Here is a 57,671-nt window from a genome sequence, read left to right as displayed (position 1 = left end):
AGCGTGCCACGACCAGACCGGTCCGGGCGAGGACGGTCCGGATGCCGGCCTCCTGGGCGGGCGTCGCGGCGTCCTCCCACGCCACGCAGAGCTCCGGCAGGAAGCCCGAACCGGCCGGCCCGCTCTCGTCGGTGCGCCGGTCGCCGGTGTCGCCGTAGTAGCCGATCGCGCTGCCGGAGACGAGGACCCGCGGCGGGACGTCCATCGCGGCCAGCGCGGTGGCCAGGGTCCGGGTACCCAGCACCCGGCTGTCGTGGAGCTGCTGCTTGTAGGCGGCGGTCCAGCGGTGGTCGGCGACGCCCGCCCCGGCGAGGTGCACCACCGCCTCGCAGCCGGCCAGCGCGGCCGGGTCCAGCCGTCCCTTGGGGTCCCAGGACACCTCGTCCGCCGCCGTCGGCCGGCGGCGGACGAGCCGGACGACGTCGTGGCCGTCCGCGCGCAGGTTCCGGACGAGCGCCGTGCCGATGAGTCCGGTCGAGCCGGTGATCGCGATCCGCATGGGGCCATCCTGCCCGCAAGCGGGGGCGCCACCGGGGAAGGGGGCGGGGCGAGCCGGGCGGGAGTCCGCCGCGGCGGCGCGGGGACGTCAGCTGCGGAAGCGGTCCCACAGCAGGGGGAAGCGCTCGGCGAGGGTCGCGTCGTCGTCGAGGTCGAGGTAGGTGCCGAGCGGTTCCGGCGGGGCCGGGGGCAGTTCCAGGTCGGGCATGACGGTGCCGGTCAGCTGCTCGTACGCCTCGTCGGCGGCGTAGCCCAGCTCCTCGGCGTCGCCGTCGGTCTCCTCGTCGAAGTCGCCGACGAGGCCGGCCAACTGGTCCGGATCGTGCAGCGCGCCCTCGAAGACGTGCCGGCCCTGGCCGATCAGCCAGCAGCGGAAGTAGTCGAAGGCGTCGTCGCTGGCGCCGTCCAGCATCAGTGCCGCGGCGGCCCACAGGTCCCAGGTGTAGGCCCGGTTGTAGCGGGCCTCGAAGTGGCGGGCGAAGTCGATGACGCGGTCCGGGTCGAGCCCGAGCAGCCGCTCGACCAGGGCGTCGGCCTGCTCCTCGGGGTCGCCGCCGGCGGCCGCGCGGGAGCCGTCCACCAGCTCCCAGAACTCCGTCTCGTCCATCACCGCTCCAGCATCCGTCCTGCCGCCGCGGCCCGCACGCGGAGTGCACCGGATGCGGCGGCGCGGCGTCCGGGCCGGGGATCCGGGGCGTCAGGAGGGTGGTCCGGCGGGTGACCGCGTCGCGGTTCCGTCGTTGTGCGGCATGCAACGACGGCAGCGCAGCCCCCCTCCCCCCACCGCCCACACAGTGCCCCTCCCACCCCGCGCAGTGCCCTGTGCGCTGCCCCCGTGCAGTGTCCCTCCCGCCCAACCAGTGCCCCACCCAGCGCTTCTCCCACCCCGTATCCCCCCACTTCGTGAAGGGCGCATCCCGCCATGCCCATGGACGAAAGAACCCGGGCCGAGGTCGAACGTGCCGAGGCGGCCCTCGTCGAGCACTATCCACGGCTGGTCCGCCTGGCCTATCTCGTCCTGCCCCCGTCGATGGGCCGCCACCGCAAGGTCCTCACCGCGCACGGACTGGTGCAGCGGGCCCTGCCGTGGCGCGTGCCGCGCCGGCCGGTCGGTGCGCTGCCCGCCCAGCGCGGCTCGGACGCCGGCTCCGGCTACGACCTGGTCCGCCAACGAACCCTGGAGCTGGCGCTGGCCTACGAGGACCGGCAGCGACCGGCCGTCCTGTTGCCGACCGTGCCGTTCGTGTGGGGCCTGCGGCTCTTCCCGCGTGCCGGCGGCGCCGATGAACTCGCCCTGGACCAGGCCCTGTCGGCGGTCCCGGCCGCGGTCCGGGCCGCCCTGGGGCTGTGGCACCTGGAGGGGCTGGAGGCGGAGGCGGCGCGCGCGGTCCTGGCGCGGGCCGGGGTCCCGGACCCCGACATGGCGCTGCGGGCGGCCGGGCAGCTGGACCGGCGGACCGGCGCCGGCGCCGGCGCGCTGTTGAACTCGGGCGAGTTCGACCCCTGCACGGTGCAGGCCCGGCCGACGGATCTGCTGCGCCGCCGCCAGCGGGTGCGGGCGACCGGCGTGCTCGCGGCGGTGCTGGTGGTCGGGGCGCTCGCGATGGCGCTGCCCGGCGGCCGGCCCGCGGGCGGGTCCGCCCCCACCGCCGCCCAGCAGGCCCTCGACCCCGGCCGGCTGCTGCGCGTGCCCAACGAGCAGTGGGCCCGGACCGCCCGGGTGGACTTCACCGCCTGGCCGGCGCGCGGCCGGCAGGCCGGCGACCGGCAGCTGCTGGCGCGGGCCCTGGGGGTGTGGGCCGCGCCGCCCGCCGGCACCCGGATCGTCGCGGCGGCGGACACCTCCACCCGGCCGCCCGCCGCCCCGCCCCGGCTGCTGTACGCCGGACTGATCGACAACGTCATGGTGGTGGTCTTCCACGACGGCGAGCGGCTGGTGCGCTACGCCGAGCCCCAAGACGCCACGCCCACCCTGCACTTCGCCCGGGTCGACAACGCCGACCTCGCCTCCGCCAGCGGGCTGGTGATCGGCCGCGGCAACGGCTGGCAGCGGTATCTGATCGCGCCCTGGGTCGCCGAGGTCGCCGTCCGGGACCTGCTCGCGCCGGACGCCCCGTCGCACGGACTGCACCTGGCCCCGGACGGCGTCACCGACCGCATCCCGACCCCGCCCGTGGACGGCGCCCCCTGCGGTCACTGGCCGGTGGCCGAATTCCGCTCCTCGCCGCGGATCGACGACCGCCGCTCCTTCCTGATGACCGACCTCGGCGACCTGGCGCCGGTGCACCTGACGTCCGTGCCGCCCGCCGCGGCCGGCGGCGGCCCCGGCGAGGCGACCGGCGCGCCGGCGCTGCACAGTTGGGCGCGCACCGCCTGCACCCTGCGGTCGCTGCGCGGCACCGGCGTACGGTCCGTCACCAACTGGGCCTACGCCCGGCAGGAGCTCCCGGAGGGCGGCGGTACCGCGACCTGGGTCTGCAACCGTGCCGACACCTGGCGCGGTTCGGGCCGGGCCATGGTGCAGTTCCAGCCGCCGGCCGTCGGACCGGCCGACCCGGGGCGGATCGCCGGCCGGGCCGTCGGCACCGCGGCGTGCAGCCCGTTCGGCCGGCATGTGCTCGCCGACGTCCACTGGCAGGCGAAGTCCGGGAAGTGGTACCTGCTCGCGGCGGGCAGCGGCGAGCTGGCCAAGGTCGACGTGTCCGGCGGGGTCCGGGCCGCGGCCCAGGCGCCGGTACTGGCGGTCCCGGCGGCCCGGAACACCACGGCGCAGGTCGCCGGGCGCCTGCGGGACGGCCGGAGCCTGCCGGCGATGCTGCCGTAGGTCGAGCGGGAGGACCCGAAGAGGCCCGGAAAACCCGACAGGAGATGTCGTCTTTCCCTGTCAGGGTCGCCGTGTACGACCACACAGGACGAGGCGAGGAGCACGACGTGACGGCGCATGAGAGGGCGGAAGGCCGGGCATCGGAGGCGCGGTCGGTGGACGCGGCAGAGAGCTCGGGGAACGGTGCCGCGCACCGGGGGATGCCCACGGGCGATCTGTCCGGGCGGGTGGCGCTGGTCGCCGGGGCGACCCGGGGCGCCGGCCGGGCGATGGCCGTGGAACTGGGCCGGGCCGGCGCGGTGGTGTACGTCACCGGCCGCACGACGCGGGACGCGGTCAGCGAGGTCGGCCGGCCCTCGGAGACCATCGAGGAGACCGCGGAGCTGGTGACCGCGGCCGGAGCCGAGGGCAACGGCGGCACGGGGATCGCCGTGCCGACCGACCACCTGGAGCCGGCGCGGGTCCGGGCGCTCGTCGAGCGCATCGACCGGGAGCAGGGGCGGCTGGACGTCCTGGTCAACAGCGTCTGGGGCGGCGACCGGCTGATCCAGTTCGACACCAAGGTGTGGGACCTGGACCTGGCGGGCGGGCTGCGGATGTTCCGGCTCGGCATCGACACCCACATCATCACCCACCACTTCGCGCTGCCGCTGCTGATCCGGCGGCCGGGCGGACTGGTCGTCGAGGTCACCGACGGCACCGAGGAGTTCAACCGCGTCTACCGCGACAGCCTCTGCTTCGACATCACCAAGAGCGTCCCGCACCGGATCGCCTTCGGGCTTGCCGGCGAGCTGGCGGAGTACGGCGGTACGGCCGTCTCGCTCACCCCGGGCTTCCTGCGGTCCGAGGAGATGCTGGACCACTTCGGCGTCACCGAGGAGACCTGGCGGGACGCGATCGCCAAGGAGCCGCACTTCGCCATCGCGGAATCCCCGGCCCTCATCGGCCGCGCGGTGCGGGCGCTGGCCGCCGACCCGGAGAAGGCGCGCTTCACCGGCCGGTCGCTCTCCAGCGGCCAGCTGGCGCGGGAGTACGGCTTCACCGATACCGACGGCTCGCAGCCGGACTGCTTCCGCTACTTCGAGGAGGTGGTGCGGGGCGGCAAGGACGCCGGTCCCGAGGACTACCGCGTCCCGGTGTCCTCCTCCGGCACCGGGGAATAGAGCGCGGCGGCGCGGCGGGCGGCCGCCGCGAACCGCTCCCGCAGGGCGGCGGGCGCCAGCGCCTCGACCTCCGGGCCGAGCGCCAGCAGCTGGGCGTAGGCGACCTCCTGGGACTCCACGGCGAGGGTGACCGTCAGCCATCCCCGCTCATCGGGCCCGCCCTCGGTCGTCGCCCGCTCGACGGCCTCCTCGGCCGCGGCCGGCTCGGTGACGTGGGGCAACTGCCGGACGCCGTGCGGGGAGAGCCGGACCACGGCCTCCTCGCGCAGCAGCGAGCGCCGGAACTGCTCGGCCCGTACGGCCCAGAACGCGGGCAGGTCGAAATCTGGGTCGCGGACGAAGTGCCCGGTGCGCGCCGCGTCCCCGGCCGCCCGGCCGTCCGGCGGACCGTCCACCGGAACGGCCGGCCGGGCCGCGGTGAACCGGTCGACGCGGTAGACCCGGAAGCCGGCGCCGGCGGGCGTGGCGGGGACCCCGTCGGGCGGCCCCGCCGCGGCCCGGGCCGCCAGGTACCAGACGCCCGCCTTGAGCACGAGGCCGTACGGCTCCAGCTCCCGGGCCACCTCGCGGCCGGCCCGGAGATATCGGGCCGTCAGCCGCCGGTCGTCCCACACCGCGTCGGCGATCACCGGCAGCAGCTCGGGCGTCTGGGGGGCGTGGTACCAGCGCGGCGCGTCCAGATGGAACCGCTGGGCGGCGCCCGACGCGGCGTCCCGAAGCTCCGGCAGCAGCGCGGCGGAGACCTTCAGCCGGGCCGCGGACGCGACGTCGGCCAGGCCCATCTCCCGCAGCGCGGAGGGCACTCCGGACAGGAAGAGCGCCTCCGCCTCGCTGCGGCCGAGCCCGGTCAGCCGGGTGCGGTAGCCGCCTATCAGGCGGTAGCCCCCGGACCGGCCGCGGTCCGCGTAGACGGGCACCCCGGCCTCCGAGAGCGACAGCACGTCCCGGGCGACCGTGCGCTCCGACACCTCCAGCTCCCGCGCCAGCTCCCCGGCCGTCATCGACGGTCGGGACTGGAGCAGCAACACCAATTTGATCAGCCGTGCGGCACGCATGGATCCATCATGCGGGGCAGCACTGACAACGCCCCGCGCACGCGGAACGGAAAGGGTCCCGTGCGAAGACCCCGGGCGCGGTGGGTGGTCCTCGCACGGGAGTGTGTGGGCGGGCGGCGCCCGGTGTCGGCCGGGGCCGCCCGAGTCCGGGGGCCGGTGCGGGCACCGGCCCCACCGGGCGGCGCCCGCCGCGCGGCCTTCAGCGGACGGGGCTCACAGCCCGTAGCGCTCCCGGGCCTCCTTGACCGACTCCGGCTTGACGTCGCCGCGCCGGGCGAGGGCCGCCAGCGCCTGGACGACCACCGACTGCGGGTCGACGCCGAAGTACCGGCGGGCCGCCTCGCGGGTGTCGGACAGGCCGAAGCCGTCCGTCCCTATGGACGTCCAGTCCTGCTCGACCCACGGGGCGATCTGGTCCGGGACCGCCCGCATCCAGTCGCTCACCGCGACGACCGGACCGGGGGCGCCGGCCAGTGCACGGGTGACGTAGGGGATCCGGTCCTCGCCCTCCAGGCGGGCCGCGTCGCACTCCAGGGCGTCGCGGCGGAGCTCCGTCCAGGACGGGGCGGACCACACGTCCGCCGCCACGCCCCAGTCGGCGGCCAGCAGCGCCTGCGCCTCCAGGGCCCAGTGGATCGCGGTGCCGGAGGCCAGCAGCTGGAGCCGCGGGACCTCGGCGCCCTCGATGGACGTGGCCTCCTTGAAGCGGTAGAGGCCCTTGAGGATGCCCTCCTCGACGCCCTCGGGCATCGCCGGCTGCACCTTGGTCTCGTTGTAGACCGTCAGGTAGTAGAAGACGTCCTCTGCGTCCGGGCCGTACATCCGGCGCAGACCCTCCTTGACGATCACCGCGACCTCGTAGGCGAACGCCGGGTCGTACGAGAGCGCCGCCGGGTTGGTCGAGGCGATCAGGTGCGAGTGGCCGTCGGCGTGCTGGAGGCCCTCACCGGTCATCGTCGTGCGGCCGGCGGTGGCGCCGATCACGAAGCCGCGGCCCAGCTGGTCGGCGAGCGCCCAGAACTGGTCGGCGGTGCGCTGCCAGCCGAACATCGAGTAGAAGATGTAGAAGGGGATCATCGGCTCGCCGTGCGTCGCGTACGACGTCGCGGCGGCGGTGAAGTCGGCCAGCGAACCGGCCTCGGTGATCCCCTCGTTGAGGATCTGGCCGTTCTTGGCCTCCTTGTACCAGAGCAGCTGGTCCCGGTCGACCGGGTCGTAGGTCGCGCCCTTGGGGGAGTAGAGGCCGGCGGTCGGGAAGAGCGACTCCATGCCGAAGGTGCGGGCCTCGTCCGGGACGATCGGGACCCAGCGCTTGCCGGTCTCCTTGTCCCGCATCAGGTCCTTGACCAGCCGGACGAACGCCATGGTGGTGGCGATCTCCTGGCTGCCCGAGCCCTTCTTCAGCGCGTCGAACGCCTTGTCCGCGGGGATCGGCAGCGGCTTGGCCACGACCTTGCGGGCCGGGGCCGGGCCGTCCAGGGCGGCGCGCCGGGTGCGCAGGTACTGCATCTCCGGGGAGTCCTCGGCCGGGCGCCAGTACGGCACCAGGTCGCCCTCCAGGGCGCTGTCCGGGATGGGGAGTTCGAGCAGGTCCCGCATGGTGCGGAACTCCGCCATCGTCAGCTTCTTCATCTGGTGGTTGGCGTTGCGGGACTCGAAGCCCGTGCCCAGGGTGTAGCCCTTGACGGTCTGCGCCAGGATGACCGTCGGCGCGCCCTTGTGCTCGACTGCGGCCCGGTACGCGGCGTACACCTTGCGCGGCTCGTGGCCGGCGCGGGACGTCTGGAACAGCTCCAGCAGCTTGGCGTCGGAGAGCCGTGCGCCGATCGCCTTGAGGGTGTCGCTCGCGCCGAAGAAGTGCTCGCGCAGGTAGGCGGCGTCGCGGGTGGCGTACGTCTGGAACTGCGCGTCCGGGGTCTCACGGAGGCGCTGGATCAGCGCGCCGTCGGTGTCGAGCGCGAAGATCTCGTCCCACGCCTGGCCCCACAGGGCCTTGACGACGTTCCAGCCGGCGGCGCGGAACTGGGCCTCCAGCTCCTGCACGATCTTGAAGTTGGGGCGGACCGGGCCGTCCAGGCGCTGCAGGTTGCAGTTGATGACGAAGGTCAGGTTGTCCAGGCCCTCGCGGCCGGCCAGCGCCAGTGCGGCGGTCGACTCCGGCTCGTCCATCTCGCCGTCGCCCAGGAAGGCCCAGACGTGCGAGTTGCCGGTGTCCTTGATGCCGCGGTGCTCCAGGTAGCGGTTGAAGCGCGCCTGGTAGATCGCCGAGAGCGGGCCGAGGCCCATGGAAACGGTGGGGAACTCCCACAGCCAGGGCAGCCGCCGCGGGTGCGGGTAGGAGGGCAGGCCCTCGCCGCCGGCCTCCTGGCGGAAGTGGTCGAGCTGCTCCTCGGTGAGCCGCCCTTCGAGGAAGGCGCGGGCGTAGATGCCGGGGGAGGCGTGGCCCTGGATGTAGAGCTGGTCGCCGGACCCGTCGCCCTCCTTGCCGCGGAAGAAGTGCTGGAAGCCGGTCTCGTACAGCCAGGCGGCCGAGGCGAAGGTGGCGATGTGGCCGCCCAGGCCGAGCTTGGAGCCGCGGGTCACCATGGCGGCGGCGTTCCAGCGGTTCCAGGCGGTGATCCGGGCCTCCATCGCCTCGTCACCCGGGAACGCGGGCTCGGCGGAGGTCGGGATGGTGTTGACGTAGTCCGTCTCCACCAGCGAGGGCAGGTCGGTGCCTTCGGTGTGCGCGGTGTGCTCCAGGGCGCGGCGCATCAGGTACGCGGCGCGATGCGGGCCCGCTGCCTTGGTGACGGCGTCCAGCGACTCGCGCCATTCGGCCGTCTCCTCGGGATCGCGGTCCGGGAGCTGGTCGAGCTGGCTGTACGGCAGGCGCACGGGATCGGGCATGGGTGGCCCCTTTCCGGACGGGTGGGAATGCGAGTTCGGCAGGCATTCGGCAGGCAGGGGTGTCGCGCCCCAGTCCTCGACGATAACGCTCTGATCGATGATCGATCAACGCCGGTCGGAGGAAAAGCCGCAGGTCGGCACGGGGTGCCGCAATGCGGGGCACCCCGTGCCAGCTCCGGAGCCCCCCTCCGTTACGCCTCGGAGTGCCCCCGACACGCGCCGGAATCATAGATTCCGAATGCCTGGGAACGGCCGGTTCCGCGTGGGTCGCCGCCACGCGGCGAAGCGGCCCCGCGGAACACTCCGCAGGGCCGCTTCGCCGGATTCGTCCCCCGGTGCCTCAGACCCGTGGCGCGCAGCTCAGCACGTGCGCCTTGAGCAGCGCGCCGATCCGCGGGTCGCGCCGCCGGAACGCGTCCACCAGCTCCTGGTGGTCCTGCGCGTGCGAGCGCGGCTCCGGGCTGAACCAGCGGATCGACAGCGTCGTCCAGACCTCGACGCCCAGCCCCTCCCAGGTGTGCAGCAGCACGGCGTTCCCGGCCGCCCGCACGATCTCCCGGTGGAAGGCCACCGTGTGCCGCACCTGCGCCTCTCCGTCGCCCGCCGCGTCGGCCTCCCGCAGGGCCGCCACCTCGCGCTCCAGCGCCGCGGTGTCCTCCGCCAACCGCCCGGCCGCCAGTTCGGCGGCGACCTGCTCCAGCCCGGCCCGCACCGGGTAGCTCTCCTTGAGGTCGTCCGCGGTGAGGTTCCGCACCCGGACGCCCTTGTTCGGCGCCGACTCGATCAGCTGCAGCGACTCCAGTTCCCGCAGCGCCTCCCGGACCGGCGTCTGGCTGACCTCCAGCTCCACCGCGATCCGCCGCTCCACGATCCGCTCGCCCGGCTGCCAGCGCCCGCTGACGATCCCCTCAAGGATGTGCTCGCGGATCTGCTCGCGCAGCGAATGGACGACGGGCGGGGTCATGACGTGCTCCTTCAGAGCGGATGGGGCCGCGAGGGTGGTGCCGGGGTCATTATCGGGGACGCCGACGCACAAAAGGGCCGGCCCCGGCTCGTCGGAACGAGCCGGGGCCGGCCCCGGTGCACAACTCCCGCTTCTCCGAAGGGAGTCGGGAGCAGGTGTGATCCTTGATCACACGGAGCGGGTGAGCACCTGCTCAGAGACCGATCTCGGTCTCGAACTCCGCGGCCTCCAGGATCTGCTTGACCGTGGTCAGGTAACGGGCCGCGTCGGCGCCGTCCACCAGACGGTGGTCGTAGGACAGGGCCAGGTAGGTCATGTCACGGATGGCGATGGTCTCGCCGAGGTCCGGGTGGTTGATGACCACCGGGCGCTTGACGGTGGCACCGATGCCGAGGATGCCGACCTGGTTCGGGGGCACGATCACGGTGTCGAACAGGGCGCCGCGCGAACCGGTGTTGCTGATGGTGAAGGTCGCGCCGGACAGCTCGTCCGGGGTGATCTTGTTGGCGCGGACCTTGCCCGCCAGCTCCGCGGTCTTCCGGGCGATGCCGGCGATGTTGAGGTCGCCCGCACCCTTGATGACCGGGGTCATCAGGCCCTTCTCCGCGTCCACCGCGATACCGACGTTCTCGGTGTCGAAGTAGGTGATGGTGCCCTCGTCCTCGTTGATCCGGGCGTTGACGACCGGGTGGGCCTTCAGCGCCTGGACAGCGGCCTTGACGAAGAACGGCATCGGGGAGAGCTTGACGCCCTCACGCTGCGCGAAGGCGTCCTTGGCCTTGTTGCGCATCCGCATGATCGCGGTGATGTCCACCTCGACCACGGAGGTCAGCTGCGCCTGGCCGTGCAGGGCCTTCATCATGTTGTCGCCGATGACCTTGCGCATCCGCGGCATCTTGACGGTCTGACCGCGCAGCGGCGAGACCTCCAGCGCCGGGGCCTTGGACGGCGCGGCGGCCGGCGCGGCCGGGGCCGGCACGGCGGCCTTGAGGGCCTCGGCGGCGGCGATGACGTCCTGCTTGCGGATCCGGCCACCGACACCGGAGCCCTTGACCGTGGCGAGGTTGACGCCGTTCTCCGCCGCGAGCTTGCGGACCAGCGGGGTGACGTAGGCGCCGTCCGCCTCACCGGCCGCCGGGGCGGGGGTGACAGGGGCGGGCGCGACCGGAGCCGGAGCCGGAGCCGGCGCGGGGGCCGGAGCCGGGGCGGCAGCGGCCGGAGCCGGGGCCGGGGTGGGCGCCGGAGCCGGGGCCGGAGCGGGCGCCGGAGCCGGAGCGGCTGCCGGGGCCGGGGCGGCCGGGGCAGGGGCGGCCGGGGCAGGGGCGGCGGCCGGAGCCGCGCCCTTCGCGCCGATCACCGCGAGCTTGGCACCGACCTCGGCGGTCTCGTCCTCGGCCACCAGGATCTCCAGCAGGGTGCCGGAGGTCGGGGCGGGGATCTCGGTGTCGACCTTGTCGGTGGAGACCTCCAGCAGGGGCTCGTCCTCGGAGACCTCCTCGCCGACCTCCTTCAGCCAACGGGTGACGGTGCCCTCGGTGACGCTCTCGCCGAGCGCCGGGAGGAGCACGTCGGTGCCCTCGGCGCCACCCGCGGGGGCCTCGGCCACGGGGGCCGGAGCCGGCTCGGGCTGCGCGGCCGGGGCCGGGGCCTCGGCGGCGGCCGGCGCCGGTGCGGCCGCCGGAGCACCGGTGCCGTCGTCGATGATGGCCAGCTCGGCGCCGACCTCCACGGTCTCGTCCTCGGCCACCTTGATGGAGGCCAGAATGCCGGAGGCCGGGGCCGGGATCTCGGTGTCGACCTTGTCGGTCGAGACCTCCAGCAGCGGCTCGTCGGCCTCGATACGCTCGCCCTCGGCCTTCAGCCAGCGGGTGACGGTGCCCTCGGTGACGCTCTCGCCGAGCGCCGGCAGGGTTACGGAAACCGCCATGGTTTCAGTTGCTCCTATCGCAAGTACGGATGTGGTCGCGCCCGGGACTGGGGGTCAGTCGTGGGAGTGGAGGGGCTTGCCGGCGAGGGCCAGGTGGGCCTCGCCGAGCGCCTCGTTCTGCGTCGGGTGCGCGTGGATGAGCTGCGCAACCTCGGCCGGCAGGGCTTCCCAGTTGTAGACCAGCTGGGCCTCGCCGACCTGCTCGCCCATACGGTCACCGACCATGTGGACGCCGACCACGGCACCGTCCTTGACCTGGACGAGCTTGATCTCGCCCGCGGTCTTGAGGATCTTGCTCTTGCCGTTGCCCGCAAGGTTGTACTTCAGGGCCACGACCTTGTCCGCGCCGTACAGCTCCTTGGCCTTGGCCTCGGTGATGCCCACCGACGCGACCTCGGGGTGGCAGTACGTGACGCGCGGGACGCCGTCGTAGTCGATCGGGACGACCTTCTGGCCGGCCAGTCGCTCCGCCACCAGCATGCCCTCGGCGAAGCCGACGTGCGCGAGCTGGAGGGTCGGGACGAGGTCACCGACGGCCGAGATGGTCGGGACGTTGGTCTGCATGTACTCGTCGACCAGGACGTAGCCGCGGTCCATCGCGACGCCCTGCTCCTCGTAGCCCAGACCGGCGGAGACCGGGCCGCGGCCGATGGCGACCAGCAGCACCTCGGCCTCGAAGGTCTTGCCGTCGGCGAGGGTGACCTTGACGCCGTCGGCGGTGTACTCGGCCTTGTCGAAGAAGGTGCCGAGGTTGAACTTGATGCCCCGCTTGCGGAAGGCCCGCTCCAGGAGCTTGGAGCTGTTCTCGTCCTCGACCGGGACGAGGTGCTTGAGGCCCTCGATGACGGTGACGTCGGTGCCGAAGGACTTCCACGCCGAGGCGAACTCGACGCCGATCACGCCGCCGCCCAGGATGATCGCCGACTTCGGGACGCGGTCGAGCGTGAGCGCGTGGTCCGAGGAGATGATGCGGTTGCCGTCGATCTCCAGGCCCGGCAGGGACTTCGGCACGGAGCCGGTCGCCAGCAGGACGTGGCGGCCCTGGACGCGCTGGCCACCCACGTCGACGGAGGTCGGGGAGGACAGCCGGCCCTCGCCCTCGATGTAGGTCACCTTGCGGGAGGCGACCAGACCCTGCAGGCCCTTGTAGAGGCCCGAGATCACGTCGTCCTTGTACTTGTGGACGGCGTTGATGTCGATGCCCTCGAAGGTGGCCTTGACACCGAACTGCTCGGCCTCACGGGCCTGGTCCGCGATCTCGCCGGCGTGCAGCAGAGCCTTGGTGGGAATGCAGCCGTTGTGCAGGCAGGTGCCGCCGAGCTTGTTCTTCTCGATCAGGGCGACGTCCAGGCCCAGCTGCGCCCCGCGCAGGGCAGCGGCGTAACCACCGCTACCGCCTCCGAGGATCACTAGGTCGAAAACGGTGCTGGCGTCGTTCGCCACGTCACGTCCTCCATGCATGGGTGCGCCGGAGCCGGTCGTCGATGACCGGACCGCGGCTGTTGTTCGGCCGCTTTAACTCGGCCCTGGGTAAGGGGGGCCCTGTCCTGCCGAGAACCCATCTTCGCACTTGTTCAACGAAGGCGGGACGCGGGGCCGGGCTCGGGACGGCCGATCCGCCGTTTCACCGGGGTTACTCGTGCGTACGAAAGGCGCAGCGGCGCGAGGCGCCACCTGGGAAGGGTGGCGATGGGCGACGGGTGGGAGGATTTCGTCGAGGGCGAACATACCGTGGTCGGTGCACCGACGGCCCCGGGCGTACGTACCCCGGGGCCGTGCGGGCGTGGCGGACCGGCGGGCGGATCAGCCCAGGTCGCCTTCGGCGGTGCGCTCGGCCAGCCGCAGCAGGGTGCGGACCGAGGAGCCGGTGCCGCCCTTGGGGGTGTAGCCCCAGGGCGCGCCCTCGTGGAAGGCCGGGCCGGCGATGTCCAGGTGCGCCCAGGCGATGCCCTCGCCGACGAACTCCTTCAGGAAGAGGCCGGCGACCAGGCCGCCGCCCATCCGCTCGCCCATGTTGGCGATGTCGGCGACCGGGGAGTCCATGCCCTTGCGCAGCTCGGCGGGGAGCGGCATCGGCCAGGACTGCTCGCCGACCTCCTCGGCGATCTCGTGGATCGCGGTGCGGAAGGCGTCGTCGTTCGCCATGATCCCGAAGTGGCGGTGGCCCAGCGCCAGCACCATCGCCCCGGTGAGCGTCGCCACGTCGACGATCGCGTCCGGCGCCTCCTCCGAGGCCCGGGTCAGCGCGTCGGCCAGCACCAGGCGGCCCTCGGCGTCGGTGTTGAGCACCTCGACGGTCTTGCCGCTGTACATGGTCAGCACGTCGCCGGGGCGGGTGGCGGAGCCGGACGGCATGTTCTCGGCGAGCGCCAGCCAGCCGGTGACGTTCACCGGGAGGTTCAGCCGGGCGGCGGCCACGACCGCGGCGAACACCGCGGCGGCGCCGCTCATGTCGCACTTCATGGTCTCGTTGTGGCCGGCCGGCTTGAGCGAGATGCCGCCCGAGTCGTAGGTGATGCCCTTGCCGACCAGCGCCAGCGTGCGCTCCGCGTCCGCGTGCGTGTGCGCGATCCGCACCAGCCGCGGCGGGGCCTCCGAGCCCTGGCCGACGCCCAGCAGACCGCCGTAGCCGCCCTTCTTGAGCGCCTTCTCGTCCAGCACCTCGAAGGTGAGGCCGAACTCCTTGGCCGCGGCCTGCGCTTCGGCGGCGAACTGCTTGGGGTCCAGGGCGTTGGAGGGCGTGTTGATCAGGTCGCGGGCGCGGTTGATCTCCGCGGCCAGCACCTGGGCGCGCTCCGCGGCGGCCTTGAACTCCTTGTCCCGCGGCTTGCCGCCGAGGACCGTGGCCTCGCCCAGCGGCGCCGACTTGGCGTCGCCCTTGCGGCCCTTGGCGCCCTTGCCGTTCCCGCCGTTGCTGCGGAACGCGGTGAAGCTGTACGCGCCCAGCAGCGCGCCCTCGCCGACCGCGGCGGCCGCCCCGGCGTGCTCGACCGGCAGCGCGAAGGCCGCCTTCTTGGCGCCGGCCAGCGTCCGGGCGGCGCTGCCCGCCGCGCGGCGCAGCGCCTCGTGGTCGTAGGAGTCGCCCTTGGCCGGGGCGTCGCCCAGGCCGACCGCCAGCACGACCGGCGCCTTGATGCCGTCGGCGGCGGGCAGCTTGGTCACCTCGCCCTCGACACCACTCGCGCCGAGGGTCTCCAGCACGGCGGCGAGCTTGCCGCCGAACGCGTCGTCCACGGCCTCGGCGCCGGGGGCGACCACGACGCCCTTGGCGCCCTTGGCCACGCCGACGACGACGGCATCCGCACGCACCGTTGCGGCGGAAGAAGTACTGAGGCTCAGTGCAGTCACGGTGATGAAGGTCCTGTTCGTCCGGGGAATCCGTTTCGCGCTTCAGCGCTGCTGCGGCCGAGCCTACGCTCGGTGGCGCCGGCTGGCCCGGCCGGTTACGGCACCGGGATCTGACGGGACGTCGCCCGCCGCCCGGCGGATGCGCCAAATCGCCGTGAACGCGAGGGGGTTGACGGTGCTGCGCGGGCTTTCAGCCGAGTGCGAGCAGCACCAGCGCGGTGAGTCCGGCGCACTCCGCGAGGGCGCCGAAGACATCGCCGGTCACCCCGCCGAACCGCCGCCGGCAGTGCCGCAGCAGCACTTCCCCGCCCGCCAGCCCGAGCAGCGCCGCCACCGCCGCGTGCAGCGCGCCGTACGGGCCGCCGGCCGCCGCGCCGAACGCCGCGCAGCCGGCCGCCACCAGCGCCGCGCAGCCCACCCCGGCCGGCACCGGAACCGCCCCGGCGACCGCGGCCCCCAGCCCCTCCGGGCGGGCCGCCGGCACCCCCGCCCGGGAGGCCAGGGTCAGCGCGCCGCGGGCGGTGACCGCGGCCACCACCGCCCCGGCCGCGCCGCTCGCCCAGCCCGCCGCGTACAGCCCGAAGAGCGCGGCCACTTGGGCGAGCAGCGCGAACAGCAGGGTGATCACGCCGAACGGCCCGATGTCGGACCGCTTCATGATGCGCAGCGCCTCCTCGGCGGGCTTGCCGCTGCCCAGGCCGTCGGCGGTGTCCGCGAGCCCGTCCAGGTGCAGGCCGCGGGTGAGCACCGCCGGCACCACGGCGCTGCCGATCGCGGCCAGCAACGGCCCGCCGCCGAGCACCAGCAGCAGCCCGCCCAGCGCCGCCGCGCACAGGCCGACCACCAGTCCGGCCAACGGCGCGCACAGCATTCCGCCGCGGGCCGCGGCCCGGTCCCAGCGGGTCAACCGCACCGGCAGCACGGTCAGCGTGCCGAACGCGAAGCGGAGCCCGTCGACGAGGGAGGCGGGGGAGGGCGGCACGGGGGCGGTGTCGTTCACCGCGGCAGGGTACCCGGGGCCGGCGGCGCGGCGGACGGCCCTCCGCCGCTCACCAGGGGCGGTCCCGGCCGCGGGCGTACTGGGCGTAGTGGACGTCGGAGGGCTTCACCGGCCGCCACCGGTCCCACCCCACGCACAGCGCCAGCACCACCAGCACCGCCGCGACATGCTCCTTGCCCGCCAGGTTGGTCTTGATGAACGCCACCTCGACGAACATCGAGACGACCACCACGACGCAGGTGAAGCGGGCCCGGTAGCGCCAGCAGACGACGACCGCCAGGCCGACCACCGCCGCCGACGGGCCGGTGTCGACCACGAACTTGTCGGAGTCCGGCAGCCCGATCGGGCTGTCCGGGCCGAGCCACAGGCCGATCCGGGCGTACATCGTGCCGGCGAGCGTGGCCGCGTAGGCGACCGTCAGCGTCTGCCAGCGGCCGAGGCAGATCTCGGCGATCCCGAAGACCACCAGGATCTGCGCCAGCGCGCCCCACACCGGCAGGTCCAACGCCGGGACGAACAGCGACAGCGGGGTCCGCAGCAGCGCCACCCACAGGTGCTCGTACGCCTGCACCGAGCCGATGTTCTGGACGGCGCGGTAGCCCCAGGACTGGTTCTGGACGAAGTGGAAGGTCAGCGTCAGGCCGACCGCGGTCAGGGTCAGCGGGACCGCCCGCAGCCGGCGGGCCACCAGCGTCGGCCACACCGTCCTCAGGAGCGGGCCCCACTCGGCCCGCGCGGCGCGCCGCAGGACGGACAGCTCCCGCCGGCCCGCGCCGGGCTCGCTCATCTCCCGTGCTCCAAATGCTTGCGGTTCAGCCACTTCGGCAGACCGGGCGCTTCGAGGAAGCCCTCGGCGCGGGCCGCGGCGATGCCGATCCGCAGCACGTCGGTGCTCTTCTCGAAGAGCATGTACCGGGGCTCCCAGACGGGCCGGTATTTCGCGTTGGCGCGATAGAGCGATTCGATTTGCCACCACCGGGAGAAGAAGCCGAGCAAGGAGCGCCACAAACGCAGCACCGGGCCCGCGCCGAGCCGCGACCCCCGTTCGAAGACGGAACGGAACATCGCAAAGTTGAGCGAGAGCTGAGTGATCTCCACCTCGTCCGCCCGCTGGATCAGCTCCAGCACCATGAATTCCATGAGCCCGTTGTCGGACTCCCGGTCCCGCCGCATCAGATCCAGCGACAGTCCCTTCCGCCCCCACGGCGCGAAGCTCAGCAGCGCCCGCAACCGGCCCTCGGCGTCGGTGCATTCGAGCATCACGCAGCGCCCGTCCGCCGGATCGCCGAGCCGGCCCAGCGCCATCGAGAAGCCCCGCTCGGTGTCCCCGTCGCGCCAGTCGTCGGCCAGGCGCACCAACCGCGCCATCTCCTCGGCGGGGATGTCCTCGTGCCGCCGGATGCGGACCGTGTAGCCGGCCCGCTGGATCCGGTGGTACGCCTGCCGCACGGTGCGCATGGCCCGGCCGCCCAGGGTGAACTCCGCGGTCTCCACGATCGCCTCGTCGCCCAGCTCCAGCGCGTCCAGCCCGTGCCGGGCGTAGATGGTGCCGCCCTCCTCGCTCGCGCCCATCACCGCCGGCGCCCAGCCGTGCTCCCGGGCCTCGGCCAGCCAGCGCTCGATCGCCCCCGGCCACGCCTCCGGGTCGCCCAGCGGGTCGGCGGAGGCCAGCGACACCCCGCCGACCACCCGGTACGTCACCGCCGCCTTCCCGCTGGGGGAGAAGACCGCGCTCTTGTCGCGGCGCAGCGCGAAGTATCCCAGCGAGTCCCGGTCGCCGTGCCGCGCGAGCAGCCCGCGCAGCTTCTCCTCGTCGTCCGCGGTGATCGGATCGATGGTGCGCACGGACCGGAACGCCGCCCACAACACGACCACCAGCAGCGCCGCGCTGAGCACGTTGATGGTGCCGTTGACCCAGTTCGGCGTGGAGATCCCGGGGAAGCGGTGGTCGTCGGCGGCCAGCGACACCAGTCGCAGCAGTCCGTACCGCCAGCGCTCGGCGAACGTCGAGGCGCCCGGGGCGGCCAGGTTGGTGACCGTCACCAGCAGCGCCGCCAGCAGCGAGGCGACCAGCAGCCCGCCGGCCGCGGTCAGCGCCGCCAGCTTCGGGTTGGCCCGGTCGCCCTTGGCGTAGAACTCCCGCCGGCCGGCCAGCAGGGCCGTCGTGAACAGCAGCGTCAGCGCCAGCGACACCCAGTTCTGCGGGTGCGTCCGGTATTCCGGGAAGAGCACCATCACCACGGCGACCAGCAGCAGGAAGAGGCCGGACAGCACCACGTTCAGGATCCACGCGGCCCGCTTCCGCCGGCGCAGCGTCACCGCCAGGAACAGCGAGAAGGCGCCCGACGCGAAGCCCGCGGTGAGCAGGTACGGGGTGAAGAAGTCCGCGGAGTTGTGGCGCCGGATGTCGTTGCCGAACGACACCCACACCGCCCCGAGGACGTTGATGAAGGTGACGATGCGCAGGTACCAGATGCCGAACGCGGCACCGCGCCGCGCCCACCGGCCGCGGGGGTGGTCTTCCTCCGGACTCAAAGCGATGTCTCCCGATAAATCGTGCAATACGCGATCTTACGGGGGCCGTCGCCGACCGGCGCGGTGCGGTCGCGGGCGGGAGCTGCGCGGGTGCGCCCGGTGGGTGTCAGTCGCCTACCGGGAGCTCCGCGGCCAGTGCGGCCGCCGCCCGTACCAACGGCAGGGCCAGCAGCGCCCCGGTCCCCTCGCCCGCTGTGACGCCGTGATCGAGCAGAGGGTTGAGTGCGATCCGGTCCAGCGCCTTGGCCTGCGCCGGCTCGCCGCTGGCCTGCCCGGCCACCCACCAGTCCGGCGCCCGGAACGCCACCCGCTGCGCCACCAGCGCGCAGGCCGCGGAGACCACGCCGTCCAGGATCACCGGGGTGCGGCGGACCGCGCTCTGCAGCAGGAAGCCGGTGGCCGCGGTCAGGTCGGCGCCGCCGACGGTCGCCAGCAGCTCCAGCTGGTCGCCCAGCACCGGCCGGGCCCGGCGCAGCGCGTCCCGGATCGCCGCGCACTTGCGCATCCAGGCCAGGTCGTCGATGGGCCGGCCGCCCCGCCCGGTGACGACCGAGGCGTCCGTCCCGCACAGCGCGGCGATCAGAGTGCCCGCGGCGGTGGTGCCGCCCACGCTCAGATCGCCCAGCACGACCAGGTCGGTGCCGGCGTCCGCCTCCTCGTCCGCGATCGCCATCCCGGCCCGGAACGCCGCCTCGGCCTCCTCGGCGGTCAGCGCGTCCTCGACGTCGATCCGCCCCGAGCCGCGGCGCACCCGGTGCCGGGTGACCTCCTCCGGCAGCTCCGCCGGATCGCAGTCCACCGCCATGTCCACCACCCGCACCGGCACGCCGGCGGTGCGCGCCAGCACCGCCGCCGGGCTCGACCCGTCCAGGACGGCCCGCACCAGGTCCTTGGTGCCGCCGGCCGGCCGGGCCGAGACGCCCAGCTGCGCGACGCCGTGGTCGCCGGCGAACAGCAGCGCCCGGGGCCGCTCGACGGGCCGCACCGGCACCTGCTGCTGGACGGCGGCCAGCCACTCGCCCAGCTCGTCCAGCCGCCCCAGGGCGCCGGGCGGCAGGGCCGTCCGGGCCCGCCGCTCCTCGGCGGTGCGGCGCACATCGGCGTCGGGGCGCTCGATCAGTTGGGCGAAGTCATCGAGGTTCAGGGCGCTCATTGGGCGCAGATTACCGGCAACGGCGGGCCGACGGGGCGTCCGTGGGGCGTCCGCGGCGGCCCGCTTCGCCAGCACCGGTGCGGGCCGGGGACGGTGGCGGCGCGTCAGGTGGCGCCACCGGCGGTGAACCGCACCTCGCACACCACAGTCCCCGCCAGCCACCGCCGCCACCGACCGGGCGACCCGCGGCCCGCCGCCAGGGGGAGGACGCGCACCGCGGCGACGGCCGGGTGGCGGCGGGCCGACCGGGCCACCGCCGCCGTCCACCGGGGCAGCGCGTCCAGGACCAGCGCCCCGCCGGGGAACCGCGCCGCGCACACGGCGAGCAGGTCCCGCACCGCGCCGGCCGGCAGCCCCGCGGGCGTCCGGGGCACCGCCACCACCACCCCGCCCTCCGGCGCGCCCACCACGTCCGGCCAGTCGGCGCCCGATCCCGCGCAGCCGACGGTGCGCCGCCGGGGGCCGTCGGGCAGCAGCAACCTGCGGGCCGCCGCGTCCTCGGGCGGCAGCACCGACAGCCAGGTCAACCGCCCGTTGTCCAGCCGCCGGAAGCCGGTCCCCAGGCCCTCGCCGAGGACGACCACGGTGGCGTCCGGGCGGCGCTCCAGATAGCCGCGGACCGCCGCCTCGGCGGCGTCGCTCAGCTCGCCGGCCCGGCCCGGCCCGACCGGACCGGGGCGCCCGGGGGCGGCAGGCCGGAGGGGGGAACGCCGGCGGTGGGCGCGGTGCCCGTGATGTCGGGAAAGTTCGGTCACCGTCCCAGCGCACCCGCCGCCGGCCCCCCGGGCAAGCGGACACGGGCCGGACCGGGCCGCTGTCAGCCGCGCAGCGCAAGCGCCTGGCCCGCGACCACCACCAGCAGCTGCTCGCACTCCGCGCCGAACGCGGCGTTCAGCCGCCCGAGTTCGTCCCGGAAACGGCGGCCCGCCGGGGTCGCCGGAACCACCCCCGAACCGACCTCGTTGCTCACCGCCACCACCCGCCGACGGGTCTCCCGCACGGCCGCCACCAGCGCCTCGCAGCGCTCCCGCAGCGCCCGCCGCCCGCCCGCCTCCCAGGCCGCGTCGTCCCACGCCCCGACCTCGTCCATGGCGTCCGTCAGCCACAGCGCCAGGCAGTCGACGAGCAGCGGCGGCGCGGTCGCCGGCTCCGCCAGCAGCGGCAGCAGGTCACAGGTCTCAACGGTCCGCCAGCCGGCCGGGCGCCGCTCCCGGTGCAGCGCCACCCGCCGCGCCCAGTCCTCGTCGCCGTCCCGGGTGCCGCTGGTGGCCGCGTACACCACCTCGGGGAAGGCCAGCAGCCGGCGCTCGGCCTCCACCGACTTCCCGCTGCGCGCCCCGCCCAGCACCAGCGTCCGGCGCGGCAGGTCGGGCACCGCGTGGTACTCGCCGACCACGAGGGAGGTGCCGTCCGGCACCGTGCGGGCGCCCAGCGCCGCCAGCCGGCGGTGGAGTTCGGGCCCGGGCGGCACGGTGTGGTCCAGGTGCACCGCGACCACGTCGGTCGCCGCGTCCACCGCCCCGCTCGCCCGCAGTCGGGCCAGCGCCTCCGGCCGTGCCAGCACGTCCAGCAGCACCAGGTCGTACGGTCCCGGGCCGCCCGCTGCCGCGGGCCCGCCGTTGCCGGGGTCGGCCTCGCCCCACCCGGCCGGCGCCGCGCCCGGCGGCAGGTACAGCAGCCGCTGGCCGTCGTCGCCGGTGACCTCGTAGCCGGTGCCGGGGACGTCCACCGCGATGGCCCGCACCCGGTGCCCGCCCAGCAGCGCAAGCTCCCGGCCGTCGGCGACCCGGCCCGGCTGCGGCAGCCCCGCCGGCACCTCCAGCGCCGGCCCGTCGTGCGGGTGGGAGAGCAGCACCTGGCGCACCGCGGTGAGCGAGCGGCCCGCACGGGCGGCGGCGAACGCCGGGCCCGGGGTCAGGTCGAGCAGCAGCGCGCCGTCGACGAGCAGGGCGGTCGCCGCCCGTGCCTCGTCGCCGACGGCGGTCGCACAGGCGGCACACGGGCAGTCGGGGCGCGGCAGCCCCTGCGGGGCCCCGGTGCCGAGGAGAGTCAGGTCCACCCGGGTAAGTCTCTCGCGTCCGGCGCGCACGAGCGCGCGGGGCGCCCACCGACGCCGCCGTTGGGCTTGCGCGGCGCACCGGACGCCGCTCGGCGCCGCCGTCGGGCCTGCGCGGCGCACCCGGTGCCGTCCGGCGTCGCCGTCGGGCCGGCGAGAGCGCCGCAACGCCCCTCGACACGGCCGATAGGCTTTCCGATCAAGCGGGGAAGCACGATCCGCAGGCACGACGTGGCGCGCGGTGCCCGGCGTGTGCGGTGGGATCGGCGGACCCGGCGGATCCGGTGGGACTCCAGGAGGCGCACATGGCGTGGACGTGGCGGTTCGAGAAGGCGGACGGTTCGGAGGCGGTGCCCACCGTGGAACCGGAGGAGTTCACGACCCAGGGGGACGCCGAGTCCTGGATCGGGGAGCAGTGGCGCGACCTCCGCGACGGCGGCATCGACCAGGTCAGGCTCTTCGAGGACAGCACGGAGATCTACCCCGGGCCGATGAGCCTGCACGCCGACGAGGAGTGAGGCGCGGTGGGGGCCGGCGGCGCCGGCCCCCACCGTCCCGAGCCGGTCGGGCTCAGGGCCGCTGGCCGCGCTTGACCTGCGGCTTGGGCAGCCGCAGCCGACGCATCTGGAGCGTGCGCATCACGGCGTAGGCGCGGGCGCCCTTGAGGTTCTCCTTGGGGAAGCGCTGCTGGAGCAGCTTGCCCAGCCGGAACCAGATCATGATCGAGTCGAGCACGATCAGGACGATGATCACCAGCCACAGCAGCAGCGCGATGCTCTGGATCTGCGGCACCCGGATCATGGTCAGCACCAGGATCACCACGGCGACCGGCAGGAAGAACTCCGCCACGCACCACCGGGCGTCGACGTAGTCCCGGGCGAAACGACGCACCGGGCCCTTGTCGCGGACCGGCAGAAAGCGCTCGTCGCCGTTGGCCAGGGCCTCGCGCTGGCGGGCCATGTCGGCACGCCGGGCCTCCCGCTGCGCCTTCACGGCGTCCTTGCGGTTGGTCGGCGTCTGAGCGCGCGTGCGGCGCTGCGACTGGGCGTCGCTGCGCTTGGGCGTCGGACGGCCCTTGGGGGCCTGCGGATCGCGGGGCTGCTGGGGCTGGGACGCGGTCACCTTGGCGGTCGCGGCCTGCTCATCCTTCGAACGGCTTCGGAACACAACACCCAAGAGTACGTCCTCGCCGCGAATGAGCCATGGGTCGAGGGGGAACGATCTGCCCCAGCTGTTGCTGGGAGGTGCCCCCAGCAACGGCACCGGCGCCTTCGCATGGGGGCAGAAGCGGACAGAGCGGGCGGTGCGGCGGCGTCCGGGGGCCGCCCTACTCCCTGGGCGGGAGAAGCCGGACGGTCTGATCGTCCTGGAGGAGGAGCGCATCCGGGCCCGAACAGTGCGGTAATGGAACCAGGGCCCGTACTGTGGGGTCTGTAGATGTGCTGGAGCCTAAGCCCGATGCAAGTCGGCCAGAAGGGGGCGCGCGAGGCCCATGAGCGATGGTGTCATGAAGCGGATGGGGATGATCTTCCGCGCGAAGGCCAACAAGGCCCTTGACCGGGCCGAAGACCCGCGCGAGACCCTCGACTACTCGTACCAGAAGCAGCTCGAACTGCTGCAGAAGGTACGCCGCGGCGTCGCCGACGTGGCGACCTCCCGCAAGCGCCTGGAGCTGCAGCTCAACCAGCTCCAGGGCCAGTCCGCGAAGCTGGAGGACCAGGGCCGCAAGGCGCTGGCGCTCGGCCGTGAGGACCTGGCCCGCGAGGCGCTGACCCGGCGCAGCGCGCTGCAGCAGCAGGTCACCGACCTGGAGACGCAGCACCAGACGCTGCAGGGCGAGGAGGAGAAGCTCACGCTCGCCGCGCAGCGGCTCCAGGCCAAGGTCGACGCCTTCCGCACCAAGAAGGAGACGATCAAGGCCACGTACACGGCCGCCCAGGCGCAGACCCGGATCGGCGAGGCGTTCTCCGGCATCTCCGAGGAGATGGGCGACGTCGGTCTGGCGATCCAGCGGGCCGAGGACCGCACCGCGCAGCTCCAGGCCCGGGCCGGTGCCATCGACGAGCTGATGGCCTCCGGCGCGCTGGACGACCCGACCGGCATGGCCAAGGACGACATCACCGCCGAGCTGGACCGGCTCTCCGGCGGCAGCGACGTCGAGCTGGAGCTGCAGCGGATGAAGGCCGAGCTGGCGGGCGGACCGTCCGCCCAGCAGCAGGCCCTCGAGGGTGGCCCGGGCGGCGCCGCCCAGCAGGCCCCGCAGCAGCAGCACCCGCGTCTCGACAAGCAGTGACCGACGGCGGCGGCCCGCCCCGTGCGGAGCGGTCCGCCGTCGCCACCGTGACCCCGCCCGACCGCAACAAGGGAGACCGTCGTGATCGTACGGATCATGGGGGAGGGGCAGGTGAAGCTGGATGACGCCCACTTCATCGAGCTCAACAAGCTGGACGACGAACTGCTCGCCGAGATGGAGAGCGGTGACGAGGCCGGATTCCGGCGCACCCTGGGGGCCCTGCTGGACTCCGTACGTCGTCTGGGCACCCCGTTGCCGGACGACGCCCTGGAGCCCTCCGAGCTGATCCTGCCCGCGCCGGACGCGAGTCTGGCGGAGGTCCGGGAGATGCTCAGCGACGACGGCCTGATCCCGGGCTGACCAGCAGATACACCGCACACCCAGCGCACTACGGACAGCGCCCCGGCCCCCCAGTGGGACCGGGGCGCTACCGTTGCCTGCTGTGACAGCCCCTCCGTCGCCCGCCACCGCCCAGGACGCGACCCGCGTCGCCCGGCTCCGCCGGTGGCACCGGAAGCATCAGCTCGCGTTCGACACGGCGGTGGCTGCGGTGGTGTTCGTGGCGATCCTGTGTGGCGCGGTGGCCGGGCCGCACGGCCCGCACGGCGCGCACCTGCCCCGCTTCGGCGTCCGCGAGCTCTCGCCCGTCACCGTGGTGCTGGCCGTCCTCGCCTGCGGCGCGCTGGTGCTGCGCCGGCGGCTGCCCCGCACGGTGCTGGCCGCCACCGGCGCGCTGACCGTCGTCGAGCTGGTCGCCCAGTCCAACGCCCCGCGCGCCCCGGTCGCCGTCGCGGCGGTGATCGCCCTGTTCACCGTGGCCTCCCGCACCGATCGGCCCACCACCTGGCGCATCGGCGTGCTCACCTGCCTGGTGCTGACCGCCGCCGCGATGTTCTTCGGGGACCGCGCCTGGTACGCCCAGGAGAACCTCGCGATCTTCGCCTGGACCGGGATGGCCGCGGCGGCCGGCGACGCGGTCCGCAGCCGCCGGGCCTACGTGGACGCCATCCGCGAGCGCGCCGAGCGCGCCGAGCGCACCCGCGAGGAGGAGGCCCGCCGCCGGGTCGCCGAGGAGCGGCTGCGCATCGCCCGCGAGCTGCACGACGTGGTCGCGCACCACATCGCCCTGGTCAACGTCCAGGCCGGGGTCGCCTCGCACGTCATGGACAACCGGCCCGACCAGGCCAAACAGGCGCTGGCGCACGTCCGGGAGGCGTCCCGGTCGGCGCTGGAGGAGCTGCGCGCCACGGTCGGTCTGCTGCGCCAGTCCGACGACCCGACGGCGCCCACCGAGCCCGCGCCCGGCCTCGGCGTCCTGGACCAGCTGATCGACGGGTTCGTCCGGGCCGGCCTGCCGGTCGCCCTGGACCTGCCGCCCGCGCCGCAGCCCGCCCTGCCCGCCTCGGTGGACCTGACCGCCTACCGGGTGGTCCAGGAGGCGCTGACCAACGTCCGCAAGCACGCCGGCGACGGGGCCCGCGCCACCGTGCGGATCATCCGGACCGACGGTGCGCTGACCGTGACCGTCCAGGACGACGGCCGCGGCGCCGGAGCGGACGCCGCGGTGGCCGCGGACGGGCCGGGGGAGGGGGCCGTGGCGGGGTCCGTCGGCGGCCATGGTCTGATCGGGATGCGCGAACGGGTCCAGGCGCTGCGCGGCACGGTCGTCACCGGCCCCCGGGTGGCCGGCGGCTTCCAGGTGCGGGTCACCCTGCCGCTGGGCGGCGCGCGTACCGGTGAGACGACATGAGCGCGAGGGCAACGGGGACATGACCATCAAGGTGCTGCTGGCCGACGACCAGACGCTGCTGCGCAGCGCGTTCCGCATCCTGGTCGACTCGGAGCCGGACATGCGGGTGGTGGGCGAGGCGTCCGACGGGGCGCAGGCGTACGCCCTGGCTCGCGAGGAGCGCCCCGACGTCGTCCTGATGGACATCCGGATGCCCGGCACCGACGGCCTGGCCGCCACCCGCCTGATCAGCCAGGACCCGGAGCTGACCGGCGTCAGGGTGATCATCCTGACCACCTTCGAGGTCGACGACTACGTCGTGCAGTCGCTGCGGGCCGGCGCCAGCGGCTTCCTGGGCAAGGGCGCCGAGCCGGACGAGCTGCTGCACGCGATCCGGATCGCGGCCGGCGGCGAGGCGCTGCTCTCGCCCGCCGCCACCAAGGGCCTGATCGCCAAGTTCCTCGCGCAGGGCGAGGGCGCGGCGGGCGACCGGCCCGGCGGCGCGGACGCCGAGCGGCTGGCCACGCTCACCGGCCGGGAGCGCGAGGTGCTGGTGCTGGTGGCCGGCGGACTGTCCAACGACGAGATCGCCGAGCAGCTGGACGTCAGCCCGCTCACCGTCAAGACGCACGTCAACCGCGCGATGGCCAAGCTCGGCGCCCGCGACCGGGCCCAACTGGTGGTCATCGCCTACGAGTCGGGACTGGTGCGCCCGCGGGCGCACTGAACGGAGCAGGCGCCCGTACGCCCAGGGGTGCAGGGCGGGTGGAGCCACCCGTACTACGGACGCGGTACGGACGGCGGCCGAAAACCGACTTGCGAGCGAGGAAAACCGGGCTGGCCGTGACGGAGGGTGTAGGTGGGCCGGTGTCGGCCCTCACCCCGGGCCGGACACACGGCTTCCGCCGGCGTTCCCCCGTCCTCGATACCCGCTTTTCTGAACAGAAGAGAGACCGCCACCCATGTCCTGGCTGTCCCGCATCAGCCTCGTACAACGGGGCCTGATAGCGCTGATGTCGATCGTCGCGATCGCCTTCGGCGCCATCGCGATCCCGCAGCTCAAGCAGCAGCTCCTGCCGTCCATCGACCTGCCGATGGTCTCCGTGATCGCCCCGTATCAGGGCGCCTCGCCCGATGTCGTCGAGAAGCAGGTGGTCGAGCCGCTGGAGAACGGAATCCAGGCGGTCAACGGCATCAAGAGCGTCACCTCGACGTCGAGCGAGGGCTCGGGCGTCATCATGGCGCAGTTCGACTTCGGCAACGACTCCAAGACCCTGGTCGCCGACGTCCAGCAGGCCGTCAACCGGGCCCGGGCGAAGCTGCCGAAGGACGTGGACCCGCAGGTGGTCTCCGGCGGCACGGACGACCTGCCCACGGTCGTCCTCGCGGTCTCCTCCACCAAGAAGGACCAGCAGACCCTCGCCGACCAGCTCAACCGCACCGTCGTCCCGGACCTGAAGAACATCGGCGGCGTCGGCCAGGTCAACGTCGGCGGCGTGCAGGACCGGATCGTCGCGGTCACCCCGGACGAGGCGAAGCTGGCCGCCGCGGGGCTGAACTCCGCCGCGCTCGGCCAGGCGCTCCAGGCCGGCGGCACCTCGGTGCCGGCCGGCGCCTTCTCCGAGGACGGCCGCAGCAAGACCGTGCAGGTCGGCGCCGGCTTCACCTCGGTGGCGCAGATCAAGGACCTGATGGTCACCCCGGCGGCCGGCCCGATGGGCGGCGGCCAGGGCGGCAAGCCGGTCCGGCTCGGTGACGTCGCCACCGTCCAGGAGACCTCGGCCACCCCGACCTCGATCACCCGCACCGACGGCAAGCCCAGCCTCTCGGTCACCGTGACGATGAACCAGGACGGCAGCGCGGTCGCCATCTCCGACGCGGTCAAGGGCAAGCTGGACACCATCCGCAAGGACCTGGGCGCCGGTGCGAGCGTCACCATCGCCTCCGACCAGGGCCCGCAGGTCTCCAAGTCCATCGAGTCGTTGACCACCGAGGGACTGCTCGGCCTGGTCATGGCCGTGATCGTGATCCTGGTCTTCCTGCTGAGCCTGCGCTCGACCCTGGTCACCGCGGTCTCCATCCCGCTGTCCGTGGTCATCACCCTGATCGTGCTGTGGACCGGTGACCTCTCCCTGAACATGCTCACCCTGGGCGGCCTGACCATCGCGATCGGCCGGGTCGTGGACGACTCGATCGTCGTCCTGGAGAACATCAAGCGGCACCTGGGCTACGGCGAGGAGCGCCGCGAGGCCATCCTCAAGGCCGTCAAGGAGGTCTCCGGCGCGATCACCTCCTCGACCCTGACCACGGTCGCGGTCTTCCTCCCGATCGGTGTGGTCGGCGGCATGGTCGGCGCCCTCTTCGGCTCCTTCTCGATCACCGTCACGGTCGCCCTGCTGTCCTCGCTGCTGGTCTCGCTGACCGTGGTGCCGGTGCTGTCGTACTGGTTCCTGCGCGCCCCGAAGATCCCGGAGGGCACCGACCCCGAGGAGCTGCGCCGCACGGCCGAGGAGAAGGAGACCCGCAGCGCGCTGCAGCGGCTCTACGTCCCGGTGCTGCGCTTCGCCACCCGCCGCCGCGCGATCAGCCTGCTGATCGCCGTGGTGATCCTCATCGCCACCTTCGGGATGGCCCCGCTGCTGAAGACCACCTTCTTCGACCAGGGCAAGCAGGACACCCTGAGCATCAAGCAGGAGCTGAAGCCGGGCACCAGCCTGGCCGCCGCCGACGCGCAGGCCAAGCGGGTCGAGAAGGTGCTCGCGGCCGACAAGGACGTCGAGGACTACCAGGTCACCGTCGGCTCCTCCGGGATGATGGCGGCCTTCGGCGGCGGCTCCGGCGCCAACCAGGCCAGCTACCAGGTCAAGCTCAAGAGCTCCGCGGACTCCGACAAGGTCACCGAGAACCTCCGCGGCGAGCTGGCCAAGCTCGGCCCGGCCGCCGGCGAGGCGTCCGTCTCCGTGGGCGGCGGCGGCTTCGGCAACCAGAACCTCAGCGTGGTCGTCAAGGCCGGCGACGCCGACGTGCTCAAGCGCGCCAGCGAGCAGGTCCGCACGGCCGTCGCGGGCCTGGACCACGTCACCGACGTCCAGAGCGACCTGGCGCAGAGCGTGCCGCGGATCTCCGTGACGCCCAACGACAAGGCCGCCGCGGCCGGTTACACCCAGGCCACGCTCGGCGCGGCCGTCGCCCAGGCGGTCCACGGCACGCCCAGCGGCAAGGCCGTGCTGGACGACACCGAGCGCGACGTGGTGATCAAGTCGGCCCACCCGGCCACCACCGAGGCCCAGTTGAAGGACCTGCCGCTGCCGACCCCGTCCGGGATGGCCCGGCTCGGCGACCTGGCGACCGTCAAGACCGTGGCCGGTCCGGTCCAGATGACCCGGATCGACGGCGCCCGCTCGGCGACCATCACGGCCAAGCCGACCGGCGACAACACCGGTGCGGTCTCCGCCAAGCTCCAGAGCACGATCAAGTCGCTGAAGCTGCCGTCCGGCGCCACCGCCACCGTCGGCGGCGTCTCCCAGGACCAGACCGACGCGTTCGGCAAGCTCGGCCTGGCCATGCTGGCCGCCATCGCGATCGTCTTCCTGCTGCTGGTGGGCACCTTCCGGTCCATCGTCCAGCCGCTGATCCTGCTGATCTCGATCCCGTTCGCGGCGACCGGTGCGATCGGCCTGCTGGTCGCCACCGGCACCCCGATGGGCGTCCCCGCCATGATCGGCATGCTGATGCTGATCGGCATCGTGGTCACCAACGCCATCGTCCTGATCGACCTGATCAACCAGTACCGGGCACAGGGCTACGGCGTCGTCGAGGCGGTCGTCGAGGGCGGCCGGCACCGTCTGCGCCCGATCCTGATGACGGCCCTGGCCACGATCATGGCGCTGCTGCCGATGGCACTGTCGATCACCGGCGACGGAGGCTTCATCTCCCAGCCGCTGGCCGTGGTCGTGATCGGCGGTCTGATCACCTCCACCCTGCTCACCCTCCTCCTCGTCCCGACGCTCTACGCGATCATCGAGCTCCGTAATGAGCGCCGGGCGGAGAAGAAGGCGGCGAAGCGGGCCGGGAAGGACGGCGGCACCGCGGCTCCCGCGGACGCCGACCGCACCCCGGAGCCGGCCGGGGTCTGACGCCCCGCCCGTCCCGTAGGACCCACGGATCCCCCGCGACCGCACCCGGCGGTCGCGGGGGATCCGCGCGTTGTGGACACCCGGCGCCCGCGCGCTCCGGTGGCGCCGGAGCCGCCGGTGGCACCCGGGGCGGGTGGGGTGGCCGGAAGGCGCTGCTGCGGGCCCCGAGGCGCCGTCGCGCACCACCGTGCGACCGGTGGGCCCGCTTATCATCAGGCGCGCAGTATCGGCGAGTTGACCGCCCAGGCCGGAAGGTTGTCGCATCGTGCTGTTAGAGCCGGAAGGCAAGAGAGTCCCGACGCCCCGTCCCGACGGAGGGCGCGGGCGTCCTCCCTCCGGACCCATCCCGACGCTCGGTGTCGAGGAGGAGTTCTTCCTCGCCGACCGCGCCACGCGCGCCACGGTGGCGCGGGCGCCCGACGTCATCGCGCGCGCCCGCAAGTCCTTCGGCGAGTACATCGGCGCCGAGCTCTTCACCACCACGGTGGAGACCCGCACCCCGCCCGTCAGCACCCTCGACGACCTCCGGCAGCAGCTCCGTGCGCTGCGCGCGGTCCTGGTGGCCGCCGCCGCCGAGGCCGACTGCCTGGTGGTGGCGTCCGGCACGCCGGTGATCCCGTTCCCCGACCCGCCGGAGATCGCCGACAACGCGCGCTACCGGCACATGGCGGACTACTACGCCCCCCTTGTAGTCGGCGACCGGAACACCGGCGTCTGTGCCTGTCATGTCCATGTAGCAGTGGCCGGCCGCGAGGAGGCCGTACAGCTCTGCAACCACTTACGGCCCTGGCTGCCGACACTGCAGGCGCTCGCCGCCAACTCGCCGTTCCAGGACGGCCGGGACAGCGGATTCGCCGGCTGGCGCACGCTCCATTTCGGTCGATGGCCGCACTCCGGCCCGACACCGCCGTTCCAGGACGCCGCGGCGTACGACGCCCTGGTGGACACGCTCGTCGCCTCCGGCATGCTGCTCGACCGGAAACTGGTCTACTGGCACGCCCGCCCCTCCGAACGCTGGCCCACGGTGGAGGTCCGCGTCCCCGACGTCAACGCGGACCTGGACACCGTCGTGTTCCTGGCCAGTCTGACCCGCGCCCTGGCCAGCGTCCTGCTGGTCGACGTCCGCCGGGGCAGACCGGCCCCCGACATCCACGACGCCCTGCTGCGGGCCGCGCACTGGCGCGCCGCCCGCGACGGCGTCTCGGGCTCCGGCCTGGACCTCGCCACCGGCCGCCTGCGGCCCGCCGCGGAACTGGCCGTCGACCTCATCGGCCGGGCCGCGCCGGCCCTGGAGGAGGCCGGCGAGCTGCCCTTCGTCCGGCAGATGTGGCAGCGCCTGCACCGCAGCGGCGGCGGCGCCGAGCGGCAGCGCGCCGCCTACCGCCGGCGCGGCGACCTACGGGACGTCGTCGACCGGCTGAGCCTGGACCTGGCGGCGGGCGCCGCGCCCGACCGCCCCTGAACGGCCCGGTGCCGGTGCGGTGGTGACGGCCCGCCCGCTCACCACCGCAGCGCGGTGAAGTCCACCGGCTGCGGGCGCAGCGACCGGGTGCGGTCGGCCAACTCCCGCATCCGCCGCGCCATCTCCTCCTCCGGCAGCCGCCGACGGTCGCCGTGCCCGGGCAGCAGCCACGCGAAGCGCAGCCCCGCCACCACCCGGTCCAGCGAGGCGGCCAGCTCGGTGATGGAGTACCACGTGACGCTCTCCGCCACCTCGATGTCGCCGGTGGTCCGCGACCAGTAGAAGCTGTCGCCGCTGAAGCAGTACCGCTCGTCCGCGACGTAGAGCACGCTGCCCCGGGTGTGGCCGGGCAGCGGATGGACCACCAGGCCCTCGGCGATCTCCGTGGGGTCGGTGCCCCGCAGCACCTCGTCGGCGTCCGGCGCCGCCTCCAGGTCCCCTTCGTGGATCCACAGCCGGGCCCCGAACCGGTCGGCGTAGCGGCGGCCGTGCGCGGCGTGGTCCCGGTGCGTGAGCAGCACGTCGGTGACCGTCCCGGCGGCCTCGTAACGTGCGGCCAGCCCCTCGCTGAACCGAGGGGTGTCGATCATCATCTGCGTCCCGCCCGGCCGCCGCAGCAGATACGCGTTGGCCCCGGCGGTGTGCGGCGAGTTGTGCCCGCACAGGTCCACCGCGTCGTCGAGCCGCAACGGGAACGGGTCCAGCTCCGCCGCCACCCGGCCCCCGGTCCACCGCACCGAACGCGTCGGACAGGCGAACGCCACCGCGTGCATCCGCCGCTCCTGCGCCGCCCCGCGCGGCTGCCGGACGACCTCGGACCGGCCGCCGACCTCCCCGATCAGCTCCGGTGCGAGCTGCCGTGCCACATCGCAGTTGGTGCAGCGGTCGTCCACGTACCAGTCGCCCGCGCCGCCGTCTCCCGAGAGTGCCGATCGGTCGTCCTCTGTGGTGTGCACGGTCCGTCCGCCTCCTTGACCCCTGTGCCCTGCCGGGCCTGTTGGTTCCCCCGCTCACGAGGTTCCCCCGGGGCGCCCGGAAAGCGGAAGGGGTACGGGGTCTTGTCTCTGCTGGTCACAGCGTCTCTCACGGCGGACCGTTCGAGCGGTATCGGAATGCCATGAGCATGACAAACACGGCCATCCGGCAGGGCCGGCCCCGTGGAGGGGCCCGCCCCGCCCGGACGCGCTACGGCAGCGCCAGCATCCGCTCCAGCGCCAGCTTGGCGAAGTGCTCGGTCTCCTCGTCGACCTGGATGCGGTTGACGACCTTGCCGTCCGCCAGCGACTCCAGTGCCCACACCAGGTGCGGCAGGTCGATGCGGTTCATCGTCGAGCAGAAGCAGACCGTCTTGTCGAGGAAGACGATCTCCTTGTCCTCGGCCGCGAAGCGGTTGGCCAGGCGGCGGACGAGGTTCAGCTCGGTGCCGATGGCCCACTTCGAGCCGGCCGGCGCGGCCTCCAGGGCCTTGATGATGTACTCGGTCGAGCCGACGTAGTCCGCCGCGGCCACGACCTCGTGCTTGCACTCGGGGTGGACCAGGACGTTCACGCCCGGGATGCGCTCGCGCACGTCGTTCACCGAGTCCAGGCTGAAGCGGCCGTGCACCGAGCAGTGGCCGCGCCACAGGATCATCTTCGCCGCCCGCAGCTCCTCGGCGGTCAGTCCGCCGTTCGGCTTGTGCGGGTTGTAGACCACGCAGTCGTCCAGGGACATGCCCATGTCCCGCACGGCGGTGTTCCGGCCCAGGTGCTGGTCGGGGAGGAACAGCACCTTGCCGGTCGCGGGGTCCACCTGCTCGAAGGCCCACTCCAGCGCCCGCTGGGCGTTGGAGGAGGTGCAGATCGTGCCGCCGTGCCGCCCGGTGAACGCCTTGATGTCCGCGGAGGAGTTCATGTACGAGACCGGCACCACCTGATCGGCGACGCCCGCCTCGGTGAGCACGTCCCAGCACTCGGCGACCTGCTCGGCGGTGGCCATGTCGGCCATCGAGCAGCCCGCGGCCAGGTCGGGGAGGATCACCTGCTGGTCGTCGCCGGTGAGGATGTCGGCCGACTCGGCCATGAAGTGCACACCGCAGAAGACGATGTACTCGGCGTCCGGCCGGGCCGCGGCGTCCCGCGCGAGCTTGAAGGAGTCACCGGTGACGTCCGCGAACTCGATGACCTCGTCGCGCTGGTAGTGGTGCCCGAGGACGAAGACCTTCTCGCCCAGCTTGGCCTTGGCGGCACGGGCGCGCTCGACCAGGTCCGGGTCGGAGGGCGCCGGCAGGTCACCGGGGCACTCCACGCCGCGCTCGCTCTTCGGGTCGGCCTCGCGGCCGAGGAGGAGCAGCGCCAGCGGGGTCGGCTGGACGTCCAGGGGCTGGGCGGTGGTCACGACACGCACCCTCTCTTCTCTGCGGAATGTCCTTGCGGACGGTCTCTGCGGGGACGGCGGGGTGCGCTGTGGCACCGCCTTTTCGTCTATTTGACGCTATCTATCATAGCTGGTTCACGTCACTTTGACGATGGCCATAGTGTCGATGTGACGCATCAGCCCCGCGGTCCCGTGGGCGCCCGTGTGCGCCGACAGCCGGCGGCGTTCCGCGGCCGGTGTGCGAGCATGAAGAAAGAGAAGGACAGCTCACGGGCAGCCGGAATTAATCCGGGGCGCCGCCGGTTACAGCTGTTCGCAACCGATGGCAAGCGGTCCGTACAACCCGGGAGAGATGTAGATGAGCGTTCAGGACGAGACCACCGTCAGCGACGGCATCATCCTGTCCGACGCGGCCGCGTCGAAGGTCAAGAGCCTGCTGGAGCAGGAAGGCCGGGAAGACCTCGCGCTGCGGGTGGCGGTCCAGCCCGGCGGCTGCTCCGGTCTGCGTTACCAGCTCTTCTTCGACGAGCGCTCGCTCGACGGCGATGTCGTCAAGGAGTTCGACGGCGTCAAGGTCGTCACCGACCGGATGAGCGCTCCCTACTTGGGTGGCGCCTCGATCGACTTCGTCGACACGATCGAGAAGCAGGGCTTCACGATCGACAACCCGAACGCCACGGGCTCCTGCGCCTGCGGCGACTCCTTCAGCTGACCTGGTCCAGACCCACGGGTCACGACGGGCGAAGGCGGCGCTCCCGGCCGGGGGCGCCGCCTTCGGCGTCTTCGCTGTCCTGGCTTCCCTGCCCTAGCGCGGCGCCACGGTCCTGCCGGACGAGCCGTCCACGACCTTCCGGCCGTCCAGCGGCTTCTCCAGCGTCACCGTCTTGCTGAAGTCCTTGGCGATCTTCACGCAGATCTGTCCGGGGTGCTCGTCCTTGGCGGTGACCGAGACCCGGACCGCGCCGTCCGACTCCTGCGCGCCGACCTCGTAGGTGCTGCACACCCCGCCCCAGAAGTGGACGGTCAGCTTCCGGCCGCCGTCGGCCACCTCGTAGCCGGACAGCGTCATCGCCGTCGTCCCGGGCGTGGACGGCTTCGGCGCGGGCGGCTGGCTGCCGCGCAGGAACTTCGGGTCCACCGCGGTGCCGGCGATCGTCGAGGTGCTGCCCGCCGTGCCCGCGGCGCCCGGTACGCGCACCGTGTAGAGCCAGGACGGCACCAGCACCTGCCCGCCGTGCGAGTACCGCGTGGCGAGCCCGAAGACCGCGCCGGTCACCTCGGACACCGGCCGGCTGCCGGTCGGCGCCGGCTCGCACGGGGCGATCCCGCCGCCCCCGGGCGCCTTGTCGCCCTTGTGCTGGAACGTGGGCGCGGAGGGGCAGTGGGCCAGCGGCTGCATCGTCCGGCCGTCGCCGCCCAGCTCGTTCAGGGTCGTGCGGGCGTCCCGGACGGGGTAGCTCGCGCCCTTGACCGGATTGGCCAACTCGCCGCTGCCGCCTATCAGTTGGCCGTCCGAACCGACCTGGAGCCGGCTCTGCCAGCCGTACGTCGGCAGCCCGCCGATCACCGGGTCTGCGGTCACCACCCGCACCGCGGCGTACGTCTGGTGCGCGTCGAGCCGGGCGTCCGGCTGGCCGAGCGCCGCCAGTACCGGCCGGACCGCCTGCCGGGCCTTCGCCTCGGACGCCGGGCCGCTGCCGGCGTTCCCGCTCCCGCCGTCCCCGCCGGCCCCGCCGTCCGCGCCGCCGCGGTAGGAGGGGCAGCCGGGCCGGTCATCCACCAGCGGGCACTTGGTGCCGTCCCCGCCGCCGTACCGGTTGAAGACCCAGTTCCCCGCGCCGGTCCTGGCGACCCGCAGCGTGGTGCCCCGGCCGTCCGGCCCCGGCGTGCCCACCGTCCACCAGGCGCCGTCCGACCGCACGGTTCCGGACACGTCCAGTGCCTTCGCCAGCCGTTCCACGGCGGACCGGTCGACTTCGCCCGCGGGTCGGTACACGGGCGCCGACCGTGGGCCCTCGGGCAGCGTTCCCGCCACGCGGTACCGGTCCCGGTGCGGACTCGGCTCGCCGACCGCGATCGACGCGGAGTCCAGTGCCAACGGCGGGGGGTCGCCCTTGGCGGGGCCCGCCTGTCCGGTGCCGCCGGACGCGGACGAGGCCCAGTACGCCGCCCCGCCTCCGGCCACCAGTACCGCGCCGGCCACCGACGCGATCACCAGGGGGGTGCGCCGCCCGCGCCGGGTGGGGCGGGGGGACTGGGGGGTGTCCTGGCTCTGAGGGGTGTCCTCGGTGCTCACCGCTTCGCTCCTTCAGCTCCGCCGGTCGTCTGACGTGCCACCCGGCAGGGTGGACGTCGATGGGACGGGGCGGGGGCGCGGGCGGTTCCCCGCAGGCCGGCCCCCTCGCCCACCGCCCCGCACCGGCTGTGATCGCCCTCACAGCCCGAGGTGCCCGGCGGGAGATCGACACCCGCCCGGCAAGCGAAACGCCCTATTATGAGGTGTTTTAGCACTGTGTCGAGTGTCCAGGAATGAGCAGATGCCGGGACCCCCGCCCGGTAGCGTTGCCCTCCGTCCGCCTACCCCACGCCCTCCGCAGGAGCAGACCCGCCGTGCGTATTGCAGTCTCCGGCTCCATCGCCACCGATCACCTGATGACCTTCCCCGGCCGCTTCGCCGACCAGTTGGTCGCCGATCAGCTGCATACCGTCTCCCTCTCCTTCCTGGTCGACCAGCTCGACGTCCGCCGCGGCGGGGTCGCCCCCAACATCTGCTTCGGCATGGGCCAGCTCGGCATCCGGCCGATCCTGGTCGGCGCCGCCGGCAACGACTTCGAGGAGTACCGCGCCTGGCTCGACCGGCACGGCGTGGACACCCGCTCGGTGCGCATCTCCGAGGTCCTGCACACCGCCCGCTTCGTCTGCACCACCGACGCCGACCACAACCAGATCGGCTCCTTCTACACCGGCGCCATGAGCGAGGCCCGGCTGATCGAGCTCCAGGCCGTGGCCGACCGGGTCGGCGGCCTGGACCTCGTGCTGATCGGCGCGGACGACCCGGAGGCGATGATCCGGCACACCGAGGAGTGCCGCACCCGCGGGATCCCGTTCGCCGCCGACTTCTCGCAGCAGATCGCCCGGATGGACGGCGAGAACATCCGCACCCTCATGGAGGGCGCCACCTACCTCTTCAACAACGAGTACGAGGCGGGGCTGATCGAGACCAAGACCGGCTGGACCGCCGAGGAGATCCTCGCCAAGGTCGGCACCCGCGTCACCACCCTCGGCTCCAACGGCGTCCGCATCGAGCGGGTGGGCCAGCCGGACATCGAGGTCGGCGTCCCCGAGGAGAAGGTCAAGGCCGACCCGACCGGCGTCGGCGACGCCTTCCGGGCCGGCTTCCTGTCCGGCCTGGCCTGGGGCGTCGGCCTGGAGCGCGCCGCCCAGGTCGGCTGCATGCTGGCCACCCTGGTCATCGAGACCGTCGGCACCCAGGAGTACGAGCTGCACCGCAGCCACTTCATGGACCGCTTCACCAAGGCGTACGGCCACGAGGCCGCCGCCGAGGTCCAGCAGCACCTGCTCTGAACCCCGCCGAGCCCCTGCCTCAGACGCGGCGCCGCACCACGTACGCGGCGCCGCGCTCCGCGGGCTCCTCGCCCACGTACTCCTGCTCCCGCATCGCGCACCAGGCGGGGATGTCCTGCCGTGCCGCCGCGTCGTCGGAGAGCACCGTCACCGTGGCGCCGAGGGGCACCTCGCCGATCACCTTCGCCAACTCGATGACCGGAACGGGGCAGCGCCGACCGAGCGTGTCCACCACCAGCCCGGACGCGGCCGGCTCGGCGGCCGGCTCCCCGGCGCCGGCCGCCCCGCGCGCCGGCTCCTGTGCCGGCACCCCGAACCGCTCCCGCACCGACCGCACCGCCTCCGGCAGCACCGTCAGGAACCGCTCCACGTCCGCCGCCTCCGTGCCGTACGGCAGCGAGACCCGGACGTTCCCCTCCGACAGCACGCCCATCGCGCGCAGCACATGGCTCGGCGTCAGCGTGCTGGACGTACACGACGAACCGGAGGAAACGGAGAAGCCGGCCCGATCCAGCTCGTGCAGCAGCGCCTCCCCGTCGACATAGAGACAGGAGAAGGTGACGAGGTGCGGCAGCCGCCGCACCGGATCACCGACCACCTCCACGTCCGGCACCAGCTCCGGCACTCCGGCACGGATCCGCTCCACCAACCCCCGCAGCCGCGTCGCCTCGTCAGGCCCGCTCTCCGCGGCGGCCCGCAGGGCGCGCAGCGCCGCCGCCGCGGCCACCACCGCCGGGAGGTTGCCGAACCCCGGGCTGCGGCCCGACTCCCGCTCGTCCAGCGGCCCCTGGGGCGCGAACCGGGTCCCCTTGCGGACCACCAGCAGCCCCACCCCGGGCGGCCCACCCCACTTGTGCGCGCTCGCCGTCAGCACGGACCAGGCACCGGGTACCGGCCCCCACGGCACCGACTGCGCCGCGTCCACCAACAGCGGCACCCCGGCCTCCCGACAGCGGGCGGCCACCTCCTGCACCGGCTGCTCGGTGCCCACCTCGTGGTTGGCGGACTGCAGGCAGACCAGTGCGGTGTCGCCGCCGAGCGCGTCGGCCACCGCGGCCTGTGCCACCCGGCCCGTCCGGTCCACCGGAACCTCCGTCACCGTGCCGCCGGCCGCGGCGTGCACCTCGGCGACGTGCAGTACGGAGGAGTGCTCGACGGCGGAGTGCACCAGCCGCCGACCGACACGCCGGCGGGCGGCCAGGACGCCGAACATGCCCGAATGCACCGCATGCGTCCCCGAAGGGGTGAACGTCAGCTCGTCCGGACGGCACCCCACCGCATCGGCGGCGGCCTCCCGCGCCGCGTCCAGCAGCAACCGGGCCCGCCGCCCCTCGCGGTACAGACGCGCCGGGTCGGCCCACCCCTCGTCCAACGCGGCGAGCAGGGCCTCCCGGGCGACGGGATGCAGCGGAGCGGCGGAGGCGGCGTCGAAGTAGGGCACGTACGAGACGGTAGAGCACCGGCCGTCCGGCCGCCGGACGGGTCGCCGGGCGGGCCGTCAGATACCCGGCGGCGACGGGCGATCGGGGCCCGTCAGGCCCGTCCCGGAAGGGCTCGGCCACCCCTTAGGGGTGCGACGCGGCGCGTTGGGCACCCTCCCCGCGCGACCCCAAATAGCGTCCAGTAGGGTTTGGTCCGCATAAACATCCAAACCCCTGCCCGAAGCAGGGCGGCGACCGACCAGCGAGTAAGGCCGCAGCCGACCGCTCGGGCGAGACTCTCGGGAAGGCGCTACGTGAGTCCCAACGGCTCCGACCGCTCGTCGCGGCGCCCGATGCGGCGGAAGCTGCCGCAGGTGCTTGCTGCGGGCCTGGTCCTGGCGACCGCGACTGGTTGCACATCAAAGGACTTCCCCCGCCTCGGCATGCCAACGCCCGTCACCGACGAGGCGCCGCGGATCCTCTCTCTTTGGCAGGGCTCCTGGGCCGCCGCCCTCGCAACGGGCGTGCTGGTCTGGGGCCTGATCATCTGGAGCGTGATCTTCCACCGTCGTAGCAGGACCAAGGTGGAGGTCCCCGCTCAGACGCGGTACAACATGCCGATCGAGGCGTTGTACACCATTGTCCCGTTCATCATCATCGCGGTGCTCTTCTACTTCACCGCACGAGATGAGAGCGCGCTCCTCAAGACGTCCAAGAAGCCGGACCACGTCATCAACGTCGTGGGCTTCCAGTGGAGCTGGGCGTTCAACTACCTGGAGAACGTGGACGGCAACCCCGCGACCACGAACATCAATTCTCCGGAGCTCGCCGCGATCCCGGACAAGTGGAAGAAGTCCGCGCCCCAGGGTGCGGACGGCGTCTACGACTACGGCACGCCGGCCACGCGCAACCCGCAGACCGGCAACCCGGGCCCGACACTCTGGCTGCCGAAGGGCGAGACGGTCCAGTTCGTGCTGACCTCGCGGGATGTCATCCACTCCTTCTGGGTGGTGCCGTTCCTGATGAAGCAGGACGTCATCCCGGGCCACACCAACGTCTTCGAGGTGACCCCCAACAAGGAGGGCACCTTCATGGGCAAGTGCGCCGAGCTCTGCGGCGTCGACCACTCCCGGATGCTCTTCAACGTCAAGGTCGTCTCGCCTGCCAAGTACCGGCAGCACCTGAAGGACCTGGCGGCGAAGGGTCAGACCGGATACCTGCCGGCGGGTATCAAGCAGACTGACCACGCCAGGAATGCGGAGACCAAGAACCAGTGAGCATCCTCAACGAACCTCAGGGTGCCGCCGCCGAATCGGCTCCGGCAGCACCACCCGTACGCAAGAAGCAACCCGGTATCGCTGCCGTCAAGTGGCTCACGACCACCGACCACAAGACCATCGGCACGATGTACCTGGTCACGTCGTTCGCGTTCTTCTGCATCGGCGGCCTCATGGCGCTCCTCATGCGCGCCGAGCTGGCCCGTCCGGGTACGCAGATCATGTCGAACGAGCAGTTCAACCAGGCGTTCACGATGCACGGCACGATCATGCTGCTGATGTTCGCGACGCCGTTGTTCGCCGGTTTCGCGAACTGGATCATGCCGCTGCAGATCGGCGCGCCCGACGTGGCGTTCCCGCGGCTGAACATGTTCGCCTACTGGCTCTACCTCTTCGGCTCGCTGATCGCGGTCGCCGGCTTCCTCACCCCGCAGGGTGCGGCGGACTTCGGTTGGTTCGCCTACTCGCCGCTCTCGGACGCGGTGCGTTCGCCGGGCGTCGGCGCCGACATGTGGATCATGGGTCTGGCCTTCTCCGGCTTCGGCACGATCCTCGGTTCGGTCAACTTCATCACCACCATCATCTGCATGCGCGCCCCGGGCATGACGATGTTCCGGATGCCGATCTTCACCTGGAACGTGCTGCTGACCGGTGTGCTGGTCCTGCTCGCCTTCCCGGTGCTGGCCGCCGCGCTGTTCGCCCTGGAGGCGGACCGTAAATTCGGTGCCCATGTCTTCGACGCCGCCAATGGTGGCGCATTGCTCTGGCAACACCTCTTCTGGTTCTTCGGCCATCCAGAGGTGTACATCATCGCCCTGCCGTTCTTCGGCATCATTTCCGAGGTCATTCCGGTCTTCTCCCGGAAGCCGATGTTCGGTTACATCGGTCTGATCGCCGCGACGGTTTCCATTGCCGGTCTTTCGGTGACGGTGTGGGCGCACCACATGTATGTGACGGGCGGCGTGCTGTTGCCGTTCTTCTCCTTCATGACGTTCCTGATCGCCGTTCCGACCGGTGTGAAGTTCTTCAACTGGATCGGCACGATGTGGAAGGGCTCGCTGTCCTTCGAGACGCCGATGCTCTGGGCGATCGGCTTCCTGATCACCTTCACCTTCGGTGGTCTGACCGGCGTCATCCTGGCGTCGCCGCCGATGGACTTCCACATCTCCGACTCGTACTTCGTGGTGGCCCACTTCCACTACGTGGTCTTCGGCACGGTCGTCTTCGCGATGTTCGCCGGATTCCACTTCTGGTGGCCGAAGTTCACCGGCAAGATGCTCGACGAGCGGCTCGGCAAAATCACCTTCTGGACGCTGTTCGTGGGCTTCCACGGCACGTTCCTGGTCCAGCACTGGCTGGGCGCCGAGGGCATGCCCCGCCGCTACGCGGACTACCTCGCCGCCGACGGCTTCACCACGCTGAACACCATCTCCACGATCAGCTCGTTCCTGCTGGGCATGTCGATCCTGCCGTTCCTCTACAACGTCTGGAAGACCGCCAAGTACGGCCAGAAGGTCGGCGTGGACGACCCGTGGGGCTACGGCCGCTCGCTGGAGTGGGCGACCTCCTGCCCGCCGCCGCGGCACAACTTCCTCACCCTGCCGCGCATTCGCTCCGAATCCCCGGCGTTCGATCTGCACCACCCCGAGATCGCGGCGCTGGACGCGCTGCACAACGGTCACGAGGGTGACAAGGCGCTGGCCGGCGGCAAGGAGGCGGGCAAGTGAAGATCCAGGGCAAGATGTTCATCTGGCTGAGCGTCTTCATCCTCGCCATGGCGGTCGTCTACGGCGTGTGGTCGAAGGAGCCGGCCGGTACCACGGCGCTCTTCCTGGCCTTCGGCCTGTGCATCATGGTCGGCTACTACCTGGCCTTCACGGCCCGGCGGGTCGACGCGGGCGCGCAGGACAACGAGGACGCCGAGGTCGCGGACGACGCCGGTGAGCTGGGCTTCTTCAGCCCGCACAGCTGGCAGCCGCTCTCCCTGGCGATCGGCGGCGCACTCGCCTTCCTGGGTGTCGTCTTCGGTTTCTGGCTGCTGTACTTCTCCCTGCCGGTGATCCTCGTGGGTCTCTTCGGCTGGGTCTTCGAGTACTACCACGGCGAGAACCGCACCCAGTAGCACGCTTTACGCGAGCAGCGCGGCGGACACGCCGTACGGACGGGCCCGGACACCCCAACAGGTGTCCGGGCCTGACCCGTTTGCAGTCATCCAACGCGCCGCCGAACGGGATACTTCGTACGTTTGGGGCATGAGTCACAGACCTCGAACCCGGACGGTGCTGAGCTGCGGCCTCCTGCTCGTGCCCCTCGCGGTGAGCGCCACCGCGTGCGGTGGCTCGTCGTCGGAACCGCTCTCGGCCAATCCCTACGACGCGTCCGACCAGATATCGACGAACATCCCGGCGGACGGCCGACACAAGGCGGACCCCGACAAGCCGCTTGAGGTCTCCCTCAAGGGCGACGATTCCCGGATCACGGATGTGACCACCACCGACGCGACCGGCCGCTACGTCCACGGCGAACTCAGCGCCGACGGCCGGCGCTGGCGCACCACCGCGCCGCTGGCCGCCGGCACGCGCTACACGGTGCAGGTCAGCACCGAGGAGGAGGACGGCACCCCGGGCCGCAAGACCCTGGTGGTCAACACCAAGGACGCGGACGACCGGCTGACCGTCAAGTTCGGCCCGGAGAGCGGCCGGTACGGCGTCGGCCAGCCGATCACCGCCGAACTCAGCAAGCCCGTCACCGACCCCAAGGCCCGGGCCATCGTCGAGAGCGCCCTGAAGGTCGACTCCTCGCCCCGCGTGGAGGGTTCCTGGCACTGGGTGGACGGCAAGAAACTGCACTTCCGCCCCAAGGAGTACTGGCCCGCCCACGCCACCGTCGCCGTCCACAGCAACCTCGACGGCCTGAAGATCGCCGGCGGGCTCTACGGCGGCCCGGCCAAGCCGATCCGGCTCACCACCGGCGACCGGCTGGAGGCCGTCACCGACGCCGCCGCGCACCAGATGACCGTGCTCCGCAACGGCAAGGCCATCAACACCATCCCGGTCACCACCGGAAAGCCCGGCTTCTCCACCCGCAACGGCGTCAAGGTCGTGCTCGGCAAGGAGAGCTTCGTCCGGATGCGCAGCTCCACCGTGGGCATCGCCGCCGGCAGTTCCGACGCCTACGACCTGCCGGTCCACTGGGCCACCCGGGTCACCTGGAGCGGCGAATACGTGCACGCCGCGCCCTGGTCGGTCGGCTCCCAGGGGGCCGCCAACGTCAGCCACGGCTGCACCGGCATGTCCACCGGCAACGCCCAGTGGTTCTTCAACACCGTGCGGGTCGGCGACATCGTCAAGGTCGTCAACAGCGGCGGCGCCACCATGACGCCGTTCGACAACGGCTTCGGCGACTGGAACATGCCCTGGCAGGAATGGCGCGCCGGCAGCGCGCTCAAGAACACGGCCCCCACGACCACAGGCGCGGCCGAGCGGGGGCAGAATCCCGCCGCCGACGCCCGGCTGCGCCCGCAGGTCTGAGGGGCGCTCAGCGCCCCCTTGAGGGCCTCACTCAGGCCGGCACGGTGTCCTGGGTGACCTGGGCGAGCCGCCGTCGACGCAGCAGCCCGGCCAGTGCGTCGGCGAACGCCACCGGGTCGAGGGGATGGGTCACCGCGGCGTCCGCGCGGCTCCAGGTGGCCAGCCAGGCGTCCTGCGGACGCCCGATCAGCAGCAGCACCGGCGGGCACTGGAAGACCTCGTCCTTGATCTGTCGGCAGACACCCATGCCGCCCGCCGGCGCGGTCTCGCCGTCCAGCACACAGACGTCGATACCGCCCTGGCCCAGGGCCTCCAGGACGGCCGGGGCGGTGGCGCACTCCAGGATCTCGATCCGCGGGGCGTCGGGGGCCGGACGCCGCCCCGCCGCCAGCCGGACCTGCTCGCGGGTGTTGGCGTTGTCGCTGTAGACCAGCACCGTGGCAGTCGCCTGCATCGTTCCTCCACCTATGTCGCGGCACCTTCATAGCGGCACGGTTCCCGATCAAACCGTTGCGCGATGCTACTCCCGGACGGGCCCTCGGCAGGAGAGGCCGTACGGCCCCCGGATGCGGTCGACGGCCCGTCAGGACCGGCTTCCCCAGGGGCCGTGGGGCGTTCCCCGGCGCGCGCTTCCCCCCTTCGGGCGACCGCCGCGACCGCTCGAACGAGCAGGCCATATGCCCTTGACACACCGAACGGCACCCCCCGGAGTGAGGGCGGGATAAGCGACCGACATAATGTCGGTCGTGGCGACAGCAACGACAGTAGAAACCGGGCACGCGCACCCGTCGGTCAATCGACCGAACCTCACCAGCGTCGGAACCATCATCTGGCTGAGTTCCGAGCTGATGTTCTTCGCGGCCCTCTTCGCGATGTACTTCACCCTCCGGTCGGTGACGGGCGAGGCGTATTGGAAGGAATCCGCCGATGCGCTGAATCTTCCGTTCTCCGCGACCAACACCACGATCCTGGTGCTCAGCTCCCTGACGTGTCAGCTCGGCGTTTTCGCGGCCGAGCGCGGCGACGTCAAGAAGCTGCGCGCGTGGTTCGTGGTCACCTTCATCATGGGTGCCATCTTCATCGGCGGTCAGGTCTTCGAGTACACGGAGCTGGTCAAGCACGAGGGCCTCTCGCTCTCGTCCGGCCCCTACGGCTCGGTGTTCTACCTGACCACCGGTTTCCACGGACTGCACGTGACGGGCGGTCTGATCGCCTTCCTGCTGGTCCTGGGCAGGACGTACGCGGCCAAGAGGTTCACCCACACGCAGGCCACCGCGGCCATCGTCGTGTCCTACTACTGGCACTTCGTCGATGTCGTCTGGATCGGCCTCTTCGCCACGATCTACCTGATCCGGTAAGAGGTCCGACCGGACTCGCATATCGGACAGACACATCCAAAGCATCGACGCAGAAGATCCTGACACCGGGGTAATCCGTGAAAAAGCTCTCCGCACGACGGCGCCATCCGCTGGCGGCGCTCGTCGTCCTACTCTTCGCGCTGGCGGTCACTGGGGGGCTGTACGCCGCGTTCGCGCCGGCGGACAAGGCTCAAGCCGATGACACCGCCCAGTCTCTTGCCATCAAGGAGGGCAAGAAGCTCTTCGCCGTAGGCTGCGCAAGCTGCCACGGCACCGGCGGTCAGGGCACCTCCGACGGCCCGAGCCTGGTCGGCGTGGGCGCCGCCGCCGTCGACTTCCAGGTGGGCACCGGCCGTATGCCGGCCCAGCAGCCCGGCGCCCAGGTGCCGCGGAAGCGGAACATCTACAGCAACGCCCAGATCGACCAGCTCGCGGCCTACGTCGCGTCGCTGGGCCCGGGCCCGTCCGTGCCCGACAAGTCGCAGTACAGCGCGGCGGGTGCCGACGTCGCCAAGGGTGGCGAGCTGTTCCGCACCAACTGCGCCCAGTGCCACAACTTCACCGGTAAGGGCGGCGCCCTCACCAACGGCAAGTACGCACCGACGCTCGAGGGCGTGGACCCCAAGCACATCTACGAGGCCATGCAGACCGGCCCGCAGAACATGCCCTCCTTCGGTGACGGCACGCTGAGCCCGCAGAACAAGAAGGACATCGTCGCGTACCTCGGCGCCGTCAACGGCGACAAGACCGCGAGCCCCGGCGGTATGGAACTCGGTGGTCTGGGCCCGGTGACCGAAGGTCTCTTCGGCTACATCTTCGGCCTGGGTGCGTGTGTCGCGGTCGCCATCTGGGTCGCAGCCCGGACTACGAAGGCCAAGAAGTCATGAGTGAGACAGAAGAAAACCTTCCCAGTGAGCGGGACGTGGCTCACGAGGGCGCGGTGGGGAAGGCGGACAACCCCTTCGCCGACCCCGGGCTGCCGGCCCACGAGCACCGTATCCAGGACATTGATGAGCGGGCCGCCAAGCGCTCCGAGCGCACCGTCGCCATGCTCTTCCTGGTGTCCATGCTCGCCACCGTCGCGTTCATCGCGTCGTACGTGGCCATTCCGATCGACAAGATCGTCTACATCTTCCCGATCGGTCACGTCAGCGGGCTGAACTTCGCGCTCGGTCTGACGCTGGGCGTGGCGCTGTTCTGCATCGGCGCGGGCGCGGTCCACTGGGCCCGCACGCTGATGTCGGACGAGGAGGTCGCCGACGAGCGGCACCCGATCGAGGCCACGCCTGACGTCAAGGCCAAGGTCCTGGCGGACTTCGCCCAGGGCGCCAAGGAGTCGCAGTTCGGCCGGCGGAAGCTGATCCGCAACACGATGTTCGGTGCGCTGGCCCTGGTGCCGCTCTCCGGCGTCGTGCTGCTGCGCGACCTCGGCCCGCTGCCCGAGAAGAAGCTGCGGACCACCGGCTGGAAGAAGGGCATCCGCCTGGTCAACCAGTCGACGAACCTCCCGCTGCGTCCCGAGGACATCGCGGTCGGCTCCCTCACCTTCGCCAAGCCCGAGGGCCTGGAGGAGAGCGACGAGGACTTCGCCAACAAGATCGCGAAGGACGCCCTGATGCTCGTGCGGATCCAGCCGCAGAACATCAAGGACAAGCAGGAACTCGCCTGGTCGCACGAGGGCATCGTGGCGTACTCGAAGATCTGCACCCACGTGGGTTGCCCGATCAGCCTGTACGAGCAGCAGACGCACCACGTGCTCTGCCCGTGCCACCAGTCGACCTTCGACCTTTCCGACGGCGGTCGGGTCATCTTCGGTCCGGCCGGTCACGCCCTGCCGCAGCTGCACATCACGGTGAAGGACGGCTTCCTCGAAGCCGTAAGCGACTTCGCGGAGCCCGTCGGCCCGAGCTTCTGGGAGCGCGGATGAGTAACGAGACAACCGCGACCACTGAGCGCCGTGGCCAGGCGCCACGGGGTGAGCGGATCGCCGACTGGGCCGACGGCCGGCTGGGCATCTACAGCCTGGCCAAGGCCAACATGCGCAAGATCTTCCCGGACCACTGGTCCTTCATGCTGGGCGAGGTCGCGCTCTACAGCTTCATCATCATCATCCTGACCGGTGTCTACCTGACGCTGTTCTTCCACCCGAGCATGGCCGAGGTCACCTACCACGGGTCCTACGTGCCGATGCACGGGATCAAGATGACCCAGGCGTTCGAGTCGACGCTGAACATCAGCTTCGACGTGCGCGGTGGTCTGCTGATCCGGCAGATCCACCACTGGGCGGCGCTGGTCTTCCTGGCCGCGATGATGGTCCACATGATGCGGGTGTTCTTCACCGGTGCGTTCCGCAAGCCGCGTGAGGTCAACTGGCTGTTCGGATTCCTGCTGTTCGTCCTGGGCATGTTCACCGGCTTCACCGGTTACTCGCTCCCCGACGACCTGCTGTCCGGCACCGGTGTCCGCTTCATCGAGGGCGTCATCCTGGCGATGCCGCTGGTCGGCTCGTACCTGCAGATGTTCATCTTCGGCGGCGAGTTCCCCGGGCACGACATCATCCCGCGGTTCTTCACGGTCCACGTGCTGCTGCTGCCGGGCATCATGCTCGGCCTGCTGGTGGCGCACCTGATCCTGGTCTTCTACCACAAGCACACGCAGTTCCCGGGTGCCGGCAAGACCAACAACAACGTGGTCGGCATGCCGCTGCTGCCGGTCTACATGGCCAAGGCCGGAGGCTTCTTCTTCCTGGTCTTCGGTGTGATCTCGGTGATCGCCGCGGTCGCCAGCATCAACCCCGTGTGGGCCATCGGCCCGTACCGGCCGGACCAGGTGTCCACCGGTGCGCAGCCGGACTGGTACATGGGCTTCGCCGAGGGCCTGGTGCGCGTCATGCCGGGCTGGGAGTGGAACTTCTGGGGCCACACCATCAACTTCGGTGTGCTGATCCCGATCCTGGTCTTCCCGCTGGTCCTGGTCGCCATCGCGGTCTACCCGTTCATCGAGTCCTGGGTCCGCGGCGACAAGCGCGAGCACCACATCCTGGACCGCCCGCGCAACGTGCCCACCCGCACCGGCTTCGGTGTGGCCTGGCTCGTCGCGTACTTCGTGATGCTGATCGGTGGCGGCAACGACCTGTGGGCCACCCACTTCCACCTGTCGATCAACTCGATCACCTGGTTCGTCCGGATCGCGTTCTTCGTCGGGCCGGTGCTGGCCTTCATCGCCACCAAGCGGATCTGCCTGGGTCTCCAGCGTCGCGACAAGGACAAGGTGCTGCACGGGCGCGAGTCCGGCATCATCAAGCGCCTGCCGCACGGTGAGTTCATCGAGGTCCACGAGCCGCTCAACCAGGAGCAGCTGCACGTCCTCACCCAGCACGAGCAGCCCGAGCCGCTCGAGCTCGGTCCCGAGGTCGACGAGAACGGTGTCCGGCGCAAGTTCAAGCGCTCGCAGAAGCTGCGCGCCAAGCTCTCCAAGGGCTACTACGGCGAGGACAACGTCATTCCCAAGCCGACCGTCGAGGAGTACAAGGAGATCACCAGCGGCCACGGCCACCACTGATCCCCGCGGGCGCGGTCACGCGCTCCGCTCGTAGTACGCCACCCAGAGGGCCCCGTCCACGAAGAGGACGGGGCCCTCCGGCGTGCCCGGGGGTCGATAGGGTGAATGGCACAAGCAGGAGACGATCCAGGAGCGTGGACCATGAACGTTGTGACCCCGGCAGGCGGCGGCAGCGTGGCGGACCGCTCCTGGCCGGCCGTACTGAACGCCCTCCTCGACGCCCGTGACCTCACCGCCGACGACACCGCCTGGGTCATGGACCGGATCATGCGCGGCGAGGCCACCGACGCGCAGATCGCCGGCTTCGCGGTGGCGCTGCGCGCCAAGGGCGAGACGGTCGCCGAGATCTCCGGCCTGGTCCGGGCGATGTACGCACACGCCAGCCTGATCGAGGTGCCCGGCCCCAGCGTCGACATCGTCGGCACCGGCGGGGACGGCGCGAACACGGTCAACATCTCCACCATGTCGGCCATCGTGGTCGCCGGCACCGGCGCCAAGGTCGTCAAGCACGGCAGCCGCGCCGCGTCCTCGGCCAGCGGGGCCACGGACGTCCTGGAGAAGCTGGGCGTCAATCTGGACCTGTCGCCGCGGCGGGTGGTGGAGGTCGCGGAGGAGGCCGGGATCACCTTCTGCTTCGCGGCCAAGTTCCACCCCGCGCTGCGGCACGTGGCGGCGGCCCGCGGCCAGCTGGGCATCCGGACGACCTTCAACGTGCTGGGGCCGCTGACCAACCCGGCCCGGGTCAGGGCCCAGGCGACCGGCGTCGCGGACGCCCGGATCGCGCCCATCCTCGCCGGGGTGCTGGCCGAGCGCGGCTCCTCGGCGCTGGTCTTCCGCGGCGACGACGGACTGGACGAGCTGACCACCACCGCCACCTCCCGGGTCTGGGTCGTACGGGACGGCGTGGTCCACGAGGAGTCCTTCGACCCGCGGGACGTCGGCATCGACCTGGTGCCGGTGGAGGCGCTGCGCGGCGGGGACGCGTCGTACAACGCGGAGGTGGCCCGGCGGCTGCTGGACGGCGAGACCGGGCCGGTGCGGGAGGCGGTGCTGCTGAACGCGGCAGCCGCGCTGGCCGCGCTGGAGCCGTCCGACGCCCCGCTCACCGAGCGGATCCGGGACGGCCTGCGCAAGGCCGCCGAGTCGATCGACTCCGGCGCGGCCCGGCGGACGCTGGACCGCTGGGTGGCGGCCAGCAACGCCTGACGCCCCTCGGATGTGACGCAGGCCCCGGTCCGCAATACGGACCGGGGCTTGCGCCCCGATGATCGTGTGGCATGATTCAGCCCAGGTCACGAGTGACAGCGATGTAGGCCCCGGCCCGCTGTCCGGCAACCCTCCTTCCGTGGCGGGGTGCCCCGGGTGATGACCAGGTCGCAGGCAACGAGGTCTGCGGCAAGCGCGGATCCCTCGCCAGGGATCCTGGTCCTCGAGGGAGTCCTTCCGTGATGAAGCGAATGCGTTAGGGCCGCCGGCCCCGTTACCGCGCCCTTCTCCTTTTCCTTTCACGCTGCGACGCCGTGCCGGGCGGATCCTCCGCACCCTCCGCGTGCCGTACGACGCCCCCGCGCCGCAGCGAACTCGCTTATCTCTCACGGGAGTTCGCCATGTCTGTCGTCACCGCTGCCGCCGACCGCTCCGTTTGTGACCCGCTGCCGGTTCTGGGCCGGGATGTCCTCGTCCCGCTGGTGACCGGCGGCGAAGCCGTCTACGCCGCACTGGACTACGCCGCCAGCGCGCCGGCGCTCCAGCGGGTCTGGGACGACGTCGCCGGCTACGCCCCGTACTACGGCAGCGTCCACCGCGGCGCCGGCTACCTCTCGCAGCTCTCCACCGACCTCTTCGAGAACGCCCGCAGGACTGTCGCCGACTTCCTGGGCTGCCGCATCGAAGGGGGCCCGGGCGAAGCCCGGTCCGGCAAGGGCGGCGATGGGCGACGGGAGGGCGATCAGGTCGTTTTCACCCGGTCCACCACCGACTCGCTGAACCTGCTGGCCGCCGTCCTGCCGCAGGGCACCCGGGTGTTCGTCTTCGAGACCGAGCACCACGCCTCGCTGCTGCCCTGGGAACGCCGCGCCGACCTTGTGGTGACCTACCTCAACGCCCCGCGCACCCCGCGGCAGGCGGTGGACACCCTGGAGAAGGCGCTGGCCGCCCGCGAGCCCTACGGCCCGGCGCTGGTCTGCGTCACCGGCGCCTCGAACGTCACCGGCGAACTGTGGCCGGTGCGGGAACTGGCCGCCGCCGCGCACGCCCACGGCGCCCGGATCGTGCTGGACGCGGCCCAACTCGCCCCGCACCACCCCGTGGACATCGCGGAACTGGACGTCGACTGGGTCGCGTTCTCCGGCCACAAGCTCTACGCGCCGTTCGGCTCCGGGGTGTTGGCCGGCCGCGCCGACTGGCTCCAGGAGGCCGGGCCGTACCTGGCCGGCGGCGGCGCCAGCCGGAAGGTCGCCCGGCGGGCCGACGGCGGCGTGGACGTCGAGTGGCACACCACCGCCGCCCGGCACGAGGCCGGTTCGCCCAACGTGATCGGCGCCTACGCCATCGCCTCCGCCTGCCGGGCGCTCACCGAGGCCGGCTTCGACGGCCTGGTCGCCCGCGAACAGGAGCTGATCGCCCGGGTCCAGGCGGGCCTGGCCGACGTCCCGGAGGTCCGGATCCTCTCCCTCTTCGGCGACGACGCCCCGCGCGTCGGCGTCATCTCCTTCGTCGTCGAGGGCTGGAACAGCTCGCACTTCGCCGCCGCCCTCTCCGCGGAGTACGGCATCGGCGTCCGCGACGGCCTCTTCTGCGCCCACCCGCTGGTACGGACCCTGCTGGGCAGCGAGCCCCAGGAACCGGGGGAGTGCGGCGCCCCCGAGGCCGCCGAGGCCGCGCCCGGCGAACGGTCCCTGAACGCGATCCGCGTCTCCTTCGGCGCCGGTACCCCCGACGAGCACATCGACCGCTTCCTCCGCGCGGTCAGGGAACTCGTCACGGACGGCGCCCGCTGGAACTACCGCGTCGAGGAAGGCCGTTGCGTGCCGGCCGTTGGCTGACCGGGCCGCCTGACGGCGGGTTGTGCCGGTTCCGCTGCGTGTCCGCCTGACGGCGGGGGGGGGCGGTTCCGCTGCGCGGGGCTTTTCGGCACCTCCCGTGGGTGGTCATGGAAACGGTGGGTGGGGGCGTATGCCGGTGGCCCCCTGCAGGTTCGTTGTTGAGTGGTGACCGTCACCGGATCACCGGCATCAGCACCCGCGTGCCTGTCTTTCCCACCCCTCAACGGGAGGGGACGGGCCGGAGGGGGTGGTGTGCAGGACGTAAAGCGCAGCAGTCCTGCACACCACCCCCGCAGGCCCGTCACCGCACCCAACAGCCCCGCGCAGCGGACAACAACTCCGCCGTCAGGCGGCCCCGCGCCGCAGGCGCAAAAACGGCGGCGAACCCCTACGGCGGGCACGCCGACAACGTGGGAAGCCAGCCAAGCGCAGCGCTACGCGTCGAGGCCGATGGAGAACGCCGCCTCCAGGTCATGCTGCGAATACGTGCGGAACGCAATATGCGTCTCCGTCGACGCGACGCCCGGCACCTTGCTGATGCGGCCGGGGATGACGTCGGCCAGATCGTCGTGGTTGGCGACCCGCACCATCGCGATGAGGTCATACGCGCCGGTGACGGAGTAGACCTCGCTGACGCCGCTCAGCGCGGCGATCCGCTCGGCGATCTCGGGGATCTGATCCACGCTGGTCTTGATGAGCACGATCGACGTGATCACGGCTGGCTCTCTCCCTCGGCCGACGGTCCGTTGTCCCTGGTGGCCCCCACAGTATCCCGCCCGTAGCGGACCCAGGCGTAGAGGAAGCCGAGGGCGAAGCCGACGACGTGGGCGAGGTAGGCGACGCCGGGGCCGGCCGGGTCGTGGCGGGCGGCCTGCCACTGGAGGCAGAACCAGAACAGCAGCACCAGCCAGGCCGGGAACCGCAGCGGCAGGAAGAACAGGAACGGGAACAGGCTGGTGACCCGGGCCCGGGGGAAGAGGAAGAGGAAGGCGCCCAGGACGCCGGAGATGGAGCCGGAGGCGCCGACCAGCGTCTGGTCGGAGGAGGCGTGTGCGGCGGCGTAGCCCAGCAGCGCCAGGTAGCCGACGGTCAGGTAGAAGGCGGTGAACGGGAGCCGGCCCATCCGGGCCTCGGTCATCCCGCCGAAAACGTACAGAAACAGCATGTTGCTGAGCAGGTGCAGCCAGCTCGCGTGGACGAAGAGTGCGGTGAGCGGGGTGAGCAGGGCCCGCGGTGCGCCGCTCCACAGATCGAGCGGAATCACGCCCCAGTGCTCGTAGTACCTGCTCTGGGCGTGGAACAGCGCGTCACCGGTGCCGTATGTCCGGTTCAGGCCGGAGTCCGGGCCGAGCACGAAGAGTGCGCAGCACAGTCCGATCAGCACGTTCGTCATCCGTGAGAACACCGCGCGCAGAGAGCGGGCGGGGTGGACCGGCGCCGTCATGAAGTGATCATGGCGCAATGCGGGCACACGGGACAGAGTGCCTCGCCGCGTCCCGGCTTCCGGGCGGGCCCGCGCCGGCCCGCTGTCAGGCCGTAGGGTTACAGGCAGTACGTTGCGTATTTCCGCAGTCCGACGGCGCACCGCGTGAACGCACCGCAGCACGAGCACGAAAGAGGACGACACGATGGCTGTTCCCTTGCCGACGGCGGAAACCCGGTGGCGTTGCACGCTGTGCGGAAACCTCACCCGGTTCGACGTGACCCGTCGGTCCAAGGTCGTGGAGTACGTCCACCTCGACCTGGCGGGGGAGCCGTCGGTGGAGGAGCGCGAGGTCGTCAGCGAGACGATCGAGTCCGTGCGCTGCCGCTGGTGCAACGCGGTCGACCAGATCGAGCTGGTGGACCGCCCGGGCGCGAGCGCCTGAGATCGGAGCGATGCAGCCGTGGTGGAACGTCCAGAAGGGGATCCGGGGGCCGAGCGTGCGGACGCGCCCGGAGGAGTGGTCGACGAGGTGCTCGATCAGCCACTGCCCGAGGGCGTTCGGCACCGCGTCGTGGCGCTCACCGCGGAGTGGTTCGGGGCGCTGACGGTCGCCGAACTGCCGCCCCCCTTGCGGCAGTACGCCCGTTTCACCCCGACCCGTCGGGCCAAGTTCGCCGGTAACGCGATGGCCGCGGCGCTGGAGGGCGACCCGGTCTTCCGGCAGCGGATCGCGGGCAAGCTGCGGGAGGCCCAGCCGGAGCTCGCCGAGGCCCTGGAGCAGGGGACCCCGCCCGCCGCCGCCGATCCGCTGGACGTCGCGGCCGCGGCGTACGTGCTGCGTCCCGAGGGCTGGATCAAGCTGGTCGCGGCGGCCGGCGAGGAGGCGCAGCGGGCGCGCGCCGAACGGGCCGGCGAGGAGGCCGAGCGGGAGCTGGCCCGGCTGCGCGAGGAGCTGGCGCAGGCGCGCGGGGAGGCCCGTGCGGAGGCGGACCGGGTCCGCGCCGACCTGGAGGCGGCCCGCAAGGAGAACGAGTCGCTGCAGCGCCGGCTGCGCAGTGCGCTCAGCGACGTCAAGCGCGGCGAGGCGGCGGTCCGCAAGGTCGAGGCGGTGCTGGCCGAGGTCCGGGAGCGGGCGACGGCGGAGAAGGCCGGGGCCGACAGCGAGCTGCGCCGGCTCAAGGCCCGGATCGCGGAGGTCGAGGCGGCGCTGGAGACCAGCCGGCGGTCCGCCCGCGAGGGGCGCAGCGTCGAGGACATGCGGCTGCGGCTGCTGCTCGACACCGTGCTGGACGCGGCCCAGGGGCTGCGTCGCGAACTGGCGCTGCCGCCCGCCGCGGGCCGCCCGGCGGACACCGTCGACGCGGTCGCGCCGGGCCGGATGACGCCCAAGGACATCGCGACCCGGGCGCTGTCGGAGACCGACCCGGCGCTGTTGGACCAGCTCCTGGCGCTGCCTCAGGCGCACATGGTGGTGGACGGCTACAACGTCACCAAGACCGGCTATCCGACCATGCCGCTGGAGAAGCAGCGGCTGCGGCTGCTGGGCGGGCTGGCGGTGCTGGCGGCCCAGACCGGCGCGGAGATGACCTGTGTCTTCGACGGGGCGGAGCTGGCCGCGCCGGTGCTGTTGGCGCCGCCGCGCGGGGTGCGGGTGCTGTTCAGCAAGCCGGGCGTGACGGCCGACGAGTTGATCCGCCAGCTGGTCCGGGCCGAGCCGTCCGGCCGGCCGGTGGTGGTGGTCTCCTCGGACCGGGAGGTGGCCGACGGGGTCGCCAAGGCGGGCGCCCGGCCGGTGGCATCGGCCTTGCTGCTCAAGCGACTTGCGCGAACCTGACATATCCCATGTTGCCCGGAATGGTGCCGGGGAAAGGCGCTCGCCGGTGGTACCGCAGCGTCAATTGGCGCTCACGGGCAGTGTGATGTTGGTAAAAGATGGGGTTCCCGGTGCAGTTTTTCCCCGGGAGGATTTGAAGCGATCACAGCTCGGTTACTAAGGTCGGCCTCGAACCTTCATACAGGTGATCATCCAACCGGGACGGTCAGTGAAGGTACCGCCGAGTCCGCGGCGTTCGCGCGGAGCCGGGGCACTCGCTCCCCCCACTCCCGGTAGGCGGCTGGAGGAAGAAGGAGCTCGCCCCCGTGGCGTCCCACCGTCGACCCAAGCAGCCGAGCCGTACTCGCGTGACCGTGCTCACCGCGACCGCCGCCGCGGCCGTCGCCCTCTCGTCGCAGGCGGCGCACGCCGACCCGAGCCAGTCGAAGAAGGACGTCAAGTCCGAGGTCGACAAGCTCTACGGCGAGGCGGAGCAGGCCACCGAGAAGTACAACGGCGTCAAGGAGCAGCAGGACAAGCTCCAGAAAGAGGTCGACGACCTCCAGGACAAGGTCGCCCGTGGCCAGGGCGACCTGAACCAGCTCCGCAAGGGGCTGGGTGCCATCGCCTCCGGCCAGTACCGCAGCGGCAGCATCGACCCCTCGGTCCAGCTGTTCCTCTCCGGCGACCCGGACACCTACCTCGAAAAGGCCGCCACCCTCGACCAGTTGAGCGGCAAGCAGGCCGAGCAGCTCCGGACCATCGCGGACAAGCAGCGCCAGCTCGCGCAGGAGCGCGCCGAGGCCGCGAGCAAGATCCAGGACCTCTCCGAGGCCCGCAAGTCGCTCGGCGACAAGAAGGACGAGATCAAGGGCAAGCTCGCCAAGGCGCAGGAGCTGCTCAACACGCTGACGGCCAAGGAGCGGGCGGCCATGCAGGCCGCGGACGACCGCGCCAACCGCAGCAACGGCCGGGTCAACCTCGGCGACGACGTGCCCGCCTCGCAGCGCGGCGCGGCCGCCCTGGCCGCCGCCCAGTCGAAGATAGGCTCGCCCTACGTCTGGGGCGCGACCGGCCCGTCCTCCTTCGACTGCTCGGGGCTGACCTCCTGGGCGTACGCGCAGGCCGGCCAGTCGCTGCCGCGCACCTCGCAGGAGCAGGCCAACGCCGGCACCCGCATCGGCTCGGAGAGCGCCCTCAAGCCCGGCGACCTGGTGCTGTTCTACGGCGACCTGCACCACATCGGCCTCTACGCCGGCAACGGCACCGTGCTGCACGCCCCGAAGCCGGGCGCCGCGGTGCGCTACGAGTCGATCAACAACATGCCGTTCCAGTTCGGCGTGCGGGTCTGAAAAGCCTCACATCCCGCACAACTTGCCGCCCGATCGGGCGAATTGCGGCCTTGGCCGCTGACCTGCCGCTCCGCCGGTGACCTGCGAAGTCACCGGCGGAGCGGCTTTTTGCGTACGAAAAGCGGGCTTTGGTCGGCATGCCGCGGCGCGGTTACTGTCTGCCCTCGCAGCTGCCGGATCACCGACCGTCCCGCCCGGGCGGCAGGGGCTGCACACGGAAGGAGTTGCGGCCCTCGTGGTGTCCCATCGCCGTTCCTCGCAGCGCGGCCCGACCACCCTCGCCTCGGTCACCGTCCTGTCCGCCGCCCTGGCGACCGCGGCGGCCGCGCTGTCGGCCGCACCGGCCAGCGCCGACCCCTCCTCCGGTGCCGGTGGCGGCTCCACCGGCCGGGAGGGTGCCGCGGCCCGGGTCGGCAAGCTCTACGAGGAGGCCGAGCGGGCCACCGAGCAGTACAACGGCGCCAGCGCCCGCACCAAGGAGCTGCGCGACGAGGTCTCGGCCCTCCAGGACCGCACCGCCCGCACCCAGGCGCGGGTCAACGGGATGCGGGCCCGGCTCGGCGCGCTGGCCGCCGCCCAGTACCGGTCCGGCGGGATCGACCCCACCGTCCGGCTGATGCTCTCCGAGCGGCCGGAGAGCTACCTGGAGAAGGCCGCCGCCCTGGACCGGCTGAGCGGCACCCAGGCCCACGAACTGCACCGGCTGCAGGCCGCCACCCGCGAACTGGAGCAGCAGCGCCACGAGGCGGCCCGGAAGCTGGCCGAGCTGGAGGCCAGCCGCGCCGAGGTGGCCCGCCACAAGAAGGACGTCCAGCGGAAGCTGGCCACCGCGCGGCGGCTGCTCAACGCCCTGCCCGCGCAGGCCCGGGAGGCGTACGACCGGGCGTCCCGCAGCGACGGGCGGGACGAGTACATCCCGGACCTCACCGGGATCGTGCCGGGCTCGGGCCGGGCCGAGGCGGCGGTCGCCGCGGTGCGCGCCGCGGTGGGCGCCCCCTACGCCTGGGGCAGCACCGGCCCCTCGTCGTTCGACTGCTCCGGCCTCACCCAATGGGCCTACGGCCAGGCCGGCATCTCGCTGCCGCGCACCTCGCAGGCCCAGCGCGGCGCCGGGGCCCGGGTGCCGCTGTCCCAGGCCCGCCCCGGCGACCTCGTCATCTACCGCTCGGACGCCAGCCACGTCGGGATGTACGTCGGCAACGGGCAGGTCGTGCACGCGCCCTACCCGGGCGCCCGGGTGCGCTACGACCCGGTCGACATGATGCCGATCGCGGCGGTCACCCGGCCCTGAGCAGGGCCCCTGCGGTTTTGCCCCGACGGGGCCGCCCTTACGATCGGCCGCATGGCGGAGCTGAGGGCGCGACGCAGGCGGCCGTGGCGGGCCGGACGGGCGGTCGGCTGCGCGGTGCCGCTGCTGGCGCTGCTCGTCCAGCTCACCGGCTGCGCCCCCGCGGAGGGGCCTACCGCCCAGTACCCCGGCGCCCAGCAGATGCTCGACGCGCGCGCCGCTGCCGTCCGCCGGCACGACGCCACCGCCTTCCTGGCCTCCGTCGATCCCCGGGCCACCGCCTTCCGCGGCAGCCAGCGCGCGGTCTTCGACCACCTCGCCGCCGTCCCGCTCGCCGACTGGCGCTACGACCTGATGTCCACCGGCGCCTTTCCGCTCCCGATGGGCGGCGGCCGGCGGCTGGCCGCGCAGGTGCGGCTGCGCTACCGCCTCAAGGGCTTCGACACCGCGCCGGTCACCAGCGTCCAGTACCTCACCCTCACCGAGCGCGACGGCCGGTGGTTGGTCAGCTCCGACTCCGACGGCGCGTCCGGCGGCAAGGGCGGCACCCGACAGCTGTGGGACCAGGGCCCGGTCCGCGTGGTCCGCGGCCGGTACAGCCTGGTCCTGGGCGGGGCCGCGGACCCGGC

48 protein-coding genes and 1 riboswitch (2 of these 49 cut by a window edge) are annotated in these 57,671 nt (G+C 72.4%); of the genes, 26 read left to right on the top strand and 22 right to left on the bottom strand.

Going from position 1 to position 57,671, the window contains the following annotated elements; all coding sequences use genetic code 11:
- A protein-coding gene (locus tag JNO44_RS14345; RefSeq protein ID WP_205364449.1) for a TIGR01777 family oxidoreductase crosses the window boundary here: on the bottom strand, window positions 1-499 show its 5' portion. Its footprint begins 392 nt before the window's first position; only the first 499 of its 891 coding nucleotides appear in the window; its start codon is at window positions 497-499; its stop codon lies off the left edge, out of view.
- 87 nt (window positions 500-586) lie between these two features.
- On the bottom strand, window positions 587-1,105 hold the full coding sequence (locus JNO44_RS14340) for a DUF4240 domain-containing protein (protein ID WP_039637208.1): 519 nt from the start codon (window positions 1,103-1,105) through the stop codon (window positions 587-589).
- A 321-nt stretch (window positions 1,106-1,426) separates the two neighbouring features.
- On the opposite strand from JNO44_RS14340, the gene JNO44_RS14335 reads away from it, so the two are divergent.
- Both JNO44_RS14335 and JNO44_RS14330 read left to right on the top strand, forming a co-directional pair.
- Complete coding sequence (locus JNO44_RS14335) at window positions 1,427-3,322, top strand: hypothetical protein (RefSeq protein WP_205364447.1); 1,896 nt, start codon at window positions 1,427-1,429, stop codon at window positions 3,320-3,322.
- Between the two features lie 200 nt (window positions 3,323-3,522).
- Window positions 3,523-4,485: an SDR family oxidoreductase gene (locus tag JNO44_RS14330; protein ID WP_205369799.1), complete on the top strand. Its 963-nt coding sequence runs from the start codon at window positions 3,523-3,525 to the stop codon at window positions 4,483-4,485.
- Here the strand turns inward: JNO44_RS14330 and JNO44_RS14325 are convergent.
- The 12 genes from JNO44_RS14325 to JNO44_RS14270 all read right to left on the bottom strand — a co-directional run bounded on the left by JNO44_RS14325 (window position 4,446) and on the right by JNO44_RS14270 (window position 21,415).
- Entirely contained in the window at window positions 4,446-5,540 is a 1,095-nt protein-coding gene (locus tag JNO44_RS14325) for a helix-turn-helix transcriptional regulator (RefSeq protein ID WP_205364445.1), read from the bottom strand. The genes JNO44_RS14330 and JNO44_RS14325 overlap by 40 nt on opposite strands.
- A 213-nt stretch (window positions 5,541-5,753) precedes the next feature.
- Window positions 5,754-8,429, bottom strand: a complete 2,676-nt coding sequence (gene aceE, locus JNO44_RS14320) for a pyruvate dehydrogenase (acetyl-transferring), homodimeric type (RefSeq protein WP_205364444.1) — start codon at window positions 8,427-8,429, stop codon at window positions 5,754-5,756.
- 340 nt (window positions 8,430-8,769) lie between these two features.
- Window positions 8,770-9,393, bottom strand: a complete 624-nt coding sequence (locus JNO44_RS14315) for a GntR family transcriptional regulator (RefSeq protein ID WP_039637219.1) — start codon at window positions 9,391-9,393, stop codon at window positions 8,770-8,772.
- A 193-nt stretch (window positions 9,394-9,586) separates the two neighbouring features.
- A complete protein-coding gene (sucB, locus tag JNO44_RS14310; RefSeq protein WP_205364441.1) occupies window positions 9,587-11,320 on the bottom strand; it encodes a 2-oxoglutarate dehydrogenase, E2 component, dihydrolipoamide succinyltransferase in 1,734 nt (577 codons plus the stop codon).
- Between the two features lie 54 nt (window positions 11,321-11,374).
- Window positions 11,375-12,763, bottom strand: a complete 1,389-nt coding sequence (gene lpdA / locus JNO44_RS14305) for a dihydrolipoyl dehydrogenase (protein WP_073447818.1) — start codon at window positions 12,761-12,763, stop codon at window positions 11,375-11,377.
- A gap of 360 nt (window positions 12,764-13,123) precedes the next feature.
- Window positions 13,124-14,668 (bottom strand): leucyl aminopeptidase, encoded by a 1,545-nt coding sequence (locus tag JNO44_RS14300; protein ID WP_205364439.1) that lies wholly within the window; start codon window positions 14,666-14,668, stop codon window positions 13,124-13,126.
- A 190-nt stretch (window positions 14,669-14,858) separates the two neighbouring features.
- Window positions 14,859-15,668, bottom strand: coding sequence for an adenosylcobinamide-GDP ribazoletransferase (locus JNO44_RS14295; RefSeq protein ID WP_205364437.1), 810 nt, complete (start codon window positions 15,666-15,668; stop codon window positions 14,859-14,861).
- Between the two features lie 49 nt (window positions 15,669-15,717).
- Complete coding sequence (locus tag JNO44_RS14290; RefSeq protein ID WP_205364435.1) at window positions 15,718-16,455, bottom strand: hypothetical protein; 738 nt, start codon at window positions 16,453-16,455, stop codon at window positions 15,718-15,720.
- Window positions 16,452-18,203, bottom strand: coding sequence for a phosphatidylglycerol lysyltransferase domain-containing protein (locus JNO44_RS14285; protein ID WP_205364433.1), 1,752 nt, complete (start codon window positions 18,201-18,203; stop codon window positions 16,452-16,454). The genes JNO44_RS14290 and JNO44_RS14285 overlap by 4 nt, the downstream gene beginning before the upstream one ends.
- 106 nt (window positions 18,204-18,309) lie before the next feature.
- Window positions 18,310-19,356, bottom strand: coding sequence for a nicotinate-nucleotide--dimethylbenzimidazole phosphoribosyltransferase (gene cobT / locus JNO44_RS14280; RefSeq protein ID WP_205364431.1), 1,047 nt, complete (start codon window positions 19,354-19,356; stop codon window positions 18,310-18,312).
- A 104-nt stretch (window positions 19,357-19,460) separates the two neighbouring features.
- Window positions 19,461-20,111 (bottom strand): class I SAM-dependent methyltransferase, encoded by a 651-nt coding sequence (locus JNO44_RS14275; protein ID WP_205364429.1) that lies wholly within the window; start codon window positions 20,109-20,111, stop codon window positions 19,461-19,463.
- 62 nt (window positions 20,112-20,173) lie between these two features.
- A complete protein-coding gene (locus JNO44_RS14270; protein ID WP_205364427.1) occupies window positions 20,174-21,415 on the bottom strand; it encodes a bifunctional adenosylcobinamide kinase/adenosylcobinamide-phosphate guanylyltransferase in 1,242 nt (413 codons plus the stop codon).
- Between the two features lie 302 nt (window positions 21,416-21,717).
- Here JNO44_RS14270 and JNO44_RS14265 point away from each other — a divergent pair, with 302 nt between their 5' ends.
- Entirely contained in the window at window positions 21,718-21,930 is a 213-nt protein-coding gene (locus JNO44_RS14265; RefSeq protein ID WP_039637234.1) for a hypothetical protein, read from the top strand.
- A gap of 52 nt (window positions 21,931-21,982) precedes the next feature.
- Here the strand turns inward: JNO44_RS14265 and JNO44_RS14260 are convergent, their stop codons facing one another.
- A complete protein-coding gene (locus JNO44_RS14260) occupies window positions 21,983-22,579 on the bottom strand; it encodes a DUF3043 domain-containing protein (protein WP_205364425.1) in 597 nt (198 codons plus the stop codon).
- Window positions 22,580-22,904: 325 nt separating this feature from the next.
- Between JNO44_RS14260 and JNO44_RS14255 the strand changes: the two genes are divergently transcribed.
- The 6 genes from JNO44_RS14255 to JNO44_RS14230 all read left to right on the top strand — a co-directional run bounded on the left by JNO44_RS14255 (window position 22,905) and on the right by JNO44_RS14230 (window position 31,032).
- Entirely contained in the window at window positions 22,905-23,705 is an 801-nt protein-coding gene (locus JNO44_RS14255) for a PspA/IM30 family protein (RefSeq protein ID WP_205364424.1), read from the top strand.
- 81 nt (window positions 23,706-23,786) lie between these two features.
- Window positions 23,787-24,065 (top strand): PspA-associated protein PspAA, encoded by a 279-nt coding sequence (gene pspAA, locus JNO44_RS14250; RefSeq protein WP_039637240.1) that lies wholly within the window; start codon window positions 23,787-23,789, stop codon window positions 24,063-24,065.
- A gap of 82 nt (window positions 24,066-24,147) precedes the next feature.
- A complete protein-coding gene (locus tag JNO44_RS14245) occupies window positions 24,148-25,455 on the top strand; it encodes a sensor histidine kinase (protein WP_205364423.1) in 1,308 nt (435 codons plus the stop codon).
- Window positions 25,456-25,474: 19 nt separating this feature from the next.
- A complete protein-coding gene (locus tag JNO44_RS14240) occupies window positions 25,475-26,161 on the top strand; it encodes a response regulator (protein WP_205364422.1) in 687 nt (228 codons plus the stop codon).
- 235 nt (window positions 26,162-26,396) lie between these two features.
- Window positions 26,397-29,570 carry an efflux RND transporter permease subunit gene (locus tag JNO44_RS14235; RefSeq protein ID WP_205364421.1) on the top strand — a complete coding sequence of 1,058 codons (3,174 nt, stop codon included), beginning with the start codon at window positions 26,397-26,399 and terminating at the stop codon, window positions 29,568-29,570.
- 265 nt (window positions 29,571-29,835) lie between these two features.
- Complete coding sequence (locus JNO44_RS14230) at window positions 29,836-31,032, top strand: carboxylate-amine ligase (RefSeq protein ID WP_240167535.1); 1,197 nt, start codon at window positions 29,836-29,838, stop codon at window positions 31,030-31,032.
- Window positions 31,033-31,070: 38 nt separating this feature from the next.
- Here the strand turns inward: JNO44_RS14230 and JNO44_RS14225 are convergent, their stop codons facing one another.
- Complete coding sequence (locus JNO44_RS14225) at window positions 31,071-31,988, bottom strand: 4Fe-4S domain-containing protein (protein WP_205364420.1); 918 nt, start codon at window positions 31,986-31,988, stop codon at window positions 31,071-31,073.
- Window positions 31,989-32,217: 229 nt separating this feature from the next.
- On the bottom strand, window positions 32,218-33,408 hold the full coding sequence (gene nadA, locus JNO44_RS14220) for a quinolinate synthase NadA (RefSeq protein ID WP_205364419.1): 1,191 nt from the start codon (window positions 33,406-33,408) through the stop codon (window positions 32,218-32,220).
- A 337-nt stretch (window positions 33,409-33,745) separates the two neighbouring features.
- On the opposite strand from nadA, the gene erpA reads away from it, so the two are divergent.
- On the top strand, window positions 33,746-34,099 hold the full coding sequence (erpA, locus tag JNO44_RS14215) for an iron-sulfur cluster insertion protein ErpA (protein ID WP_067352465.1): 354 nt from the start codon (window positions 33,746-33,748) through the stop codon (window positions 34,097-34,099).
- A gap of 93 nt (window positions 34,100-34,192) precedes the next feature.
- On the opposite strand, the gene JNO44_RS14210 is transcribed toward erpA, so the two are convergent.
- Entirely contained in the window at window positions 34,193-35,683 is a 1,491-nt protein-coding gene (locus JNO44_RS14210; protein ID WP_205364417.1) for a hypothetical protein, read from the bottom strand.
- Between the two features lie 314 nt (window positions 35,684-35,997).
- On the opposite strand from JNO44_RS14210, the gene JNO44_RS14205 reads away from it, so the two are divergent.
- Window positions 35,998-36,972, top strand: coding sequence for a carbohydrate kinase family protein (locus JNO44_RS14205; RefSeq protein WP_067352470.1), 975 nt, complete (start codon window positions 35,998-36,000; stop codon window positions 36,970-36,972).
- A gap of 19 nt (window positions 36,973-36,991) precedes the next feature.
- On the opposite strand, the gene JNO44_RS14200 is transcribed toward JNO44_RS14205, so the two are convergent.
- On the bottom strand, window positions 36,992-38,413 hold the full coding sequence (locus tag JNO44_RS14200; RefSeq protein WP_205364415.1) for a cysteine desulfurase/sulfurtransferase TusA family protein: 1,422 nt from the start codon (window positions 38,411-38,413) through the stop codon (window positions 36,992-36,994).
- Window positions 38,414-38,707: 294 nt separating this feature from the next.
- Between JNO44_RS14200 and ctaC the strand changes: the two genes are divergently transcribed.
- The 4 genes from ctaC (at window position 38,708) to JNO44_RS14180 (ending at window position 43,200) form a co-directional block, all read left to right on the top strand.
- The gene (ctaC, locus tag JNO44_RS14195) at window positions 38,708-39,670 is read left to right on the top strand and encodes an aa3-type cytochrome oxidase subunit II (protein WP_073447803.1); all 963 of its coding nucleotides are present in this window, start codon (window positions 38,708-38,710) and stop codon (window positions 39,668-39,670) included.
- Window positions 39,667-41,397 (top strand): aa3-type cytochrome oxidase subunit I, encoded by a 1,731-nt coding sequence (gene ctaD / locus JNO44_RS14190; protein ID WP_067352476.1) that lies wholly within the window; start codon window positions 39,667-39,669, stop codon window positions 41,395-41,397. The genes ctaC and ctaD overlap by 4 nt, the downstream gene beginning before the upstream one ends.
- A complete protein-coding gene (locus tag JNO44_RS14185) occupies window positions 41,394-41,792 on the top strand; it encodes a cytochrome c oxidase subunit 4 (RefSeq protein WP_018536636.1) in 399 nt (132 codons plus the stop codon). The genes ctaD and JNO44_RS14185 overlap by 4 nt, the downstream gene beginning before the upstream one ends.
- 130 nt (window positions 41,793-41,922) lie before the next feature.
- Entirely contained in the window at window positions 41,923-43,200 is a 1,278-nt protein-coding gene (locus JNO44_RS14180; protein ID WP_235093113.1) for a L,D-transpeptidase, read from the top strand.
- Window positions 43,201-43,231: 31 nt separating this feature from the next.
- On the opposite strand, the gene JNO44_RS14175 is transcribed toward JNO44_RS14180, so the two are convergent.
- The gene (locus JNO44_RS14175) at window positions 43,232-43,654 is read right to left on the bottom strand and encodes a hypothetical protein (protein ID WP_039637264.1); all 423 of its coding nucleotides are present in this window, start codon (window positions 43,652-43,654) and stop codon (window positions 43,232-43,234) included.
- A 283-nt stretch (window positions 43,655-43,937) separates the two neighbouring features.
- On the opposite strand from JNO44_RS14175, the gene ctaE reads away from it, so the two are divergent.
- From ctaE to JNO44_RS14145, 6 genes are all read left to right on the top strand, one after another.
- Complete coding sequence (ctaE, locus tag JNO44_RS14170) at window positions 43,938-44,558, top strand: aa3-type cytochrome oxidase subunit III (protein WP_067352482.1); 621 nt, start codon at window positions 43,938-43,940, stop codon at window positions 44,556-44,558.
- Between the two features lie 77 nt (window positions 44,559-44,635).
- Window positions 44,636-45,445 (top strand): cytochrome bc1 complex diheme cytochrome c subunit, encoded by an 810-nt coding sequence (gene qcrC, locus JNO44_RS14165; RefSeq protein ID WP_205364413.1) that lies wholly within the window; start codon window positions 44,636-44,638, stop codon window positions 45,443-45,445.
- Entirely contained in the window at window positions 45,442-46,485 is a 1,044-nt protein-coding gene (gene qcrA, locus JNO44_RS14160; protein WP_205364411.1) for a cytochrome bc1 complex Rieske iron-sulfur subunit, read from the top strand. Before qcrC ends, qcrA begins: the two co-directional genes overlap by 4 nt.
- Window positions 46,482-48,119, top strand: coding sequence for a cytochrome bc1 complex cytochrome b subunit (gene qcrB / locus JNO44_RS14155; RefSeq protein ID WP_067352489.1), 1,638 nt, complete (start codon window positions 46,482-46,484; stop codon window positions 48,117-48,119). Before qcrA ends, qcrB begins: the two co-directional genes overlap by 4 nt.
- Before the next feature lie 141 nt (window positions 48,120-48,260).
- On the top strand, window positions 48,261-49,325 hold the full coding sequence (gene trpD, locus JNO44_RS14150; RefSeq protein ID WP_205364407.1) for an anthranilate phosphoribosyltransferase: 1,065 nt from the start codon (window positions 48,261-48,263) through the stop codon (window positions 49,323-49,325).
- Between the two features lie 84 nt (window positions 49,326-49,409).
- A riboswitch (SAM riboswitch) is annotated at window positions 49,410-49,527 on the top strand.
- Between the two features lie 199 nt (window positions 49,528-49,726).
- Window positions 49,727-51,163, top strand: coding sequence for an aminotransferase class V-fold PLP-dependent enzyme (locus tag JNO44_RS14145; RefSeq protein ID WP_205364406.1), 1,437 nt, complete (start codon window positions 49,727-49,729; stop codon window positions 51,161-51,163).
- Window positions 51,164-51,597: 434 nt separating this feature from the next.
- On the opposite strand, the gene JNO44_RS14140 is transcribed toward JNO44_RS14145, so the two are convergent.
- Entirely contained in the window at window positions 51,598-51,879 is a 282-nt protein-coding gene (locus JNO44_RS14140; RefSeq protein ID WP_039637278.1) for an Lrp/AsnC family transcriptional regulator, read from the bottom strand.
- On the bottom strand, window positions 51,876-52,607 hold the full coding sequence (locus JNO44_RS14135) for a rhomboid family intramembrane serine protease (RefSeq protein ID WP_235093112.1): 732 nt from the start codon (window positions 52,605-52,607) through the stop codon (window positions 51,876-51,878). Before JNO44_RS14135 ends, JNO44_RS14140 begins: the two co-directional genes overlap by 4 nt.
- 184 nt (window positions 52,608-52,791) lie before the next feature.
- Between JNO44_RS14135 and JNO44_RS14130 the strand changes: the two genes are divergently transcribed.
- The 5 genes from JNO44_RS14130 to JNO44_RS14110 all read left to right on the top strand — a co-directional run.
- Window positions 52,792-53,031, top strand: a complete 240-nt coding sequence (locus JNO44_RS14130) for a hypothetical protein (protein WP_039637280.1) — start codon at window positions 52,792-52,794, stop codon at window positions 53,029-53,031.
- Between the two features lie 18 nt (window positions 53,032-53,049).
- Window positions 53,050-54,423, top strand: coding sequence for an NYN domain-containing protein (locus JNO44_RS14125; RefSeq protein ID WP_205364405.1), 1,374 nt, complete (start codon window positions 53,050-53,052; stop codon window positions 54,421-54,423).
- 305 nt (window positions 54,424-54,728) lie between these two features.
- Window positions 54,729-55,754: a C40 family peptidase gene (locus JNO44_RS14120; protein WP_205364404.1), complete on the top strand. Its 1,026-nt coding sequence runs from the start codon at window positions 54,729-54,731 to the stop codon at window positions 55,752-55,754.
- A gap of 235 nt (window positions 55,755-55,989) precedes the next feature.
- Window positions 55,990-57,045 carry a C40 family peptidase gene (locus JNO44_RS14115; protein WP_205364401.1) on the top strand — a complete coding sequence of 352 codons (1,056 nt, stop codon included), beginning with the start codon at window positions 55,990-55,992 and terminating at the stop codon, window positions 57,043-57,045.
- 51 nt (window positions 57,046-57,096) lie between these two features.
- Window positions 57,097-57,671 carry the 5' end (the start) of a hypothetical protein gene (locus JNO44_RS14110; RefSeq protein WP_205364399.1) on the top strand. Its footprint extends 820 nt past the window's final position, so 575 of the gene's 1,395 nt are visible here — the first part of the coding sequence; the start codon lies at window positions 57,097-57,099; its stop codon lies off the right edge, out of view.

The sequence above is a fragment of the Streptomyces noursei genome (assembly GCF_016917755.1).
Classification (GTDB): Bacteria; Actinomycetota; Actinomycetes; order Streptomycetales; family Streptomycetaceae; genus Streptomyces; species Streptomyces yunnanensis.
The sequence above is the reverse complement of the archived record's forward strand: the minus strand, read 5'-3'. Positions and strand labels throughout refer to the sequence as shown.

What these genes read in the sequence shown, in the direction of transcription:
- qcrB (WP_067352489.1), top strand. Translation starts at nt 46,482, where the DNA reads ATGAGTAACGAGACAACCGCGACCACTGAGCGCCGTGGCCAGGCGCCA.
- erpA (WP_067352465.1), top strand. Translation starts at nt 33,746, where the DNA reads ATGAGCGTTCAGGACGAGACCACCGTCAGCGACGGCATCATCCTGTCC.
- cobT (WP_205364431.1), bottom strand. Translation starts at nt 19,356, where the DNA reads ATGAGCGCCCTGAACCTCGATGACTTCGCCCAACTGATCGAGCGCCCC.
- JNO44_RS14135 (WP_235093112.1), bottom strand. Translation starts at nt 52,607, where the DNA reads ATGACGGCGCCGGTCCACCCCGCCCGCTCTCTGCGCGCGGTGTTCTCA.
- ctaE (WP_067352482.1), top strand. Translation starts at nt 43,938, where the DNA reads ATGTCGGTCGTGGCGACAGCAACGACAGTAGAAACCGGGCACGCGCAC.
- JNO44_RS14130 (WP_039637280.1), top strand. Translation starts at nt 52,792, where the DNA reads ATGGCTGTTCCCTTGCCGACGGCGGAAACCCGGTGGCGTTGCACGCTG.
- JNO44_RS14145 (WP_205364406.1), top strand. Translation starts at nt 49,727, where the DNA reads ATGTCTGTCGTCACCGCTGCCGCCGACCGCTCCGTTTGTGACCCGCTG.
- qcrA (WP_205364411.1), top strand. Translation starts at nt 45,442, where the DNA reads ATGAGTGAGACAGAAGAAAACCTTCCCAGTGAGCGGGACGTGGCTCAC.
- JNO44_RS14240 (WP_205364422.1), top strand. Translation starts at nt 25,475, where the DNA reads ATGACCATCAAGGTGCTGCTGGCCGACGACCAGACGCTGCTGCGCAGC.
- JNO44_RS14235 (WP_205364421.1), top strand. Translation starts at nt 26,397, where the DNA reads ATGTCCTGGCTGTCCCGCATCAGCCTCGTACAACGGGGCCTGATAGCG.
- JNO44_RS14325 (WP_205364445.1), bottom strand. Translation starts at nt 5,540, where the DNA reads ATGCGTGCCGCACGGCTGATCAAATTGGTGTTGCTGCTCCAGTCCCGA.
- JNO44_RS14180 (WP_235093113.1), top strand. Translation starts at nt 41,923, where the DNA reads ATGAGTCACAGACCTCGAACCCGGACGGTGCTGAGCTGCGGCCTCCTG.
- JNO44_RS14290 (WP_205364435.1), bottom strand. Translation starts at nt 16,455, where the DNA reads ATGAGCGAGCCCGGCGCGGGCCGGCGGGAGCTGTCCGTCCTGCGGCGC.
- JNO44_RS14335 (WP_205364447.1), top strand. Translation starts at nt 1,427, where the DNA reads ATGGACGAAAGAACCCGGGCCGAGGTCGAACGTGCCGAGGCGGCCCTC.
- JNO44_RS14265 (WP_039637234.1), top strand. Translation starts at nt 21,718, where the DNA reads ATGGCGTGGACGTGGCGGTTCGAGAAGGCGGACGGTTCGGAGGCGGTG.
- JNO44_RS14340 (WP_039637208.1), bottom strand. Translation starts at nt 1,105, where the DNA reads ATGGACGAGACGGAGTTCTGGGAGCTGGTGGACGGCTCCCGCGCGGCC.
- JNO44_RS14175 (WP_039637264.1), bottom strand. Translation starts at nt 43,654, where the DNA reads ATGCAGGCGACTGCCACGGTGCTGGTCTACAGCGACAACGCCAACACC.
- trpD (WP_205364407.1), top strand. Translation starts at nt 48,261, where the DNA reads ATGAACGTTGTGACCCCGGCAGGCGGCGGCAGCGTGGCGGACCGCTCC.
- JNO44_RS14255 (WP_205364424.1), top strand. Translation starts at nt 22,905, where the DNA reads ATGAGCGATGGTGTCATGAAGCGGATGGGGATGATCTTCCGCGCGAAG.
- sucB (WP_205364441.1), bottom strand. Translation starts at nt 11,320, where the DNA reads ATGGCGGTTTCCGTAACCCTGCCGGCGCTCGGCGAGAGCGTCACCGAG.
- aceE (WP_205364444.1), bottom strand. Translation starts at nt 8,429, where the DNA reads ATGCCCGATCCCGTGCGCCTGCCGTACAGCCAGCTCGACCAGCTCCCG.
- JNO44_RS14330 (WP_205369799.1), top strand. Translation starts at nt 3,523, where the DNA reads ATGCCCACGGGCGATCTGTCCGGGCGGGTGGCGCTGGTCGCCGGGGCG.
- JNO44_RS14315 (WP_039637219.1), bottom strand. Translation starts at nt 9,393, where the DNA reads ATGACCCCGCCCGTCGTCCATTCGCTGCGCGAGCAGATCCGCGAGCAC.